The 57,671-nt window shown below is 45.4% G+C and carries 43 protein-coding genes (2 of these 43 cut by a window edge); 15 read left to right on the top strand and 28 right to left on the bottom strand.

Going from position 1 to position 57,671, the window contains the following annotated elements:
- Positions 1-978, top strand: partial view of a porin OmpA gene (gene ompA, locus XDD1_RS07430; protein ID WP_045970027.1) — the 3' portion only. The gene continues 147 nt to the left of window position 1, outside the view; the window shows 978 of its 1,125 coding nt (coding positions 148-1,125); its start codon lies off the left edge, out of view; the stop codon is at positions 976-978.
- 79 nt (positions 979-1,057) lie between these two features.
- On the opposite strand, the gene matP is transcribed toward ompA, so the two are convergent.
- A complete protein-coding gene (matP, locus tag XDD1_RS07425) occupies positions 1,058-1,507 on the bottom strand; it encodes a macrodomain Ter protein MatP (protein WP_045970025.1) in 450 nt (149 codons plus the stop codon).
- Between the two features lie 206 nt (positions 1,508-1,713).
- Between matP and XDD1_RS07420 the strand changes: the two genes are divergently transcribed.
- Both XDD1_RS07420 and fabA read left to right on the top strand, forming a co-directional pair.
- Positions 1,714-3,486, top strand: a complete 1,773-nt coding sequence (locus tag XDD1_RS07420) for an AAA family ATPase (protein WP_045973383.1) — start codon at positions 1,714-1,716, stop codon at positions 3,484-3,486.
- An 85-nt stretch (positions 3,487-3,571) separates the two neighbouring features.
- Complete coding sequence (gene fabA, locus XDD1_RS07415; protein ID WP_045970023.1) at positions 3,572-4,090, top strand: bifunctional 3-hydroxydecanoyl-ACP dehydratase/trans-2-decenoyl-ACP isomerase; 519 nt, start codon at positions 3,572-3,574, stop codon at positions 4,088-4,090.
- Positions 4,091-4,171: 81 nt separating this feature from the next.
- Here the strand turns inward: fabA and pqiC are convergent, their stop codons facing one another.
- The 5 genes from pqiC to rlmKL form a co-directional block, all read right to left on the bottom strand.
- The gene (gene pqiC / locus XDD1_RS07410) at positions 4,172-4,774 is read right to left on the bottom strand and encodes a membrane integrity-associated transporter subunit PqiC (protein WP_231854478.1); all 603 of its coding nucleotides are present in this window, start codon (positions 4,772-4,774) and stop codon (positions 4,172-4,174) included.
- A gap of 11 nt (positions 4,775-4,785) precedes the next feature.
- Positions 4,786-6,435 carry an intermembrane transport protein PqiB gene (gene pqiB / locus XDD1_RS07405; RefSeq protein WP_045970020.1) on the bottom strand — a complete coding sequence of 550 codons (1,650 nt, stop codon included), beginning with the start codon at positions 6,433-6,435 and terminating at the stop codon, positions 4,786-4,788.
- 1 nt (position 6,436) lies between these two features.
- Entirely contained in the window at positions 6,437-7,651 is a 1,215-nt protein-coding gene (pqiA, locus tag XDD1_RS07400) for a membrane integrity-associated transporter subunit PqiA (protein WP_231854500.1), read from the bottom strand.
- Between the two features lie 103 nt (positions 7,652-7,754).
- Entirely contained in the window at positions 7,755-9,665 is a 1,911-nt protein-coding gene (locus tag XDD1_RS07395; protein ID WP_045970016.1) for an ABC transporter ATP-binding protein, read from the bottom strand.
- Between the two features lie 4 nt (positions 9,666-9,669).
- Positions 9,670-11,802 carry a bifunctional 23S rRNA (guanine(2069)-N(7))-methyltransferase RlmK/23S rRNA (guanine(2445)-N(2))-methyltransferase RlmL gene (gene rlmKL / locus XDD1_RS07390; RefSeq protein WP_045973382.1) on the bottom strand — a complete coding sequence of 711 codons (2,133 nt, stop codon included), beginning with the start codon at positions 11,800-11,802 and terminating at the stop codon, positions 9,670-9,672.
- A gap of 160 nt (positions 11,803-11,962) precedes the next feature.
- On the opposite strand from rlmKL, the gene XDD1_RS07385 reads away from it, so the two are divergent.
- The gene (locus XDD1_RS07385; RefSeq protein ID WP_045970014.1) at positions 11,963-13,075 is read left to right on the top strand and encodes a YcbX family protein; all 1,113 of its coding nucleotides are present in this window, start codon (positions 11,963-11,965) and stop codon (positions 13,073-13,075) included.
- Positions 13,076-13,264: 189 nt separating this feature from the next.
- Here the strand turns inward: XDD1_RS07385 and XDD1_RS07380 are convergent, their stop codons facing one another.
- The 3 genes from XDD1_RS07380 to pepN all read right to left on the bottom strand — a co-directional run bounded on the left by XDD1_RS07380 (position 13,265) and on the right by pepN (position 17,752).
- Entirely contained in the window at positions 13,265-13,816 is a 552-nt protein-coding gene (locus tag XDD1_RS07380) for a cell division protein ZapC (protein WP_045970012.1), read from the bottom strand.
- 160 nt (positions 13,817-13,976) lie between these two features.
- Positions 13,977-14,987, bottom strand: coding sequence for a quinone-dependent dihydroorotate dehydrogenase (pyrD, locus tag XDD1_RS07375; protein ID WP_045970010.1), 1,011 nt, complete (start codon positions 14,985-14,987; stop codon positions 13,977-13,979).
- A gap of 146 nt (positions 14,988-15,133) precedes the next feature.
- On the bottom strand, positions 15,134-17,752 hold the full coding sequence (pepN, locus tag XDD1_RS07370) for an aminopeptidase N (RefSeq protein WP_045970008.1): 2,619 nt from the start codon (positions 17,750-17,752) through the stop codon (positions 15,134-15,136).
- A gap of 428 nt (positions 17,753-18,180) precedes the next feature.
- On the opposite strand from pepN, the gene pncB reads away from it, so the two are divergent.
- The 4 genes from pncB (at position 18,181) to XDD1_RS07350 (ending at position 23,880) form a co-directional block, all read left to right on the top strand.
- Positions 18,181-19,395 (top strand): nicotinate phosphoribosyltransferase, encoded by a 1,215-nt coding sequence (gene pncB / locus XDD1_RS07365; protein WP_045970006.1) that lies wholly within the window; start codon positions 18,181-18,183, stop codon positions 19,393-19,395.
- A 235-nt stretch (positions 19,396-19,630) separates the two neighbouring features.
- Positions 19,631-21,031, top strand: coding sequence for an asparagine--tRNA ligase (gene asnS / locus XDD1_RS07360; protein ID WP_045970004.1), 1,401 nt, complete (start codon positions 19,631-19,633; stop codon positions 21,029-21,031).
- A gap of 308 nt (positions 21,032-21,339) precedes the next feature.
- The gene (locus XDD1_RS07355; protein ID WP_148885872.1) at positions 21,340-22,446 is read left to right on the top strand and encodes a porin; all 1,107 of its coding nucleotides are present in this window, start codon (positions 21,340-21,342) and stop codon (positions 22,444-22,446) included.
- A gap of 243 nt (positions 22,447-22,689) precedes the next feature.
- Positions 22,690-23,880 (top strand): amino acid aminotransferase, encoded by a 1,191-nt coding sequence (locus tag XDD1_RS07350; RefSeq protein ID WP_045970002.1) that lies wholly within the window; start codon positions 22,690-22,692, stop codon positions 23,878-23,880.
- Positions 23,881-23,971: 91 nt separating this feature from the next.
- On the opposite strand, the gene XDD1_RS07345 is transcribed toward XDD1_RS07350, so the two are convergent.
- From XDD1_RS07345 to cmoM, 8 genes are all read right to left on the bottom strand, one after another.
- Positions 23,972-24,604, bottom strand: a complete 633-nt coding sequence (locus tag XDD1_RS07345; protein ID WP_045970000.1) for an MBL fold metallo-hydrolase — start codon at positions 24,602-24,604, stop codon at positions 23,972-23,974.
- Positions 24,605-24,649: 45 nt separating this feature from the next.
- Entirely contained in the window at positions 24,650-25,198 is a 549-nt protein-coding gene (locus XDD1_RS07340) for a YcbK family protein (protein WP_045969998.1), read from the bottom strand.
- Between the two features lie 406 nt (positions 25,199-25,604).
- Positions 25,605-27,323, bottom strand: a complete 1,719-nt coding sequence (gene ldtD / locus XDD1_RS07335) for a L,D-transpeptidase (RefSeq protein ID WP_045969996.1) — start codon at positions 27,321-27,323, stop codon at positions 25,605-25,607.
- Between the two features lie 273 nt (positions 27,324-27,596).
- Positions 27,597-28,310 carry an acid phosphatase AphA gene (gene aphA, locus XDD1_RS07330; protein WP_045969994.1) on the bottom strand — a complete coding sequence of 238 codons (714 nt, stop codon included), beginning with the start codon at positions 28,308-28,310 and terminating at the stop codon, positions 27,597-27,599.
- A 161-nt stretch (positions 28,311-28,471) separates the two neighbouring features.
- Entirely contained in the window at positions 28,472-32,935 is a 4,464-nt protein-coding gene (gene mukB, locus XDD1_RS07325) for a chromosome partition protein MukB (protein WP_045969992.1), read from the bottom strand.
- Complete coding sequence (gene mukE, locus XDD1_RS07320; protein ID WP_045969990.1) at positions 32,932-33,654, bottom strand: chromosome partition protein MukE; 723 nt, start codon at positions 33,652-33,654, stop codon at positions 32,932-32,934. The genes mukB and mukE overlap by 4 nt, the downstream gene beginning before the upstream one ends.
- Complete coding sequence (mukF, locus tag XDD1_RS07315; RefSeq protein ID WP_045969988.1) at positions 33,635-34,957, bottom strand: chromosome partition protein MukF; 1,323 nt, start codon at positions 34,955-34,957, stop codon at positions 33,635-33,637. Before mukF ends, mukE begins: the two co-directional genes overlap by 20 nt.
- Complete coding sequence (gene cmoM / locus XDD1_RS07310; protein WP_045969986.1) at positions 34,954-35,739, bottom strand: tRNA uridine 5-oxyacetic acid(34) methyltransferase CmoM; 786 nt, start codon at positions 35,737-35,739, stop codon at positions 34,954-34,956. The genes mukF and cmoM overlap by 4 nt, the downstream gene beginning before the upstream one ends.
- A gap of 218 nt (positions 35,740-35,957) precedes the next feature.
- On the opposite strand from cmoM, the gene elyC reads away from it, so the two are divergent.
- Positions 35,958-36,782 carry an envelope biogenesis factor ElyC gene (gene elyC / locus XDD1_RS07305; protein ID WP_045969984.1) on the top strand — a complete coding sequence of 275 codons (825 nt, stop codon included), beginning with the start codon at positions 35,958-35,960 and terminating at the stop codon, positions 36,780-36,782.
- A gap of 117 nt (positions 36,783-36,899) precedes the next feature.
- On the opposite strand, the gene kdsB is transcribed toward elyC, so the two are convergent.
- The 11 genes from kdsB to ansB form a co-directional block, all read right to left on the bottom strand.
- Complete coding sequence (gene kdsB, locus XDD1_RS07300; RefSeq protein ID WP_045969982.1) at positions 36,900-37,649, bottom strand: 3-deoxy-manno-octulosonate cytidylyltransferase; 750 nt, start codon at positions 37,647-37,649, stop codon at positions 36,900-36,902.
- Positions 37,650-37,652: 3 nt separating this feature from the next.
- Positions 37,653-37,832: a Trm112 family protein gene (locus XDD1_RS07295; protein ID WP_045973380.1), complete on the bottom strand. Its 180-nt coding sequence runs from the start codon at positions 37,830-37,832 to the stop codon at positions 37,653-37,655.
- Between the two features lie 79 nt (positions 37,833-37,911).
- On the bottom strand, positions 37,912-38,913 hold the full coding sequence (lpxK, locus tag XDD1_RS07290) for a tetraacyldisaccharide 4'-kinase (protein WP_045969980.1): 1,002 nt from the start codon (positions 38,911-38,913) through the stop codon (positions 37,912-37,914).
- Positions 38,910-40,658 carry a lipid A ABC transporter ATP-binding protein/permease MsbA gene (msbA, locus tag XDD1_RS07285; protein WP_045969978.1) on the bottom strand — a complete coding sequence of 583 codons (1,749 nt, stop codon included), beginning with the start codon at positions 40,656-40,658 and terminating at the stop codon, positions 38,910-38,912. The genes lpxK and msbA overlap by 4 nt, the downstream gene beginning before the upstream one ends.
- 35 nt (positions 40,659-40,693) lie before the next feature.
- A complete protein-coding gene (locus XDD1_RS07280; protein ID WP_231854477.1) occupies positions 40,694-42,991 on the bottom strand; it encodes a ComEC family protein in 2,298 nt (765 codons plus the stop codon).
- Positions 42,992-43,284: 293 nt separating this feature from the next.
- Positions 43,285-43,575, bottom strand: a complete 291-nt coding sequence (gene ihfB, locus XDD1_RS07275) for an integration host factor subunit beta (RefSeq protein WP_045969974.1) — start codon at positions 43,573-43,575, stop codon at positions 43,285-43,287.
- A 73-nt stretch (positions 43,576-43,648) separates the two neighbouring features.
- Positions 43,649-45,322 (bottom strand): 30S ribosomal protein S1, encoded by a 1,674-nt coding sequence (gene rpsA, locus XDD1_RS07270; protein WP_045969972.1) that lies wholly within the window; start codon positions 45,320-45,322, stop codon positions 43,649-43,651.
- A 193-nt stretch (positions 45,323-45,515) separates the two neighbouring features.
- The gene (gene cmk, locus XDD1_RS07265; RefSeq protein ID WP_045969971.1) at positions 45,516-46,202 is read right to left on the bottom strand and encodes a (d)CMP kinase; all 687 of its coding nucleotides are present in this window, start codon (positions 46,200-46,202) and stop codon (positions 45,516-45,518) included.
- 154 nt (positions 46,203-46,356) lie between these two features.
- Positions 46,357-47,667 carry a 3-phosphoshikimate 1-carboxyvinyltransferase gene (gene aroA / locus XDD1_RS07260; protein ID WP_045969969.1) on the bottom strand — a complete coding sequence of 437 codons (1,311 nt, stop codon included), beginning with the start codon at positions 47,665-47,667 and terminating at the stop codon, positions 46,357-46,359.
- A gap of 75 nt (positions 47,668-47,742) precedes the next feature.
- Positions 47,743-48,831, bottom strand: a complete 1,089-nt coding sequence (gene serC, locus XDD1_RS07255; RefSeq protein ID WP_045969967.1) for a 3-phosphoserine/phosphohydroxythreonine transaminase — start codon at positions 48,829-48,831, stop codon at positions 47,743-47,745.
- 296 nt (positions 48,832-49,127) lie between these two features.
- A complete protein-coding gene (gene ansB, locus XDD1_RS07250) occupies positions 49,128-50,171 on the bottom strand; it encodes an L-asparaginase 2 (RefSeq protein ID WP_045969965.1) in 1,044 nt (347 codons plus the stop codon).
- Positions 50,172-50,318: 147 nt separating this feature from the next.
- On the opposite strand from ansB, the gene ycaO reads away from it, so the two are divergent.
- The 6 genes from ycaO to XDD1_RS19875 form a co-directional block, all read left to right on the top strand.
- The gene (gene ycaO / locus XDD1_RS07245; RefSeq protein ID WP_045969963.1) at positions 50,319-52,082 is read left to right on the top strand and encodes a 30S ribosomal protein S12 methylthiotransferase accessory factor YcaO; all 1,764 of its coding nucleotides are present in this window, start codon (positions 50,319-50,321) and stop codon (positions 52,080-52,082) included.
- A gap of 322 nt (positions 52,083-52,404) precedes the next feature.
- Complete coding sequence (focA, locus tag XDD1_RS07240) at positions 52,405-53,262, top strand: formate transporter FocA (protein ID WP_045969961.1); 858 nt, start codon at positions 52,405-52,407, stop codon at positions 53,260-53,262.
- A 54-nt stretch (positions 53,263-53,316) separates the two neighbouring features.
- Positions 53,317-55,599 (top strand): formate C-acetyltransferase, encoded by a 2,283-nt coding sequence (pflB, locus tag XDD1_RS07235; RefSeq protein WP_045969959.1) that lies wholly within the window; start codon positions 53,317-53,319, stop codon positions 55,597-55,599.
- A gap of 139 nt (positions 55,600-55,738) precedes the next feature.
- Complete coding sequence (pflA, locus tag XDD1_RS07230) at positions 55,739-56,479, top strand: pyruvate formate lyase 1-activating protein (protein ID WP_045969957.1); 741 nt, start codon at positions 55,739-55,741, stop codon at positions 56,477-56,479.
- 444 nt (positions 56,480-56,923) lie between these two features.
- Complete coding sequence (locus XDD1_RS19880) at positions 56,924-57,385, top strand: hypothetical protein (protein WP_231854476.1); 462 nt, start codon at positions 56,924-56,926, stop codon at positions 57,383-57,385.
- A protein-coding gene (locus tag XDD1_RS19875; RefSeq protein WP_231854475.1) for a hypothetical protein crosses the window boundary here: on the top strand, positions 57,366-57,671 show its 5' portion. 66 nt of this gene lie beyond the right edge of the window; only the first 306 of its 372 coding nucleotides appear in the window; it begins with the start codon at positions 57,366-57,368; its stop codon lies beyond the right edge, outside the window. The genes XDD1_RS19880 and XDD1_RS19875 overlap by 20 nt, the downstream gene beginning before the upstream one ends.

The following is a 57,671-nucleotide window of genomic DNA, read 5'->3' as shown; positions in this document are numbered from 1 at the left end:
AATGACCAGATTGGCAACGGTTCTGCCCACAAAAACCAGTTGGGTGCAGGTGCTTATGTCGGCTATCAAGCAAACCCATATCTGGGTTTTGAACTGGGTTACGATTGGTTAGGCCGTATCGCTTATAAGGGCAGCGTTAATAACGGTGCTTTCCGTGCTCAAGGCGTTCAACTGACCACTAAACTGAGCTACCCAGTGCTGGACAATCTGGATGTTTATACTCGTCTTGGCGGTATGGTATGGCGTGCGGACTCCTCTGCAACCTATAATGCCAATGCAGTTGCTGGAACAGGTGCAAATGACCAGCGCAGACTGAAAAACAACGACACAGGTGTTTCTCCTCTGGCCGCGATTGGTGTCGAGTACGCACTGACCAAAAATCTGGCAACCCGTCTGGACTATCAGTGGGTTAATAACATCGGTGATGCGACTACCGTTGGTGCCCGTCCAGATAACGGCCTGCTGAGTGTGGGTGTTTCTTACCGTTTCGGTCAAGATGAAGCTGCGCCAGTTGTTGCACCAGTAGCACCTCCAGTTGCGCCAGCGCCGGCGCCTATCGTTGAAAGCAAGAGCTTTACCCTGCGCTCTGATGTTCTGTTCAATTTCAACAAATCTACTCTGAAAGCAGAAGGTAAACAGGAACTGGACAACCTTTATAACCAACTGGCTAAAATCGACCCAACTCAGGGCAAGGTTGTGGTACTCGGTTACACCGACCGCATCGGCAGCCAAAACTACAACCTGCCACTGTCTCAGAAACGTGCTCAGTCCGTTGTAGATTATCTGGTCGCTAAAGGTATCCCAGCAGACAGCATTCAGGCAGAAGGTCGCGGTAAGGTAGATCCTGTCACAGGCTCTACCTGTGATAGCATTAAAGTTCGCGCTAAACTTATCGACTGCCTGGCTCCAGATCGTCGTGTCATTATCAACATTCAGGGCACGACCGAAGTGGTGACTCAGCCACAAGCGGCTAACTAAATACTGTTATAATTGATTTATCAAAAACCCCATTTAATGGGGTTTTTGTTTTTCAGCTATTTTTCTGTTTATTAGGAAGCTATTTGCCTAATATTGCTTCCAAATCCTGCTTCAAACTCGACATTTGATGCGTATATTTTTCCCGATATTCAGCATCTTCCAATAGCTGTATGATCGTTTCTGACAAGGTATTGCCGCGCCGTTGGGAAAGTGCTGAAAGCCGCTGCCAGACATGAAAATCCAAATCAATGGATTTCTTACGCGAGTGTTGGTGTTCAGCATTAAAATGACGTTTACGCCGTGCCCGAATCGTTTGCTTCATTCGGTTGGATAAATCCGGATTCATATGCTGGGCAATCCATTTTAGTACCTTGACTGGCTCGCTTTCTAAATTCATTAAGTTATTGACTGCATCTTGTGCGGCACTTTTTTCAATGTATTTAGTAATCGGCTCACCTTCACGGTGTTTTTTTGCCAAATAAGCCCATTTCCAGCCACATTCCAGATTTTCCAATTGTTGATATTTCATTTCATCTCTCAGTGACAGCGTAACTTAAATTAAGCATAGCAATTATTTCTTTAATTTGCCTATAGCAACACGAATATTGGCATATTTTACAAGTAATAAAAACGCTGGCTCAAATGGCGTTTCTTGCAAAATTCTGGCATGTTGGTTCACGGCTTAATCTTGTATAATAAATGTTTCCTTGTTTACTCTATGACGTAGCTATCACTTTGACGAATATAAAACTAGACTGGCAGGCATTACAGCCAAACAATGCGCCTTATCAGGCCCTCTTTAATTCTGTCGCTGAATTGTCCCCCATCACAATGGATGTGGTTCAACCCAGACTGCACAATGGGTTATCCCTTTTTTGTCAGACCTCCCTGCGTCAACCTTTTATGCTGTTAAAGGCAGAAGAGAGTGATGTTTATCTGTCCCTTTTATCCGATGCCATTTCCTCTTTGTTGCCGAAGGACTGTCCAGATATCGGCGGTTATTATCAGATAGAGCATCAAACCATGACTTGGCACTCTTCAGGCGAAGGGCTTTTTGCGCCAACCAAGCGCGTTGCTTACCGTGAGTGGATTGAACCTGAGCAATTGTTCGGCAATCTCTATACCTATCAAGAGGTCATTCAACTGCAACCCGGTCTTATCCATCAGGTCAACGGGGGGGTCTTGGTTTTGCCCCTGCGTACCCTGCTCTCGCAGCCATTGATGTGGGTTCGTCTCAAGCAGATGATTATTCAGCGTCGTTTTGATTGGCTTTCTCACGATGAAAACCGCTCTCTCCCCTTACCGATACCGTCAATGGAATTGGATCTGCGTCTGGTTTTGGTCGGAGACAGGCTCAGTCTCGAAGAGCTACAAGCCATTGAACCTGAACTGGCAAGCAGCGCGTTGTATGGCGAATTTGAGCTGGATATGCCCTTTCATGAAGAAGATGATTTGGCGGTATGGTGCCGATACGTTAATGGGATCATTCAGCAGCAAAACTTGCCGCCACTGAGCGCCGATGCCTGGCCTGAGTTAATTAAACTCGCTGTGCGTTATACCGAAGATCAATGCCGGTTGCCACTGGATATGCAATGGTTGCAGCAGAAATTAGCAGCCGCGGCCAATTATCATCAGGAACAACAGATTACCCAACATTCCCTGCAACAAGCGGAAAATAATCGTATTTGGCGTCATGGCTATTTGGCCGAACGCAGTATGGATGAAATTCTGAAAGGTCAGGTATTGATTCATACGCAAGGCTCAGTTATTGGCCAAATCAATGGGTTATCCGTACTCGAATATCCCGGGCACCCTACCCCACTGGGAGAACCTTCCCGTATCAGTTGTGTTGCGCACTTAGGGGATGGGGAATTTGTTGATGTGGAACGTAAGGTTGAGTTAGGCGGCAACATTCATGCAAAAGGCATGATGATTATGCAGGCTTATTTAATTTCTGAATTGAAATTAGATCAACCACAGCCGTTCTCTGCTTCTATCGTATTTGAACAATCCTATGGTGAAATAGATGGGGACAGCGCGTCACTCGCCGAATTATGCGCCCTTATCAGCACCTTGTCACAACAGCCTATCGATCAGCAAATTGCCGTGACGGGTGCGGTGGATCAATTCGGTTATGTACAGCCTATCGGTGGCGTTAATGAAAAAATTGAGGGTTTCTTCCGCATATGTCGCCACCGCGAGCTAACCGGCCATCAAGGTGTCATTATTCCAGTCGCAAATATTCAACATTTGTGCCTGAACCAAGATGTTATTAATGCGGTAAAAAATGGGCAATTTCATATTTGGGCGGTTGAGCATGTCTCTGAAGCTGCGTCACTGTTAACGGGTATGCTCTACTATGATCCGCATGATCCTGACCTACAAGAGCATGATCAACAGAATGATCTACAAAAAGAACACTTGTTAGCCATGATACGTGAACGCATTACACAGGCTAATATTCAAGAACGACCTCGACTTCCATGGTTTTTACGCTGGCTAGGTTAACTCCATCGTTATCTGATCGGAGTTGTTGAGCGTACAAGTGTACGCTATTCTCTAGCCTTACACGATTATGAGGCAACCTGAGAGTATGTTTAAAAAACAAGAGTCCTACACGAAAGAAGAACTTCACGCCTCCGGGCAAGGTAAATTGTTTGGTGAGAATGGGCCACCGCTGCCTTCTGGCAATATGCTGATGATGGATCGCATCACGAAAATGTCAGAAACCGGTGGTACTTACGATAAGGGGTATGTCGAAGCTGAACTCGACATCAACCCTGAGTTGTGGTTTTTTGATTGTCATTTTGTCAATGATCCTGTTATGCCGGGCTGCCTTGGCCTTGATGCCATGTGGCAGCTTGTGGGTTTCTTCCTGGGCTGGGTTGGCGGAGAAGGCAAAGGCCGCGCACTCGGTGTTGGGGAAGTCAAATTCACCGGGCAAGTATTACCAACGGCCAAGAAAGTGACCTATCGCATTAATTTTAAGCGTGTCATTAATCGCAAATTAATTATGGGACTGGCTGATGGTGAGGTTCTGGTCGATGGTAAACTGATTTATACTGCGACTGATTTGAAAGTAGGCTTGTTTAAAGATACCAGTGCTTTTTAATCCATTCACATTGGCAACCAAAAGTTTATCAACTTCTCTGTTGCCAATGCTGAGCACCTCCGCGATGGCGGAGGTGGCTTGTTAACGTTGCAAAGAGAGTTGTCTGGCGATAGATTCGGCTAACTGGCTATAACCCTTTGCCAAAGTAAGAACTAATTCAGCATAGCCATCTTTTTCCTGTTTCAGCTTAAGGTTAAATGGCCGCTTAATTACCTTATCTGGGTTAGACAATAGCCAGTAACCTTCAATCAATACCTGACCATCATAGCGCCCGTGAAAAGCCGTTATTGTGATATCCAACGCATCTGCGTCTGGTTCTAATTCCTGTCCAGACACCAAACGATGTGGAAATGCCGCGCTCAGTTCAGAGATCAATATTTGTTGTAATTGTTGTTGCAATGGGCTGGCCCATAAATGGTTCGACGCATTGATATAGCTCACCTTTCCCGTCTGATACGCAATGCCGGGAGCGGCAAGATAGTCAGAAAGGTTAACCCTTTTTACCCATAGCTGCCGTTCATGTTTAGCCCCCAACTTGCCTTCCGACTCTTTTTCCGATGCTAAGTGGGTCAAGATCGGTAACTGATAATAGGTTTTTTGTGGTTGACGACTGCTACACCCCGAAATAAGCCCACTTCCAACAATAAATACACTGGCAGTGATAAAAAATGCCAATCTTGCCATCAATTTTTTCATCAGTTAGGTGCCTTTTTAGGTTCAGGATCTTTGACCGCTTCTGCTTCAAATACCAAGGCATTACTCTTATTATTGAGTGTCTGCAAAACAGGTTGCAATTCACGTAATACCTGATCCAACCGCTGCATATTATCCATCAATTGACTATAAGCGGGTGAGCCTGGCTGAATGCCCCGCATACTGCGATTCAACTCATGTAATGTATTTTGTATATCTTTAGGTAGCCCCTGTGCTTCTTTACTCGCAAGAATACGGTTTAACTCATCCATTGTTTTCTGGGCTGTTTTAATGGTTTTCCGGCTCTCTTCCAGTGTCTGCGTTGCCTGAACAAAAACCGGTTCTATCGGCATGCCATTGATCTTATCCAATGCCATGATGACTTTCTGTTGAATTTGCGCCAAACCACCACTTACCGTAGGCAGGGTTTTATAACCTGCGATTTCATATGGGCCTTCCCAGGGTTTCTCATTAGCGAAAAAGTCCAGATCAATAAACAACGCACCTGTCAATAAATTGCCTGACTTCAACGTGGCTCTTAAGCCTCGTGCAATCGTTTCTTTTAATTCTTTGTCTGTGTTAAGTCCATTACCTAACTCTTTGACAAATCGACCAGGCTCAACATGAATCAGGACAGGGATACGGAAGTCATTGTCGATACGCTGCTTAATGCCTTCGATAGAAAAAGGAACTTTTGCGACCGTTCCTACCCGAATACCCCGGAATTCGACCGGCGCTCCCGGCTGCAAACCACGCACAGAATCAGAGAAAAATAATAAAAAATCGGTATGTTCTGTATAAAGTGCGTTTTGGATATTTTTCTCACTATCATAAAGTGTGAAAATTTCCTTTTCTTTAACGGGATTACCCAGCTCCCAGCCTTTCGGCACGTCAAAACTCACACCAGCACCAAACAGAGTTGATAATGAAGCCACTTCAACCCGTATGCCTTGTGATGACATGTCAAACGTGACACCGCTGTCTTTCCAGAATCTGACATTGGTGGTCAGCAAAGCGTCATAAGGGGCTTTAACAAAAATTTGATAACGAACCAATCGGGAGGTGGGATCGAAAGTGCCGGCCTCAACGGAACCTACGCGATACCCCCGAAATAACACCGGATCGCCAGGCGTTAATCGCCCTGCTTTGTCGCTGGTCAGAATAAGGCGAATCCCTTTTGCGTCAGGGGAAGCAAGCGGTGGGGCTTCAAGCAATGAAAAGCGGTTTTCTTCCCCGTCTTCTGTGCCGGGCTGTAATTCGATAAAAACCCCGGACAGTAAGGTACTCAGGCCAGAAACACCCTCACGGCCAATCTGGGGTTTCACTACCCAGAAAGCCGTATCTTTATGCAGTAAGCGCTCCATACCATCATTGAGGCGGGCTTTAATGATAACTTGCCCCAGGTTTTCGCTCAAAGACACGCTTTCAACGACGCCAACGTCAACACTGCGGCTTTTAATCTTCGTTTTACCTGCCTCAATACCTTCCGCATTGGACGTTATCAGTGTGACTTCTGGCCCCTGATGACTGAAATGATAAAACAGTATCCAAGCCCCAATAAGCACCGTGATAATGGGTACGATCCATACAGGTGACCAACTCTTAAGTTTACGAATTCTGGCCTGAGTCAGATCTTCTTCTTTATCCGTCACCTTACGACTCCTCATTTTTATGTCGCTCAAATTTTCGATTGGCTTTGTCCCAAGTTAACCGCGGATCGAACATGGTTGATGCAAACATCGTCAAAATAACCACCAGTGCAAACAGTACGGCTCCCAAGGCAGGATAGATACTCATCAGTTGCCCCATGCGAACCAGTGCGGATAGCACGGCAATAACGAATACATCAATCATTGACCAACGCCCAACAAATTCCACCATTTCATAAATGAAGTTCATCTTTTCGGAATCATGGTTCGTTTGGCTGGTTGCATCCCAGCATAACCAACTAATTGCCAGCATTTTCAAAATCGGCACCATGATACTGGCAATAAAAATGACCATAGCAACCGGATAAGAGCCTGAACTCCAAAGTAAAATAATCCCTTCCAGAATGGTGGAATTAATTTGTTGCCCCAAAGCCTGAGTAACCATAATCGGCAAAACATTCGCCGGAATATAAAGTATGGCTGATGTTATTAGCAGAGCCATTGTGTACTGAAGGCTATTGCGACGGCGAGCATTCCCCCTTGTGTGGCAACGAGGGCAGCGAGATTGTTGGGCAGGCAAGATTGCGGTACAGCACTGGCACAGCCTGACTCCTTGCACCAGGCCAGGTTTTCCCGCCTGCAAGGGTTGGCAAACTGTAGGCGCCGGTGCGATTTCATTCCAAAACCAATGTCTGTCGAGACACTGAAATGCCCTGACCTGAAACAGGCAGAACAGGCAGTAAGGGAAAAAACTCAGGCCGATGCTGATTTCGCCATGCGCCATCAGTTTAACAAAGCTCACCAGCACGCCCGCGAGGAAGATTTCTGCCATACACCACGTTTTCATCTGAAACAAAATACGCGCCAGCTCTATTTTCAAGCGGCGCGCCATTTTGACGTTCTGACATAAGAGGATGATGGCAATCATACAAAATGTCGGTACAAGCTGGACAAAGATCAGGAAAAACACCGCCATGCTGGAATAGTCTTCACTGAACATCACCTTGGGGATCTGAGTTAACGTTATTTCACTCACCATCCCCGCTACACTCATACTGACAAAAGGAAACAGGCAAGCGAGAAAGAGCATGATGAGTGCACTTAACGCATAGCCTGTTGGTTGATTACGCGGTTCTTTCCACTTTGCTGTCAGTAACGCGTGACACCGTGGGCAAACCGCCTTTTTCCCTTGTTCCAAATCAGGCACAGCCACCAGCATGTCGCATTGGGGACAAAGAACCAGCTTGTCATGCTGGTGATTGTTGGAACACAAAGTGTTTCTCCTTTAGCAAAGCTCACCAGTTTCTTTTGTGCGGCAGCGATCATCCATTTTTCATTGTTTCCAATTCCTGCCAGCGATCAAAAGCCATTTCCAATGCTTGTTCTTTATTTGCCAATTCATTCAGAACATGTTGCGTAATTTCATGTGATTGGTTGAAGAATTCCGGGTCACTGACCTGAGATTGCAGTTGATTTATCTCTGCTTCTAATTTCTCCAACAATAATGGTAGTTGTTCTAATTCACGCCGTAAATGGTAACTTATCTTATTGTTTGTCCGTTTAGGCGATTCTTTCGGTTTTACTGCCTTATTCTCAATATTGGCCTTCTTCTCCGGGGCTTGACGCAGGGAAACAGTTTGCGCCCGTTGCTGTTGCGCATCGTAATATCCCCCGACATAAGGGTTTATTTCGCCGTTACCTTCAAAAATCCAGCATTCCGTGACGGAATTATCCACAAATTGACGGTCATGGCTCACCAGAATCACCGTTCCGGTATAACCGTCAACCAATTCTTCAAGTAATTCTAATGTTTCAACATCAAGGTCATTAGTCGGTTCATCCAGAATAAGCAAGTTGCTGGGTTTCAAGAATAGACGCGCCAGCAACAGGCGATTGCGTTCACCACCGGACAGTGCCCGCACCGGGGTCATTGCGCGTTTGGGATGGAAAAGGAAATCTTGTAAATAACCCAGTACATGGCGGGCACGTCCATTAACCATCACTTCCTGTTTACCTTCGGCGAGGTTATCCATGACAGTTTTATCCGGGTCCAGTGCGGCACGATGCTGATCAAAATAAGCTACTTCAAGTTTTGTACCACAATGAATGCGCCCACTGTCTGCTGACAAATCGCCCAACATTAACTTCAATAATGTCGTTTTACCGCAGCCATTTGGCCCCACCAACGCAATTTTGTCACCGCGTTGAATTTGAGCCGAGAAATTTTTGACCAATGTTTTATCGCCAATCTGGTAATTGACATTTTCCATTTCAAAGACAATCTTACCGGAACGGGTCGCTTCCTCGACCTGCATTTTCGCGGTTCCCATCACATTGCGGCGTTCAGAGCGTTCTACACGGAGTGCTTTCAATGCCCTGACCCGGCCTTCATTTCGGGTACGGCGTGCTTTAATGCCCTGACGGATCCAAACTTCTTCCTGCGCCAGTTTTTTGTCAAACTCAGCATTTTGCAGCTCTTCAACCCGCAGAGCCTCTTCTTTTCCTTCCAGATACTTATCGTAATTTCCCGGCCATGAAGTCAGCTTTCCGCGATCCAGATCAACAATCCGCGTCGCCATAGTGCGAATGAATGAGCGGTCATGGGAAATAAACACCAGACTGCCATTAAAGTCTTTCAGGAAATTCTCCAGCCATTCGATGGTATCAATATCAAGATGGTTGGTCGGTTCATCAAGAAACAGCACTTTTGGCGCGCAAACCAGCGCCCTGCCCAATGCGGCCTTACGTAACCAGCCTCCCGACAATGAAGAGAGTTTCGCTTCGGCCGGCAAGGAGAGCTGTTTCAACACATCGCTAATCCGGCTATCCAGTGACCAGAGGCCGCGGATATCCAGCACTTCCTGCAACTCGGCCAAACGGTTGAGGTTCTTCTCACTGGGATCGGTTTCGACCAGATGCGAAGCATGGTGGAACGCTTTAAGGTATTCAGCCTGCTCTTTTACCCCTTCAGCAACAAAATCAAACACCGTGCCTTCTACGTCACGGGGAGGATCTTGCTGTAAGCGCGCAACAATCAGATCTTGTTCATAAATCACCTGACCGTCATCCAATGGCTGCTCTTTTGCCAGCACGCGCAACAAGGTGGATTTCCCCGCACCATTTCGCCCAACCAAACACACTCTTTCGTTTTCTTCGATGTGCAGTTCAGCATTATCCAACAACGGCGCGTCACTGAATGATAACCAAGCACCCGATAAATTGATTAATGACATAATGTTATTTTTCCTCGCCAGCGTGACGCAGCAGCCAACAGTTATGGATCTGACGGTTACGGGCAAAATCTTGAGACAACGTTTTTTCTGTTATTTCATTGGCAACCAGCCCTAACTGATTCAATTCCGCAAAATCCATTTTAAAACCGCGCTTATTATTGGAGAACATCAGGGTTCCACCCGGACGTAACAAGCGTTTGAGTTGTTTCAATAATGTGATGTGATCACGCTGAACATCAAACGTGTTTTCCATGCGCTTAGAGTTAGAGAAGGTCGGGGGATCAATAAAGATGAGATCAAATTGTTCACGGGACTCCGCTAACCACCCCAGGCAATCAGCCTGAATCAAACGGTGCTGGCGTCCGGTTAAGCCATTTGCCTGTAAGTTCTTCTCTGCCCATTCAAGATAAGTACGGGACATATCTACCGTGGTTGTCGAACGCGCACCGCCTAATCCTGCGTGAACGGTCGCCGAACCGGTATAGGCAAACAAGTTAAGGAAATCCTTGCCGCGGCTCATTTCGCCCAAGGTTTTGCGGGCAATGCGGTGATCAAGGAATAATCCGGTATCCAAATAATCGGTCGGGTTAACCCAGAATTTCGCATCATATTCGTTAACCAAAAAGAATTCTTGCTTCTCGGCCACTTTTTCATACTGACTTTTGCCTTTCTGGCGTTGGCGGGTTTTCAAAATCAGTTGGCTGGATGATAAGCCAAGCACATTCATGGTGGCACTGATCACATCAAACAGGCGTTGGCGCGCTTTGTTGGCATCCACGGATTTCGGCGGGGCATATTCCTGTACAACGATTTTATCGGCATAGCGATCAACAGCAACGTTATATTCGGGTAAATCCGCATCATATAAACGATAGCAATCAATGCCTTGCTGTTTGGCCCACTTGCTGAGTTTTTTCTCATTCTTACGCAGACGGTTAGCATAATCCTCAGCGATACCGGTATCCAATGACTGCGGTTTATCCGCTCCCTGCTCACGCTTCTGGATAGAATAATTTTTCTGGATACAATCCAGCGGGCCATTTTTCGCCTTAAATTCACGCTCTGCGCGTAATTGCAAACAACTCAATAATTCAGGTGAAGCACTGAACAATGACAAACGCCAGCCAGAGAAACGCGCTTTCACCACTCGGCCAAATACGCTGTGCAGCGCAATCAACGCGGGTTCACTTTCAAGACGTTCACCATAAGGCGGGTTACTTAATACGATCCCCTCCGCTTCCGGCAGAGGATTTTCCAGTTTGCTGGCATCTCCCTGCTGGAACTGGATCAATTGGGCTACCCCTGCCCTGCGCGCATTTGAACGTGCCATATCCATGACACGACGATCAATATCCATGCCAAAAAAGCGGGAAGTGGTTTCCTGTAACCCCTTACGGAAACGCACCTGTGCTTCTGTCGTCACTTCACGCCAGATTGTTTCATTGAATTTCAACCACGAAGTGAATCCCCAATGTTTGCGATGCAAGCCGGGCGCGCAATCGGCTGCCAGCATGGCCGCTTCTATCAGCAACGTCCCTGAACCACACATGGGATCAACCATTGGCGTTCCGACCTGCCAACCAGAACGCAAAATAATCGCTGCCGCCAGGTTCTCTTTCAGTGGGGCTTGTCCGGCCAGATCACGATAGCCACGGATATGCAGACTATCGCCGCTCAAATCGAGTGACACGGTGGCATTTTCTTTATGCAGGAAGACGTGGACACGGACATCAGGTTGTTGTTTGGCCACATCTGGACGTTGCTTTATTTTGCGCATAAAACTGTCGACAATGGCATCCTTGACTTTCAATGCGCCATATTGGGTATTCCTGATCTCCTCATTAGTGCCGCTGAAATGCACCGAGAACGTGCTATCCACTGAGAAAATTTCACTCCAGTCAATGGACTGGACACCAAGATACAGATCCAAGTCACTATAAACTTTAAATTGGTTAAGCGGCATCATGATGCGGGATGCCAGCCGGCTCCACAGCAGGCTCTTATACATCACCCGATCATCGCCCTGAAAATGAACCCCACCCTGGGCAATCTTACAGGACTGCGCTCCCAGCATTTCTAGTTCGTTTTTTAACAGTTCTTCCAGCCCACGTGCGGTGCTGGCAAACAGAGAGTTCATCTTATTAATCATCACAAAAAATTCACCACTAAAAAAATTGCTGCACATTATAGCCAATACCTTCGACATATCCTAAAGTTGCTGACACGATCAATGATGAAAACATGTTGGCAAAGATGAAAACATGTCGGCAAAGATAAAAATATTTTGGAGATAATGGATGTTAACTCTGTCGCGCCTCTATACCTATCCCGTCAAGTCCATGCGTGGATTACAACTCTCTCATTCCCTTGTCAATGAAAGTGGCCTGATGTTTGACCGCAATTTTATGATCACCACAACAGACGGTACTTTTATGACTGCCCGCCAATATCCACAGATGCTGCTATTTACGCCAACCATGCTGCATAACGGCCTGTATTTGCAGGCACCCAACGGAGAAAGCGCAACGGTACTTTACGATGATTTTCAGGAGGAACGTTTCCCCACCGAAGTTTGGGGCAATCATTTTACCGCTTTAGTCGCCCCTGAGAGGGTGAATAGTTGGCTTAGTGGTTTTTTTAATATCCCTGTACAATTACGCTGGCTCAGCGAAGAGTTGACACGGCGGGTCAAAAAATTTCCCGATGTCTCTTTATCATTCGCAGATGGTTTCCCCTATTTAATTATCAATGAAGCCTCTTTTCATGCCTTGCAACAACGTTGTCCTGCCGGCATTAAAATAGAGCAGTTCCGTGCCAATATTATTGTCACAGGTGCCGCACCGTTTGCAGAGGATAGCTGGCAGGTCATCCAAATCGGCGATATTGTTTTCGATCTGCCAAAACCATGCAGCCGCTGTATTTTGACTACCGTCAGCCCGGAAAAAGGGCGTAAAAATCCGCAAGGTGAACCACTGGCGACACTACAGTCTTTTAGAACCGCCAAAGAAGATGGTGCGGTTGATTTTGGCCAGAATGCCATTGCCCGTAACAGTGGTATTATCCGTGTAGGCGATCCGGTTACCATTTTAGAAAAGAGAACACCACGCGCATATGGCGGCGGTGAGCAAGCGGCTGATTTGACGATTAAGGAAGTTGCCCAACAGACTGTTTCTATTGAATTCAACGGGCAGCGTTTTATTGGCAATAATCAGCAAACTATTTTAGAACAACTCGAAGATCAAGGCATTCGCGTGCCCTATTCATGCCGTGCCGGAATTTGTGGTGCCTGTAAAGTGTCTCTGATTAAAGGAGAGGTATTGCCCTTAAAATCAACGTCTATCAAGAATGATGGAAAAATTCTGGTATGTAGCTGTATACCTCAGAATGATTTAGTCATTGAATTAGGCTAAACATTAATAATATAAGACGACAGCATTTTCGATTAAATCAGGCAGTAATAAGTCAGCCATCTGTCTGATTTTTATATTTCTACATCTATCTTATTAATTTTAATTGGTGAATTTGCATCACAAATGCAATTGATAATGTTAATAGGAGTAATAAAGTTAATAAAATGCTGAATACAGCGTCTAGTGGCCCTATATTGCCCTATCATATATCGATGACTGAGTTGGCTCAATATAAGGCATAATGCGGTCATTCATGACCTTAATGGGATCACAAAAATTCATCACTCGATCATTCAATGCTAATGTTTGCTGTGCCAATAGACATAAACTGGCATTGTCACCCACTTCTACTGCCATAAACAGTGCTTCAATACCATTATCCTGTAATTGAAGCTGAACAATTTCACCGTGTTCTGGTTTTGCTATCAAAGAAAAATGGGAAAAATACCAGCTCTTAGGCATTTGTGGTTTCATGAAACGTAACGCCACCACTCCATTTAAAGCTAATTCAGCTCTCAATGCAGGGGCGATATTGACACGACGTGAATGTTCTTCAAAAGTATAAAAAAGTGCGGCATCATCGACTGAAAATGCCATTTCTTTCATTGTCATGGCATAGTTAGTCAACATTTTGGCCGGGAAACGAGAACGAAAAACCATGCCATTAGCAAGATCGAGCATGACACGGCTATGCTCAGGATCAAAATACCAGCGCCACTGATCATCAGGTCTAATTTTCATTGATTACCCTTTTATGCTCAAAATAGCTTTTTTGGTTAAAAATAAACATTATCACCGAAATAAGAAGTTAAAAAATAAATGATTAAATTTAATCTATAAGACAAAATATAGACGAGTTGAGGGCAGAAATAAACCCCTGCCCCCAAATTGCAACAAATATTCAGATATGATTAATGATATCTTTGATGAGTTTTGGCCCTTTATAGATAAAACCAGAATATATCTGAATTAATGAAGCGCCTGCTTCCATTTTTTCTCTGGCGGCAACCAGTGAATCAATTCCACCGACACCAATAATCGGTATTTCACCTTTTAATTCTTGGGAAAGGCGACGGATAATCTCTGTGCTGCGCAATTGCACAGGGCGTCCACTCAATCCTCCTGCCTGCTGGCAGTGATGCAAACCTTCCACAATCTTTCTATCCAATGTGGTATTTGTTGCGATGACCCCATCAATATGATGACGCATTAAACTATCAGCAATTTTTATTAATTCTTCTTCTGACAGATCGGGCGAGATTTTTACAGCAACCGGAACATATTTTTGGAACTTTTGCTCAAGTTCGCTTTGCTTATTTTTAATCGCAGATAAGAGATCATCCAGTGCATCACCATACTGTAATGTCCTCAAACCCGGTGTATTAGGAGAAGAAATATTGATAGCAATATAACCTGCATGCGGATAAATTTTATCCATGCAAATTAAATAATCCTCTTTGCCATTTTCGACCGGCGTATCTTTATTTTTCCCAATATTGATCCCGATAATCCCGTCATATTTCGCGCGCTTAACATTCTCTACGAGATTATCCACCCCAAGGTTATTAAACCCCATCCGGTTGATGATCCCTTCCGCTTCAACCACCCGGAATAATCTTGGCTTATCATTTCCGGCTTGTGGGCGCGGCGTCACCGTGCCAATTTCAACAAATCCAAAGCCCATCGCGCCAAACGCATCAATACAATCACCGTTTTTATCAAGACCCGCAGCTAAACCAAGGGGATTTTTGAAAGACAAACCCATGCAGGTAACGGGCTTAGTGGCAACTGACTGGCGGATAAGGAATTCGAAAGGCGTACCGGCGACACGTTTAAGCTGGCGGAAAGTCAGCTCATGTGCCTGTTCAGGATCAAGCTGGAACAATGCCTTCCGTACTAGAGAATAATACATTTAAATTGACCTATTGCTTTTATAATGGCTGTGTTGTCGTAACAGGAAGAGAGCGTTAATTTACCATTATCTGTGTAAACAAAAAAGCACTCTTGACGGTCGGCGGCCTGATATCCTCCGGCGATAACCGGAGGATAGGTTATAGATTAACTTTCAAGTGCCTTGGTAATCTTTTCGAACAGATCACCCGACAGGTTCTCTAATTTTTTCAACTGTTCCAGTGCCGCACGCATCAAAACCTGACGTTTCTCATCGTAACGTTTCAGACGAAGCAAGGGATCAATCAAATGTGATGCGACTTGCGGATTGCGGCTATTCAGATCGGTCAGCACTTCCACCAAGAATTGATAACCGCTACCGTCTTCCGCATAGAAAGCCACCGCATTATTGCTAAAGAACGTTCTCAGTAGTGAATAAACGCGGTTTGGATTGCTCAGGCTGAAAGAACGGTGCTGCATCAAGTCACGGACTTTATCCAGTGCATCAAAGGCTGGATTGGTGGCTTGCAGCCTGAACCATTTATCCATGACCAGACCATCCTGATGCCAGCGCTGATCAAATTCATCCATTAATTGATAACTGCAAGGCAATTCAGCAAATACCGCCGCAGACAAAGCAGCGATACAGTCAGTCATGTTATCCGCCTGATAATATTGTGCTGCCACTAATTTATCCGCCAACGCTTTGTCGCCAATAAAGGCTAAATAGTAAAGGCAGGTATTACGCAAATCGCGTTTCGCAATATCTTTATGTTCTACACGGTATGCACCGGTCTGGAGGCTGTGATAAACCGCCGCAAATTCATCTGCCATTTCATTGGCCAGTGCTTTGGTCATTGCCTGGATGACATCATGAATCGCTTTAGGATCGACGACGGTAAACAGTTCTGCCATTTCATTTTCAGACGGAAGCGTCAGAATCAATGCCGCCAATGCCGGATCGATATCTTTATCCAGCAGTACCGCACGGAAAGCATCAATGACGTGCATTGGCAATTCCAGTGGCAGGAATTTTTGGTTACGGACAACATTTAATTGCACGTAATTGGTCAGTAATGTCTGCGCCGCATCCCAACGGGAGAATTCATTACGCGCATGTTTCATTAAGAATGAAAGCTGTTCATCACGGTAGGGATAATCCAATTTCACGGGTGCAGAAAATTCACGCAGCAAAGAAGGCACAGGTTGTGATGGAACATCATCAAATACAAATGTTTGTTCTGCATTAATCACATTCAGAACATGATGCACAGGCTGACCATGACGGCGCAGAGGGATAACCCTGCCTTGCTCATCGTAAAGCTCAACGTCCAGAGGAATGTGCAGTGGCTGTTTCTCTTTCTGATCTGCCGTTGGCGGTGTCATTTGGCTAACATGCAGAATATATTGCTGTTTGTCTGCATCGTATTCGTCACAGACAGTCAGCACCGGTGTGCCAGATTGGCTATACCAGCGGCGGAAGAGAGTCAAATCGACGTTTGAAGCATCTTCCATCGCCTGAACAAAATCATCACAGGTTGCAGCACTGCCATCATGACGGTGGATATAAAGCTGCATACCCGCCTGAAATTGTTCTTCACCCAATAAGGTATGGATCATCCGAATCACTTCCGCGCCTTTTTCATAGACGGTCAACGTATAGAAGTTATTCATTTCCATCACCTGATCGGGACGGATTGGATGGGCCATCGGGCTGGCATCTTCAGCGAACTGTGCCGCACGCATCACCCGCACGTTATTAATGCGGTTAACCGAACGGGAACCTAAATCAGAACTGAATTCCTGATCACGGAAGACGGTCAGCCCTTCTTTCAGGCTTAACTGGAACCAGTCACGGCAGGTAATGCGGTTTCCTGTCCAGTTATGGAAATATTCATGGCCGATCACCGCTTCAATGGCAAGATAGTCTTTGTCAGTTGCGGTTTCTGTTTTTGCCAGAACGTATTTGGAATTGAAAACGTTCAGCCCCTTGTTCTCCATCGCCCCCATATTGAAGAAATCAACCGCGACGATCATATAGATATCAAGGTCATACTCCAAACCAAAGCGGGTTTCATCCCATTTCATCGAGTTTTTCAACGATGTCATGGCCCAGTCAGCACGATCCAGATTGCCCCGATCAACAAACAGTTCCAGTGCCACCTCACGACCACTGCGGGTCACGAATGTGTCACGCAGGACATCAAAATCCCCCGCCACCAAGGCAAACAAATACGCCGGTTTGGGGAATGGGTCCTGCCATTTCACCCAATGGCGGCCATCTTCCAGCACGCCTTGCTCGATACGGTTACCATTGGAAAGCAGGAAGGGATATTTGGATTTATCCGCGGTTATGCGAGTGGTAAAACACGCCAGAACATCCGGACGATCCAAATAATACGTGATGTGGCGGAACCCTTCTGCCTCACATTGGGTACACAAGGCATCGCCAGACACATACAGCCCTTCGAGTGCGGTATTGGCTGCCGGGTTAATTTCATTCACAATTTTCAGGGTAAACTGGGCTGGAAGTTGTTCAATCTGTAACTTTCCCTCCTGTTCTTGATAATGTTCCCACGCTTTATCATCGATATAGAGACTTTTTAACGTGAGATTTTCTCCATCCAGAACCAGTGGGGTAATGTCATTAACCTGACGTTTTACCTGACTGATTGCGGTCACCGTTGTTTTCTCAGCATTCAGCTCAAAATCGAGGTCAATGTGAGTTATTGTGTAATCTGGTGCTTTATAATCCAGACGGTGTTTAACGAGTCGCTGTTGTGTCATAGGGAACCTTTTCCATTATTTTTAACAGGCGTGCTTTAACGGGTGTGTTTTAACAGATTTAATTGATAACATCTGTATAACCTTATCCACAAGACGCCTAGCTTATTGCGTTTCCATAGAAACATTCAAATCGCTGACGCTGTCACAGAGAAACCCTTCTTTCAATCACTAAGTCTCTCTTTTTAGATGTTAATAACTTATGAAATAAAGGTATAAATGATGTAGTCAGCATATTAGTACTTTCGTGCGAATTGTCATCTCATATCTTATTTAACATGATATTATCTATAAATGGATTAACCTTAATCTTTAAGTTTGGGAAAATATATGCAGTTATAGGCTTTAATAACCCAATAATCACGCTATACTCTCCCGACTTTATCGATTTAGCTGACACGAATACGCTCCGCGAGGATGCCTGACGCGCCATGACTTTAGACGCTACCCCAATTATCAAATCACTGCTTGATACAGATGCTTATAAGTTTCATATGCAGCAAGCAGTGTACCACCATTACAGCACGATTCCTGTTGTTGCCGAATTTCGTTGTCGTGGTGATGAGCTGCTTGGAGAATACGCCGAAGCATTACGTCATCAAATTGACATGATGGCAGACTTAACATTGACAGAACGCGAAGTCGGTTATCTTTCTCGCCTCCCGTTCTTTAAAGAGGATTACCTGAACTGGTGCAAAACATTCCGCTTTAATCCTAAACAAGTCGAAATTTCTGTTACCCATGAAGGGCAATTAGCTATCCGTATTGCGGGTTTATGGCACGAAGTTATCTTGTGGGAAGTGCCTCTGCTTGCCCTGATCAGCGAATTGGTTCATCGTCATCGTTCACCTGAAATAACACCAGAAGACGCCGTTATCCAGCTAAGGAAACTGATTGAACTGTTTTATAAAGACGCGGCGGAAGCAAATATCGATCTGTCCGGTTTTAAGTTGATGGACTTTGGGACTCGCCGTCGTTTTTCACACGGAGTACAATATGCCATTATCAATGAGCTGAAAAATAACTTTCCTTATCTGATTGGCACCAGTAATTATCAACTGGCGAAACAGCTCGATCTTCCCCCCCTCGGTACACAAGCCCATGAATGGTTTCAGGCTCACCAGCAGATTAGCCCGGAACTCGCCAATAGTCAGCGGGCTGCACTGAAAACCTGGCTAAATGAGTATCCAAACCAGTTGGGCATTGCCCTGACTGACTGCATCACGATGGATGCTTTCCTGCGGGATTTTGACAAACCATTAGCAACAGCTTACCAAGGTCTGCGCCATGATTCGGGTGATCCGATTGAGTGGGGTGAAAAGGCCATCGCACACTACCAATCACTGGGTATCGATCCCATGACGAAAACATTGATATTTTCTGACAGCTTGGATCTGCAAAAAGCACTGGCGCTGTATCGCCATTTTCATAAGAGAATTAATGTTATTTTCGGTATTGGTACACGGCTGACCTGCAATATTCCGGGCATAAAACCGCTGAATATTGTTATCAAGCTCGTTGAATGCAACGGCAGACCCGTAGCAAAACTTTCGGACAGTCCCGGAAAAACGATTTGTGAAGATGATGAGTTTGTCGATAGGTTACGCCGGGCGTTTGACCTTCCTTATATAGAGAAGGCCGTCTAGAGCAAGCAATATAGAAAAACGGTATAATCTGGCTAATTATTCTCTTGCGTAACCCGTCTTGTGCTGGTTACGCAAATAAAAAAGCCACTTTTCCCTCTGTTTCCGCCTTAACACCCGCAATTTCCTCTTGTTTCCTGAGAGATGACAAGTAAGATAGAGGATCTGCTCCCTAATCAAGGGAGTATTGAGTCAATCTATCAAGTTATTAATCCACTATATAAAAAGAGAGAAATTTATGAGCGTAGCGCCTGTAGTCGATGTGCTGCAAGGTCGTGTTCCGGTTGGCAACGAAGTCACCGTTCGCGGTTGGGTACGTACAAGGAGAGATTCTAAAGCTGGTATCTCATTCCTCGCCGTCTATGACGGTTCCTGCTTTAATCCATTACAGGCCGTCGTTAATAATAATTTACCTAATTATCAGGATGAAGTATTACATTTAACCACGGGCTGTTCTGTTGAAGTCACGGGTACGGTGGTGGAATCGCAAGGTAAAGGCCAATCGTTTGAATTGCAGGCGACTCACGTTGTTGTCGTTGGCATGGTTGATGATCCTGATACTTACCCGATGGCGGCCAAACGCCACAGCATTGAATACCTGCGTGAAGTCGCCCATCTTCGCCCGCGTACCAATTTGATCGGCGCAGTGGCTCGTGTTCGTCATACACTGGCCCAAGCACTGCACCGTTTCTTCCATGAAAAAGGCTTCTTCTGGGTCTCTTCCCCGCTGATCACCGCATCAGATACAGAAGGCGCCGGCGAAATGTTCCGCGTTTCCACGTTGGATCTGCAAAACCTGCCACGCACAGACAAAGGCGAAGTGGATTTCAGCCAAGATTTCTTTGGCCGTGAAGCCTTCCTGACGGTATCCGGCCAGTTAAACGGTGAAGCCTATGCTTGCGCATTAAGCAAAGTTTACACCTTCGGCCCTACTTTCCGGGCAGAAAACTCCAATACCAGCCGTCACTTGGCCGAGTTTTGGATGGTTGAACCGGAAGTCGCTTTTGCCGACCTGAATGATATCGCCAAGCTCTCCGAAGAGATGCTGAAATATGTTTTCAAGGCGGCATTGGAAGAGCGCGCTGATGATCTGGCTTTCTTTGCAGAACGTGTTGATAGTGAAGTGATCACCCGTCTGGAGAAATTTGTTGATTCCGATTTCGTTCAATTGGATTACACCGATGCCATCGAAATTCTGCAAAATTGCGGCCAGCAATTTGAAAACCCGGTGTTCTGGGGTGTGGATTTGGCATCAGAGCATGAACGTTATCTGGCAGAGAAACATTTCAACGCGCCGGTGATCATGAAAAACTATCCAAAAGACATTAAAGCCTTCTATATGCGCATGAACGAAGATGGCAAAACCGTTGCGGCGATGGATGTGCTGGCACCGGGCATCGGTGAAATCATCGGGGGTTCTCAGCGTGAAGAGCGTCTGGATAGGTTGGATCAGCGTATGGAAGAAATGGGTCTGAATAAAGAAGATTACTGGTGGTATCGTGACCTGCGTCGTTACGGCACCGTTCCTCATGCCGGTTTCGGTTTGGGCTTCGAACGTTTGGTCGCTTATGTGACTGGCGTATCCAACGTTCGTGACGTTATCCCCTTCCCACGGACACCAAGAAACGCAAGTTTCTAATGAATCGGCTTAATAAATAAGCTAAAAATCAATCCCGCAAAAAGCCGACGAAAGTTGGCTTTTTTTATTCTATGGCGAAAAGCACATAAAAAAAGTTCCCTGATATTTACATTTTGAAACACCTATTTTCATTTTGTTACTGATTTTGCGCTTTTGTAGCATTTTGAAGGTAGATAAAATTCATTACCAATGGAACACTGGTCGCCGACTAATAAGACACTCAATACCCATAAATAGTTCCAAAATTTTTTAGTGTTCTATTTTTGGCAGTGGCAGGTGTCTGAATAACACCAATGAGGGTAATAATAATGAAGCGCAATATTCTTGCAGTGGTCATCCCAGCTCTGCTGGTTGCTGGTACAGCAAACGCAGCTGAAATCTTTAACAAAGACGGCAATAAACTGGATCTGTACGGTAAAGTCGACGTTCGTCACCAAATCGCAGACGGCAGAAGCGGTGAAGATGGCGACGCTTCTTACGCTCGTATCGGCATCAAAGGTGAAACTCAGATCAATGACCAACTGACTGGTTTTGGTCGTTGGGAATACAACCTGAAAGCTCATACTGAAGAAGGTAAACAAGACACTGCTACTCGTTTGGCTTTCGCGGGTCTGAAATTTGCTAACTACGGTACATTGGATTACGGCCGCAACTACGGCGTAAACTATGACATCACCGCATGGACTGACGTACTGCCAATCTTCGGCGGCGACTCCATGTCTAAAACTGATAACTACATGACTGGCCGTGCAACTGGCCTGTTGACTTACCGTAACACAGACTTCTTTGGTCTGGTTGATGGCCTGACCGTTGCCCTGCAATACCAAGGCCAAAACAGCGAGCGCACCAAAAATAAGCGTAGCGGAGCAACTGCGAACGGTGACGGTTACGGCTTGTCTACTACCTATAACGTAGGTTACGGTATCACCTTAGGTGCTTCTTACGCTAACTCTACCCGCGCAAACGGTGATTGGGTTAAGGGTTCCGCTCACGGTAAACGTGCTGAAGCATGGAACTTTGGTGCTAAATACGATGCCAACAACGTATACCTGGCCGCAATGTACGGTGAAACCCGTAACATGACTAAAGGAAACGGTGCAGCTACTAAAGACTACACCTTAAATGGCATCGCAAACAAAACTCAGAACTTTGAAGCTGTTGCACAATATCTGTTCTCTGACTTGGGTCTGAAACCATCTCTGGCTTATGTTCAGTCCAAAGGTAAAGAACTGGGTGAAGGCGAAAAACGCCACAGTGTAGATCTGGTTAAATACGTTTCTGTAGGTACTTACTACTACTTTAACAAAAACCTGTCTACTTACGTTGATTACAAAATCAACCTGCTGGACAAACACGAAGGTGGCGATGCAGGTGCTCGCAACGTATTCGGTGTTGGTCTGACTTATCAGTTCTAATCACTGCTGATAAACGGTTTAACAAAACGTTAACCCCATTTATTGCAGAAAAAGCAGCGCTTCGGCGCTGCTTTTTGCGTTTTATTTCTTTGTTTTTTCAGATTCTTTTTTTCACTTCGTAAACGACTTCACAAGATTTTATTCTTTTTGCTACAAGTGGTTGGCAAATGGATTCCTTAAGGTTACCCTGAGCGCGTATCACTTATTTTTGGGCTTAACTCTCCAAGTCTTGGAATCAAAAAAATGTTTGAAAAAATCACAGCAGCGCCTGCCGACCCTATTCTTGGTTTAGCGGATAGCTTTAAAGCCGATCCCCGTGAAAATAAAATTAACTTGGGTATTGGCGTTTACAAAGATGAAACCGGCAAAACGCCAGTCCTGACCACCGTTAAAAAAGCAGAGAAATTCCTGCTGGAAAACGAAACCACCAAGAATTATCTGGCCATTAGTGGATTACCTGAATTTGGCCGTGTCACTCAGGAACTGCTCTTCGGCAAAACCAATTCTATCGTCACTGATCAACGCGCCCGTACGGTACAAAGCCCAGGCGGAACCGGCGCACTGCGCATTGCCGCTGACTTTATTGCTAAACAGACCAATGCAAAACGTGTCTGGATCAGCAATCCAACATGGCCAAACCATAAAGGTGTTTTCTCCAGCGCAGGTTTAGAGATCCGCGAATACCACTATTACGATGCAGAGAATCATGCCCTGGATTTCGATAGCATGCTGGCAAGCCTGTCTGAAGCCCAAGCCGGCGATGTTGTTTTGCTGCACGGTTGCTGCCATAACCCAACCGGTATCGATCCAACCACTGAACAGTGGCAGAAACTGGCGGATCTGTCTGCTGCCAATGGCTGGTTGCCGGTGTTCGACTTTGCTTACCAAGGTTTTGCCAAGGGGCTGGATGAAGATGCAGAAGGTCTGCGTATTTTCACCAGAAACCACAATGAACTGATCGTTGCCAGCTCTTATTCCAAGAACTTTGGCCTGTATAATGAGCGTGTTGGTGCTTGTACCATCGTTGCAACGGACAGCGATACCGCAGAAAAAGCGTTCAGCCAAGCAAAATCCATTGTGCGTACTAACTACTCCAACCCACCAGCACACGGCGCTTCTGTTGTGACAACCATTCTGTCCAATGATGAGCTGAAAGCAGAGTGGATTCAGGAATTGGCAACCATGCGTGAGCGCATTCAGCGTATGCGCCAACTGTTTGTCAACACCCTGCAAGAAAAAGGGGCAAAGCAAGACTTTAGCTTTATTATTGCGCAAAATGGCATGTTCTCATTCAGCGGCTTGACTAAAGAACAAGTTGATCGCCTGCGTGAAGAGTATGGTGTTTATGCGGTTAGCTCTGGCCGCATCAACGTCGCGGGGCTGACACTGGAAAATATGGTTCCTCTGTGTGAAGCTATCGTTGCGGTGCTGTAAGCTGACTCGTTGAACTCTTTGCCTAAAAGCCGCTGACAAAGCGGCTTTTATCCTTCTTGCTCGAATTTTTATTCAACAAAAACGTGTTCAATCAATCCTGCAAGAATGGATTAGTTTTCCGTTCATGCCCCAATGTCGACATTGGCCCATGACCGGGAATAAATTGATACTCATCACCTAACGGCAGCACTTTTTCCTTGATAGATTGGATCAGTTCATCATAATTTCCGCCGGGGAAATCCGTGCGACCAATACTGCCCTTAAACAGCACATCTCCCATTGAGATTAATTTATCAGCATGGTTAGCAAAGACAATATGCCCTGGGGTATGCCCCGGACAATGCAAAACAGACAGTTCAATATTGCCAATTTGCAATCTATCACCTTCATCTAACCAACGCTCTGGCGTAAAAGAAGGGCAGGGTTCAACCCCGAACATTTGGCATTGAATTTCCAAGTTTTCGATCCAAAAAGCATCCCCCTGATGTGGTCCGTAAACAGGCACACCAAAATGTTTTGCAACGTCAACCGTCGCGCCAACATGATCATAGTGACCATGGGTCAGCAAAATTTGGGTGAGTTTCAATCCACGGCTTTCTATCTCGGCAATAAGTTGTTCAGCATTACCGCCGGGATCAACAATTGCCGCTTCCTGAGTATCTTCACACCAAATCAAAGTACAATTTTGCCTCGCCATCGTGACGGGGATAATGTGGTATTTCATTCTCTCGCTTCACTCCACAATCAAGACTCGTAATAGGTAATAAGATTACCACGTCCTGACCGGGCCTGTATCAATATGAATAAAATTACTCTTTGGATAAAAACCCACTCCCCCTGCCCGCATTTTTAATGCAGCCTTACGAACATGGGCGAGTTGAACACCCTCAATATGGAAATCCATTGCTTTTCCACGGGTATGGTAACTCTGTTTTGCTACCCCTCCACTCGCCTGACGCAACCTATTATTCGTCGTCAAAGAACGATAACCCGAAATTAATTGAACAGGTTTATCTATGCCCATCATCATTTGCAATAAATAAATTTGGTCAAATAATTTCGGGTCAATGGCTTTGATTTGATTTTGACGAAAATCGCGAAATAAATGATTCAGACGAGCTAATTCTGATTTATTATATCGGTGACCGTCAAAGAATTCCGCTTTGAGCGTTTCTCCGGTATGTAAATTATCAAAACGTAAAATTCTGGGACGTGGCGTTGTTAATGCAGCCAAAGCAGATTGAGGTAATAAACTTAATCCCAATGCAGCCACACTTATGCCGAGCCACTTTCGGCGATCGTGGTCAATAATATTCATGGATAATATGCCCTGCTATTCTCTGATGTATTAATATTGTCTAAATTCATTAATAATTTAGCTTAACCGAATAATAAGACATCAGCAAATAAGAATTAGTTTCAGTTATTTTTGTATGTTACTGTAAATTCACCCTGCCATTAGTGTGATCAAGATAACATAATTCAAATCACATTAAATATAGATTAAATTTTAACGAGGCTGTTTCATTAAAAAATAGGTTTTATCTGATCGCAAATTCATCTCAATAAGAAAATAGCTTATCAAAAACGGTGAGATATAATCGTCGAACTCCAAGATAATAAAATAGTGATACACGAAATTGATGAGAATGCCTTACCCCTCCCACCGCGAAGGGTAAGGCAGTGAACTATAATTTTTGAGAAGTCATAAGTAGCGAAAGAAATTATAAATCATTTCTGGCTACCACGAGCTTAGAAAAAAGCGCTGAATGCTGCCTGGCATTAATATCATAATCATAAATATCATCGCGATATTGTGGCTTTCCTCCCTCATCAACCCAAGCGGTTTGGTAATAGAGGAATACAGGAATTTTTTTGGGAATATTGACATACTTTGTTGACCATGTTTTCAATGAACCAGTCACTTTGGTTTTATCCCAACCCGCGCCTCCCAACAGCATATTCGCTAATTCAGGCGCTTTATTGACACGGACACAACCAGAACTAACCGCCCTCATTTCCCGGCTGAAAGAAGCCTGATTGGGAGTATCATGCAAGTAAATGGCTTCTGAATTTGGCATATTGAATTTAAAACGTCCCAATGAATTCGTTGGGCCTGGTGCCTGCCTTATCCGATAGGGGAAACTACTTGGTGTTGTCACACCCCAGTTTATTGAAGAAGGATCAATAACTTTAGCATTATTACTCCAACCGGAAAAAACGGTATAACCCCGCGTGTGAAAATAACTGGGATCACGCATTGCCCTTGGTGCAATATCTTTGCGCGTCATACTGGTGGGTACGTTCCACGGCGGATTAATCACGACATTATTCAATTCACTACTCATGATGGGTGTTTTTCGGCTGGGACGCCCAACGACAACTTTGGAATTTAATACTTCTTTGCCATCTAAATAATAAAAAAGTGAATAGTCAGGAATATTGACTAAAATACCGGTCGGGATATCTCCGGGAATAATCCGTAATCGTTGAATATTCAGTGCCATAATACGGGCGCGAATTTGTGGTGTGGTATTTAACCATGCTTTCGTGGATTTACCGATAACCCCATCGGCTAACAACCCATGCAGGGCTTGAAAACGCTTTACGGCCGCTGTCAATTCTTTGCCATAACCCTTATTATCAGCTTTAACCGCTGATGGCTCCAACACACCGGAACGAACCAATATTTGCCTTAATGCAACCACCGATTCATGATTTTGTCCGGGTCTTAGCGTGCCTTTAAACGAAAATTCCACCCAAGGATTTTTATCCGCCAATTGAGCCAACATTTCCTTACGCATATTTTTATAACCAAAATGATTCGGTGATAAACGGGTAATGTAAGAAAGAACATTATTATTATTGATATACTGTTTCCATGTATCGATTAAATGGGAGGGAGGTAACTCGATTTTATAGGGAGATTTACTGTATAACCACGAGCTACCTTTTTTATCAACATGATTAATAAAGTGCAGATAACCTAACATCGCATCAGATAAAATAACATCACGCGCCATCTCGCTTAATTCAGGAGAATGCAGTTGTATTAACCATTTTTCAAATTGAGGTTGAAAACCCGCCAATGATATCTCAAGCAGTTGATCTTCAAATTCTTTAATAGCTTGTTTATCTGACCATAACAATCTCATTTTATTGTCAGAATATAAAGTTACCAGACGTTCAAAGAATATCGGTTTTACTTGTTGTGGCAACCAAGTTTGTAACTTTTTTCGATTGTCATCAATAGAACTGACTGGAGGAATAGGAATAGTCTTATCAGATGAAATAACCGGATTTTCTTTTTTTTGTTCCACTGGCCATGGTTGCATACCACCTGATGCCAGTTCGTTTTGTTGATTTGCAAAGGCTCCCTGTGATACCACCCATGCGCTACAGATAAAAGAAACTTTCAGCAACCTGACCGTGTTCTTTGCCATAATAGCTCACCTCACCTTATTATGTATGCAGCTAATCCAATGACTTATTATAAGTATCCACCGACCTATTTTATCAGAAAAGAATACTAGTAATTATATACCTAATTACCACTTAAGATAGCGAGCCTGCCCTGTCAGATTTTATCTCGCCAAGCAAAATAAATGCCAAGGAGAATAAAATATCCCCCTAATAATTTTAATTACACTGACTTAAAAAAGGCAAAAGGCACCTTAAGTGCCTTTGTGCAGAATATTTTGTCTTGAATTTTAGGATTAATACTCAGAATTAATGACGACTTCTTCCCCAAACTGACCGGCTCTAGGCAGCGGTTGGTAAGAAGAGTTTGATGCCCGGAGGATACGAATGCCACGGATATTCAGTTCACGGGCTGCGGCAATATCAGTATCTGCATCACCATAGTAAATTTTCAATTGGTGCTCTTTCATCCAACTGACTTTATTATTTTTGCCCGGTTCATCACCCGCGAAAATAACGGCATTCATTTTATCAGCCGGAATATGCAACGCTTCCTGTAAATACTGGGTCACAGCTTCTGTCTTAGTTTTTGCACGGCCTGTAATAAAATAAATATCATCTCCCCGCTTCAAGTGCATCTGAACCAAGTCAATGCCGACTTGTTTTGGCAGACTGAATTTATCCCATTCGTTATTCATTTTTTGCCAAAATGCGGGATTTTTCAGATAACTATTGTCATTAGGCGAGTATTCTAATTTACCGCGATAAAAACCCGGACTTGAAAACAGGACAGTATCATCAATGTCAAAACCTACTGCCATTGCGGGTTGGTCTTTCAGGCTTCGCTCAATCTGCCCTACGGATACCCAGTGCACCGCCTGACGTTGAGCCAAACCTGCCGCAGTGACTCCCGAATCCACTTGCTCAGGCATAAACATTTTCGCCTGCGCCATGCTGTTTAAGCTCAAAGCGAGCACAATCGCACTGAATGCTAGGGTGACTTTACGCATCGTTATTCCTTTTTTATCTTAGTAGTAACGGTGATAAATAGTAAACTTTATTATTACATCAAAACGAGAGATACCGCACAATTACTCCAGACAATTACTCCAGATAAGAAAGGGGCATAATATGCCCCTTTCTTGGATAGAAAAATAACGCAATGGCGGTGTTATTCTTGCAATATAGGCTGTACCTGTGTTTGTGATTGCTCAGTCGCCGGAATTTCCTGTCCAAAACCGCGCAGCCCAACGACGTGGACATGTTCTTGGTGATTAAAAATCTTACGGACCAGTTTATAGGTTGTTCCTTTTTCTGGACTGATATTTTCTGGTGCCGCGATAATTAACTGCATATGTAAGCGTTCGCATAGCTCAAACAGGGTGGCAATGGATTTCGCATCCAACCGGGCAGCTTCATCGAGGAACAACAAGCGGCAGGGGGAAATATCTTTACCCCGCAGGCGACGTGATTCCTCTTCCCAGCTCTGGACGACCATAACCAGAATGGACATCCCGGTACCAATCGCTTCCCCCGTAGACAGTGCCCCGCTTTCCGCTTTTAGCCAGCCATCCGAGCCTCGGTTGACTTCAACGTCCAGCTCAAGGTAATTACGGTAATCCAGTAACTCCTCGCCAATGGTCTGGGGCAGGCGCTGCCCCATATCGATTTGCGGGTTCAGGCGCTGGTAAAGTTTCGCCATCGCTTCTGAGAAGGTCAGACGCTGGCTATTAAACAGATCCTGATGTTGTTCATGTTGTTCGCAAAGCACATCCAGCAAGAGAGAATGACTTTCACGCACATTGACATTCAGGCGAACGCCCCCAACCTGCCCAAAAGCAACCGCCTGCAATCCTTGGTTCAGCATACGAATGCGGTTCTGTTCACGTTGAATGGTCTTGCGGATGATATTCGCCACGCTTTTGGCACTGATCGCCAGTTTCTGCTCACGGGCGGTCAATTCTTCGGTCAAACGCGCCAATTCAATTTCCATCTGCTCAATGGCATCGACGGGATCATCGGTACGGATAATATCCTGACGAATGCGTTCACGCAGGTGTTGGTAAACCGCAACGAAGAATTGGATCTTGCGTTCAGGGCGTTTCGGATCTTCGGACAAACGCAGCGCATCACGCAAATGCTCATTATCGGCCACCGCCAGACGCAATGCCCCCAGCGCCTTATCCGACATTGAACGCAGATCATCACCTTCCATATAGGCCAGTTCGCGGCGATGCAAACGACGTTCAACGCCGTTATCTTTCACCATGCGCATCACGGCACACCAGCCGGCTTTAGACGCCACCACTTGCTCACGCTTCTGGTAATAGTCACGTTCAGATTTGCGCAGTTTCTTCTGGAGGTTTTCCATTTCCGCTTCACAAAATGCGATCTGTTTCTCAAGTTGGTTGATGCGGGAACGGTTGGTATTCACAGCGGCATGGAGCTGATCACGACGTTCACGGGCACGGATTTCTGCGTTGGCATCCGCCTGAACGCCGATATCTTTCATCTCCTGTTCAAGTTCTTTCAACATATCTCGCTTGGTGTCGTAAGAACTTTTCAGTGATGCCAATACTTGGCTGAACTGGGCACATTGTGCTTGCTGCTGGCGCAATTGCTCACGCGCACGGCTGCGATCAGATTCTGCATGTTCAAGGCGCTGACGCAGTTTATCGTTCAGGTCAGCATTTTCATTGAGCATACCCGCAGAGTCACTGTAGCTGAAATGCGCACGGCGTTGCACTACTTCCGTTAAGGCAAAGGCTTGTTGTTTCGCCTTATTCTGGCTGTGTTTCACGGCCTCATAATCTTTCTGCAACTGTTCATGTTGCTGTGGGTCACTTTGCAAAACTGATACCACAGGCTCAAGTTTTGCCAGCGTATTTCCGTGTTGTTGCAGGAAACGCGCCGCTTCCTGAGCCGCACTCATTTCTTCACGGACGGTTTCCACGCGATCAAGCAGGGTTTCATCCAGCAAAACCGAGACTTGTGGGATCAGACGATTTAATAGTGACAGGCTCTCTTTCACCTGACCTCGTTTCTGCTGATGTTGCTGAGCCTGGGTTTCAGATTGAGATAGCTCACGTTCCAGTTCAGTACGACGCTGGCTCAGGCGGCGAATTTCGACTTCGGGATCATCGTCAAACGCAACAGAAAGGTGTTTGCCCACAAAACGACTGAAAGCCTGATGCGCACGCTGAATTTTCTGCACATCAAATGACAGTGTTGCATAGCGCTCTGCCAGCGTATCGCGCTCAAGGCTGAGTGCTTCCAGACGATTTTCTCTTGCTGCCCGCCCGAATAACGGCATTTCAGGATAGCGGGAATAACGCCATTGGCGATCGGATGATTTCACCAGAACGGCGTTTTCCTGCTCTTCAAAAGAGAACACACTGTCGTCGAAAGATTGCGGATCGCCTTCGATTAAATAGAGATCTTCCGGACAATCTTCCAGTGCTTCCAGATGTGGGCGCACCAGTGAAAGATCGGGCACGACGATGGCATGACGCGCAGGGCCATACAGGGCGGAGAAATACGGCGCATCATCAAGGGTAATGTCGTCATAAATTTCAGATAACAACACGCCGCCAAAACGCTCCGCCAATGCAAGCAAGCGGTTATCTTCGGCACCACTTGGCTGGCTTAGGCGCTCAATCTGTTTTTCCAGCTCGCGTTTCTGTGCCGCAACCTCATCACGCTCGACGGTAATTTCGCGCTCTTTTTCCAGCAATTGCTGCATGTATTCCGTCACATCGTGGCTGCTTTCGAACGTTTCATGGTTCTGTTCACCCAGTTGGTTCAGGGCTTCCTGTGCCGCCAACCATACCGGCGCCCGCGCGGTCAGTTCCTGAATTTTTTGCTTGAGCTGCTCAAACTCCTGACGGATTTGAATACGGCGTTCGCCGCTTTCATTGGCACTCACGCTCAGTTCTTCCAACTGGGCTTCTAATTCCCCCTGCAACGCCTCCAGATCTTCCGCCTGATACTGCTGGTTATGGCGCTGACAAAACTCTGCCAACAAACGCTCGGCATTTTGCTGACTGCCCAGACGTTGCTCCAATTCGGCCAACTGAATACGCAAAGGCTGGACGCGCTCGGCCAAATGGCGCTGGGATGGCCATTCACGCAATGCTTCACGGGCAGCCTGCCATGCTTCACTGCGGCTCACTTCACCTACGATATTTTTTACCCGTTGGTAAGCCTGCTCAAACTGACTATGAGCCGCATCCGCCACGCTTAATTTTTGTTCCAGTGCCAGCAAGGTTTCAGTCGCCTGCTGCGCTTTAGCCTGATAGGTTTCCTGCCATTCGTCAGCATTTTCTATCGCCAGATCGGGAAGCTGGCAAATTTCACGGGCACGCGCTAACGCTTGCAGGGCTTGCTGATATTGAATCGCCCTGGTTTGCTGCACATCCAACGCCTGTTGGTAGTCAGCAAGCTGGCTTTTCAGCTCATCGACTTCTTGTTCGGCTGCTTCAGACATGGCGTCATATTCCGCCTGAAGTTCTTTTGCTTCTTCAACAACTTCACTCTGTTCTTCCAGCCGATAGGTCAGTTCTTCAACATCAGATTGGTAGCGGTCAATTTTTTCCTGCTGGCGCATCGCTGTTTGAACCAGATTCAGGTGATCACTGGCCGCCTGATAATCCATTTCTAAATCAGAAGATGTTCCGCTCTGTTCTGCCAGTTCCCTCGCCATTTCCACATGGCGATATTGTTCAGCCACCAATTGGCGACGGCTGCCAAATAATTCACTGCGCAAGGCCAAGGCTTCATCCAGATGAACGCGGCGTTCGTTGGCATGGCGCATATAGTCAGCAGATACATAGGCCGTCGCCTCGGTGATCAGGTGCTTGAAGAGATCACGATCAGATTGGGTGACGCGGATAGCTTCAAGGGTTATGCGGTTCTCACGCAGTGCCGCCTCCATGTCCTGAAAGGCTTTTCTGACACCGCTGTTTTCCGGCAGCAAGTAATCCCGCAGTGAGCGGGTGATCGCACTGGAAATCCCGCCGTACAGCGAAGCTTCGATCAGGCGATAAAACTTGCTGCGATCACTGGCTGAACGCAGGCGTTTGGGGATCACGCCCAAATCAAACATCAGGGAGTGATAATCGGTAATCGAGTTAAATTGTTTAAACTGAACGCCTTCCATCTCATCAAGACGTTCTTTTAGTTCGTTCAGTGGCAGAACGCGGGCCTGACGTTCATTGATATTTTCCGTCAGTAACTGCGTTGGCTGAACCGATGCCGGAACGCCCTGAATCATAAAGGGTTTGATATCCACTTTGCGATCACGCCCGGCCACTTGTTGTAAGCGAACGCCGGTGATAATCCGTTGATGGCGGGAGTTAACCACATCCAGCGTAGAATAGCAGACACCGGCACGCAGCTTACCGTGCAAGCCTTTATCGCGCGAACCCGACGTTGCGCCGGCTTCTGTCGTATTGCGGAAATGGAGCAGGGTTAAATCCGGGATCAATGCGGTGACAAAGGCCGCCATCGTGGTGGATTTACCGGCACCGTTACCGCCGGATAAGGTCGTCACAAGTTCGTCAAGATCAAACGTTCTGGCAAAAAAACCGTTCCAATTAACCAATGTCAGTGAGCGAAATTTACCGCGTTCAATCATGACTGCTCATCCTCCGCACCGTCTGCTGAATGCCCTGATGCTTCTTCATGTTCATTATCTTCCTGCGATGTTGCCCCTTCTACCAGCATGGCTTCACCATCACGGATCATCCGCAATTGTGCTTCACGTGGGTCATCACCGCTGCGTACATCTGCACCGAAGCGGAATACCGCTTCGGTAATCGTAAATTTGTTGCTGTCGTTTTGCAGAAAATAAACCATCCCCAAACGGCGTAACCGGTTTAAGGCCGTGCGGGCTTTTTCCTGCAATTTCTGTTTGTCCAGATCGGAACCGGTCGAACGTTGATTGACGAATTTCATCAGCTTATTTTCATCGGCCAATGACAGTAATTCTTCGTACAGTTCCTGAAAGGTAAATATCCCCTGATTGGATAAACGCTCTGGACTAAGGTAGAGGTAACACAAGATCTTACCCACCATCATATCCAATTCAGACAGCACCGATCGCGGGATCAGCGTCGTTGAACGGGGACGCAGGTAGAAGAAACCTTCTGGTGCGCGGATTAACTCGACGTGATAACGCGCATAAAACATTTCCAGCTCTTCCTGAAAATCCATCAAAAAAGCGTGATTATCAAGGTCATCCAGACTGATATGACGCCCGGCGCGTAGCTGGCTGTCTAATTCAGGAAAAAGTGTATTGGATAGTGCCTGAGCCAGCTTCACTGGCATAAGTTGTTCAATATGTGTCGATGACATGTGCCTGTACCTTGGCTCCGTAATCATTAATCGCTAACCATTCCGCCGGTAACCCAGAGAAATCCGCTTCTGCAACGCCCAGCCTGACGGCTTGATCCACTAAAATACGTGCCACATCAAAATGACGTTTACGTGGATACTGAGCAAGGTAGTCACGCAGGACAGCCCCCAAATCCAGCGGAAGTTTTGCCTGTTGGTAAACCGCCAGCGCCTGCTCTACCATTTCAGCCAATTGTTCATTGAGCTCACTAAACTCTTCGTATTCCATTTCCGGCGGTAATTCTCCCATTACCTCTTCATTGCGCAGAGTCAGTCCTTCATCACGCATATCCAGAAAACGTTCTGCATTCGCGATGGTCAATGCCCACGGGCTATCATCATAGTGTTGAATGGATTGGCGAAGGCGCTGGGCAAAAATGCGGTTTTTATCCATGTCAATGGCGGTGCGGATAAATTTGTGAACGTGGCGGTCATAGCCTATCCACAAATCGATGGCTTGTTGCCCCCAGCTAATGATGCGATCCAGTTTGCTTTGTAAGTCAAAAACCAGTTTCTCCACCAGCTCAGAACCACCGCTGTCCATATTTGCGGCTTGAATGCGCAACAGATTGGCCTGCAATTTATCACCCGCCGCTTCCAAAGTATCCTGAAGCTCCCGCAGGGTGCCGGAGGTTTCAGACAGCAGTTGTTCGCAGTTTGCGATAGCGGCCTGCCAATCCTGATTGAGCAAGGCGGCGATATCGGTTTTTACGCTATTTTGCTGTTCATCCATCAAGCGCTGGGACATATCGATGCTGTCAAAAATTTCAGCCACGGAATATTTGAGCGGGGCAAAAACATTGCGATGCCAATGGAGTTCATCGCCCCCTTCTTCGGCCGCTTCTGCCGCGCGATGCAATTCGTTGGCGACGATGGATAACTGCATGGAAAGACGCAACGTGGAGAATTCACGCTGACGAATATAATAATCGCTGATGCCAATGCCCAATGGGGTCAGGCGATAAATGGCATTGCCATCCGCTAATTCACTGGTAAAACGGTTAAGTAATTTCTGGCGAACCATATCGTTAATGGCATTATTCGCCCTGACGGATACCGCTTCCGACGTCTGCTCAAAACCTTTGCACACTTCACGGAAAGCATCCACCAGCTCCGCTTCACTCATTTCACCGTCAAACCGTTCACTGTTTAATACGGCAATCGCCAGCAAAAAAGCCAACCGTTCCGGTGGCAACGAAATTGAAAAATCATTTTTTCTGGCCCAGGACACAAGTTCAGGAACCGTCTGGGAATATTCACTCATAATTCGCTCTTTAAGGTAGGCTTGCGTGCCATCACATGAATGTAACGCCCCAGGCTGATATAGGGCTCTTGTCGGCAATAACGCTGTTCAAGTTCAAGCAACGCGGGGAAATCTGCGTTTTGCAATTGGCGACTTTGCAGGTAATCGTGAAAAACTCTTACGCCCGTTTTACCTGTTATTTCCATCTCAAGTTCAGTCAGCCATTGATATACCTGTTCCGGTATTAATGGATTTTGCGGCGATAGAGAACGTTTTCGACGACGCTGGACATTGGGAGTCGCCAAATGAAAATTACCCAAAATGGCGTTACGCATGACCAGCCCGTTAGCATTATAAAACATTAATGAAAGTGCACCACCGGGCGTGATGATATCGCCCAATGTAGCTATTGCCTCTTTTTGGTCAGTGATCCACTCCAATACCGCATGAAATAAAATCAGATCAACCGGCTGTTCAATATGCTGGTGAATTTCCTGTACTGAGCTTTGGATAAATTGCATCTGATCAAGAACACCACGCTCTTTGGCGTTATGTTTCGCTCTCTGGATCATCTCTTGTGACAGATCACAAAGTATGACCTGATGCCCCAATTCAGCTAATTGGCAAGCCATATTCCCTTCACCGCCCCCGGCATCCAAAATACGCAATGGGCGTTGAGGCAAATGATTCAGCAATTCGTTAATATCCTGCCAGACAACGGCCTGCCTGATTTTACCCTTGGTTGTGCCGTAAATATTACGTGAAAATTTGTCTGCAATATCATCGAAATTGCGATCCCGCATGAAAAATTGCCCCACTTATCAGCTAAGTTTAATTTATCTATTGAGTCGTTATGCTATCTACTGCTATTTTTACTGCCGTTATTTTTTACTGCTATCAATTTTTTACTACTACTATTTTTACTACTCTCTATTTTGGCACAGTAATCATTTAATTAACTACTTTTAGCCTTAAAATTTGCCCCTGCGAGATTACAGTTTAACCAACCCAAGGCCAATCAATGTTATTTCTGCTAAAAAAATATATCGGCTCGCTATTAATGCCTTTGCCGTTGATGATTATCGTCTCTTTTGCCGCCCTGCTATTACTGTGGTTCAGCCGCTGGCAAAGGACAGGGAAAACCATTTTATCACTCAGTTGGCTTGCATTGCTGTTATTGAGCTTACAGCCTATCGCAGATAAACTCTTACTCCCTGTCGAGGGAAAATATGTTCAGCGCTATGAACCCGATGCAACCTCTATCACCTCTCATTCGGCGGTGCCGGTAAAATATATTGTGGTTCTCGGCGGCGGTTTTACTTATAACCCTCAGTGGGCTCCCAGCGCTAACCTGATCAGTAACAGCTTGCCCAGAGTGACCGAAGGCATTCGCTTGTATCGCCTTAACCCCGGTGCCAAAATGATTTTCACGGGCGGTAAAGGCGTAAATGCCGTCAGCAGTGCCGAAGTTGCCGCTATGGTAGCACAATCGTTGGGGATCCCTGTAGAAGACACGATAGCCTTAAAAAAACCCTTGGATACCGAAGAAGAAGCGGCTGAGGTTGAAAAGATCGTCGGGCAACAACCTTTTATTCTGGTGACTTCTGCCAATCATATGAAAAGATCGCTCCAGTTTTTTGCACAACGCCGCCTGCATCCCATTGCTGGCCCTGCTAATCAATTGGCTATTACAACACCCCTGTATCCGTGGGAAAAATATATGCCTTCTTCCTATTACTTATCACATACAGAGCGTGCCTGGTATGAAACGTTAGGGCAAATCTGGCAAGCCATTAAACCGGCAAACCAAGATATCGGCATTGAGAAGTCAGAGAACACCCAATAAAAAGGTGATAAGAAATAGCCTCAGATGGGCAGTCATCATTATTATCTCCCCGCAACGCGGGGAAGATAATAAGTGCAGCTTGAAGTACGACGAGTATCGTCAGATCAAACAAGAAAATTAGATCGCGGTAAAAACTTTTCTGACAGCGTCCAGATCTTCGGGTGTATCTACACCGGCACCGGGTGCCTGCAATGCTTTTGCGACATGAATTTTTTCACCGTACCAAAGCACCCTTAATTGTTCGAGCATTTCGATACTTTCCAGCGGACTTGGTGCCCATTGAACATAGCGCCGGATAAACCCCGCCCGATAAGCATAAATGCCAATATGACGCAGGAAATGGTCTCCAATCGTCTCTTTTGACTGCATAAAACGATCCCGTTCCCACGGGATAGTCGCACGAGAGAAATAGAGCGCATAACCTTTCGCATCCATAACCACTTTGACCGCATTAGGATTGAATGCCTCTTCCGCATCCTGGATCGGCACGGCAAGCGTTGCCATCCCGGCATCACTGCCAGCTAAATTATCGGCCACTTGCTTAATGATCTGTTCTGGAATAAGGGGTTCATCACCCTGCACATTCACAATAATTTCATCATCCGCAAATTGGTATTTATCGATAACCTCAGCCAAACGTTCTGTACCCGAATGGTGATTTTCGCTTGTCATACAAACCTCACCGCCTGCGGCAGTCACTGCATCAAAAACGTCTTGATTATCCGTTGCTACAATAACCCGGTAAGCCCCGGAACGGACAGCCCGTTCCATCACACGCACAACCATTGGTTTGCCATGAATATCGGCCAGTGGTTTTCCCGGTAAACGGGTTGAAGCAAAACGTGCCGGAATAATAACGGTAAACATGGGTTATTTGTTTTCCTCTGTCGGCAAGGCACGTGCTTCATTCTCTAACAACACAGGAATGCCATCACGGAAAGGAAAAGCGAGGCGATCAAGTTTGCAAATCAGTTCAAAGTTTTCTTTATCATAGCTGAGCTTGCCATGACATACCGGACAAGCAATGATTTCGAGTAAACGGTGATCCATATATCCCCCATGTAACATTATGAAGATTCCTTATTCCTGCGATGTGAGGAATAAGGAAGTGATCGACATCTTTGGTATATTATTGATTATTAGCAGTATTTAACTCTGGCAGTAAGGCGCAAATATCGTTCAGTACTTTTTGCCCTTTTTCCTCCGGCAAGTCAGCATATACAGGTAAATACCACCAGTTAGGTTGGGCAAATTGGAAGCATTTCACCGCGTCCTTTTCTGTCATCAACAAATTTTGCCGGCTATTGGCCAAAGCTAACAATTGAGATTTTTCGTAAGACTGATGATCAGCAAAAGCGTGTGTTTTCTGTAAGCTCGCCCCTAGTTGCTGTAATGTCGCAAAAAAACGCGGTGGATGACCAATGCCTGCCATCGCAATGCTATTGGGAATATCGGCGACTTTTCGTGTTTCACCCGTCAGCAAGTTAACCGCCAAATCGCCCTTTAAGGTCATGGAGACTTCACCTGCTTCCGGTGTGCCACCATTGATAATGATCGCGTTGACACTGTTCAAGCGCCCTGCCAGTTCCCGCATAGGGCCAGCCGGCAACCAACAGCCATTGCCAAAACGACGCACGCCATCAATCACCACAATTTCGTAATCACGCCGCAAGGCATAATGTTGCAGGCCATCATCGGTAATGACGATATCAACCGGAGCGTGTGCCAATAATGCCTGAATAGCTTCAACCCGTTTTGGGGCTACCGCAACAGGTGCACCAGTACGGCGACGAATTAAAACAGGTTCATCGCCTGCTTGTGCCGTTGCCACCTCATCGGTAACCAATAGCGGATAATGTTTCGATTTTCCACCATAACCACGCGAAACAACGCCAACCCGATAGCCTTTTTGCTGCAACTGTTCAACCAGCCAAATCACCACCGGCGTTTTGCCATTTCCGCCTGCCGTCACATTACCGACAACCACAACCGGCACGGGTGCCTGCCAGGAACGGTTCAGTCCTAGTTTATAGCTTAAACGACGTAAACCGCTTACCAGCCCATACAGGGCTGATAACGGGAGTAAGACGATATACAGCCATGAACGGCCTGACCATATGCGTTCAATCATTGGCCAAACTGCATCCTATGTAACTGTGCATAGGCGCCTTCGTGTTCCAACAAAGTGGCATGATTTCCCCTCTCGATGATATTGCCATCTTCAATAACAATAATTTCATCGGCATTCTCAATGGTAGAAAGACGGTGGGCAATGACCAATGAAGTTCTGTTCTTCTGCAATTCATCTAATGCCGCCTGAATTGCCCGTTCAGATTCCGTATCCAATGCTGAGGTGGCTTCATCCAAAATTAAGATCGGAGAATCACGTAATAAAGCACGGGCAATGGCAATACGCTGACGCTGCCCGCCGGAAAGCAAAACGCCATTTTCACCAATCATGGTATCAAGGCCGTTATCCAGCTTTTTGATAAAGTCCATGGCATAAGCCATTTCTGCCGCTCGCTCGATCTCTTCACGACTAAATTGCCCTTCGCTGGCGTAAGCAATATTATTGGCAACCGTATCGTTGAATAGATGTACATTTTGCGACACTAACGCAATTTGGTTACGCAGTGAAGCCAGTGTATATTCACGCAGGTCATGGCCATCCAGTATGATCCCACCTTTATTCACGTCATAAAAACGGGTAAGGAGATTGGCAATGGTCGATTTTCCTGATCCTGAGCGCCCAACCAATGCAATGGTTTTTCCCGCCGGGATCGTCATGGAAATACGGTTCAGGGCAGGATGATCCTTGGTTGGATAACAGAAAGTGACATCACGGAATTCAAGATTGCCTTTTGCCTTTTTGATTTCCAATTTACCGTCGTCTTTTTCCTGCTCCATGTCCAAAATAGTAAATAGCGTCTGGCACGCCGCCATACCACGTTGAAATTGAGAATTAACGTTAGTCAGGGACTTCAATGGGCGCATCAGGGCAATCATGGATGAAAATACAACGGTGATTTTCCCTGCGGTTAACGCCCCCATAATTTCAGGGAAACTGGCCGCATACAGGATAAATGCCAGTGCAAAAGAAGCAATAAGCTGAATAATTGGGTCTGAAATGGAATCAGCCGAGACCATTTTCATACCCTGTTGACGCATATGATTGCTGACTTTGTTGAAACGTTCGGTTTCAACTTTTTGACCACCAAAAATCAAAACCTCTTTATGCCCTTTCAGCATCTGTTCGGCACTGGTTGTTACCATTCCCATGCTGTTTTGCATACTTTTACTGATATTACGAAAACGCACGGAAACCAGACGAATCACCCCCGCCACGATCGGCGCAATGACGATCAAAATTAGGGAGAGTTCCCAACTGTAATAGAACATCAGGATAAACAGGCCGATAATTGATGCCCCTTCCCTGACAACCGTCACTAATGCGCCGGAGGAGGAGGAAGCAACCTGTTCTGAATCGTAGGTAATACGGGAAAGCAACGTTCCCGTGGATTGCTGGTCAAAGAAGGAAACAGGCATTCCCATCATATGATTAAACAGACGGCGACGCATCTGCATAACGACTTTGCCTGATACCCAAGAGATACAATAACTTGATACAAAACCAGATATGCCACGCAACAACATCAACCCGATAACAACCAGTGGCATCCACTTCAATACACTCATGTCTGCCTTGCCAAAACCCTCATCAAGCAAAGGCTTCAACAAAGAAAGCATCAGTGTATCACCGGCAGCATTCATAACCAGCGCAACCGCCGCAACTAACAGACCGACTTTGAAAGGAGTGATGATCGGCCACAATCGGCGAAAGGTCTGCCAGGTAGAAAGGTCTTTATCATTCATTATTGAGTTACCAAAACCAAAAGAAATAGCGAGTCATTCTACTCATGATCGCCACGATTACCAAACCACTGATGATACCATCGTGATACTATTTGTTGTCGATAACCTTCTAATTTAATGTGATCGCGGTAAAAATAGCCGGTTATCTGACCAGAAACGGCGGTGCTCTGCCACTCAACCCCGGCCTTTTTATAGCGCTGTTTCACTTTCACTGAAGGCAGCCTCCACGGGCTATAGCGTGCGACTGAAGCCAAAGCATATTGGGGCATCACCCTGCGTATAAATACCGAAGTAGAAGAGGTATTACTCCCATGATGAGGTACTTGTAGTACGGTTGCATGCAGATAATCCTTCTCAAGCTCTGCTAAACGGTACTCGCCCTGCTTTTCCAAATCTCCGGTTAATAATAGACTGTGTTTACCATCATCAATGCGGATCACACAAGATTGATTATTGCCCACAATCGCTGTCTTCTCCGGTGGCCAGAGAACTTCAAAATTTAATCCCTTCCATATCCACTGTTCACCGCGGACACAGGGTAAATGAGCCTGATTTAACGAAGGGCTTCTGATTTGGACATCAGGATATTTTTCCATCAGATATTCCATGCCTCCCGTATGATCCAAATGATCATGGCTAAGGATGATTTGCCCTGGTGTTAACCGATGCCAACGTAAATAAGGTTCAATGACTTTTTCGGCCATACTGCCCGTTTCCCAACGATTGCCGGTATCGAAAATGATTGCTTTTCCTCCCTTATCAACGACCACAGCCAATCCATGCCCCACATCCAGCATTGAGAAGCGCCATTGATAATCATTGGAACGCTTGGCATAACACGCAATAATTCCGATGCAAATCCCCAATAACCATTGATAAGATCGCCACCACCTGAATCGCCAAATCACAACGAAAAACCAGCCTGCCAGCGTCATCACAATAGGATAGTGCCCGGTTTCAAACCATGAGTGCATCAAGGCAGGTAAAGGTGCCAAGGCAAATAAAACGCTGTAATCAACCAGTTGCCATAAGAATGGTTGGATAACAGGAAGAAAAATACCCACGATCCCCAACATAATTAATGGCACAGAGACAAAAGAGATAATCGGGACAGCCCATAAATTAGCCACCAATGAGGCAATATTAACGCCCTGAAATAACAAAAGCTGCAACGGTAACAGCATTAACATCAGACCCAACTGCATATGCAGTCCACGCAACCATGCCCAGCGCCAACCGTAACGAATTCTTGCTGGCAAAGGCATCCAATGAAACCAAAATAACAGTGCCATCACCGCAGTAAATGAGAGCCAGAAGCTGTCAGAAAGAATAGCTAAAGGGTCGAAAAATAAAATAAGGGCGGCACTCCACAAAGCCCATTGCCATGAAAAACAAAGCTGGCTTTTACAGCGTAAATAAATCCATAGGGTTAGCCCCAATATCGCCCGAACGGCTGGAATTCCCCAACCAGACAGCCATCCATACAATATTGCCATTAACCAGCCCATGATTAATGGGAAGCGGAATCCAATCCATTTTGCCGGAAAGAAAAATTGCATGATTCTCGCAAAACACCAGCCAAATAAACTGGCCATGGCAATATGCAGCCCTGAAATTGCCATCAGATGAGCAATGCCTGTCTGCTGTAATAGCAAGCGAGTTGATTTATCCAACCACGCCCTTTCACCGAACGCCAGTGCCAACGCAATACCCGACTGTTTTAGTGGCTGAATTTCTGGTAGCAATTTATTAATGAAATCTTGCCGAAGGTTACAGTTTCTATTAAGTGGTTTTGCCTTAATAATTTTTCCATTCAATGGCTGACGAATAGAAAGTAAATAGCGTTGGCTATCATAACTACCCTGATTTAATTGCGCATGAACAGGCCTGAGTTTCATTGTCACCTGCCATTTCTGACCCGCACACAGCAACTCCTGAGAGTCCCATGATACTGATGCATATAAGGCAGGAAAAATATATTTCCCATTGCTCTCAATCAGCCGAATACGATAGCGCGCCTTTTTATCATTCTCCTTTGTTTCATTGGTTATACTTTCTAACGATACACTATCAACCATAACGGTTGCAGTACGAGAAGTTTCGCTGAAATACGTTATTTCCGATAAAATTTGATGAGCATGCCAACATCCCAAAATAAATGCCAATAATCCTAATGATATTAGCCGCGTGGTTTTATAAGGAAAAAACAGTAAACAAAATGCCAGAAAAATCAGATATTGGATGACTTTTTGTCGAGGAAGCTCCGCAAGGAACAATAAAGGCAGAATACCCAACACAATGACTAATGCCGCTAAATTTAGACTGATATGCGGCATCGGTCTTCGCCAAATAGCGAATAAATAGGTAAAAGGGGAAAATATTATAGGCTGCATCCATTATGCCTCTGCGCTGATATTCCATTCACGCAAAAGAGCTTATTGCATAATAAATCTGGCTGCCAGTTGGAAAAATGTTACTGTGGAACCGCTTCGCAAATTAATTCTCAAACCGAAGAGACAATTCTCAAGAAAATACGGTTATTCTCACAAAAATCAGAGGTGCAAAAATTGGATATACAAAAAACGGCACCCTAAGGTGCCGTTAGTTTAATTAAGTAATAACTGATATCTTAGCTATCGCTATAGATATTCACGCGGTCACGTAACTCTTTACCCGGTTTAAAGTGGGGAACATATTTACCGTCCAATTCCACTTTATCACCTGTTTTTGGGTTACGACCCACACGCGGAGCCCGGTAGTGAAGAGAAAAGCTGCCGAATCCGCGAACTTCAATACGTTCACCTGCGGCTAATGTTTCTGCCATATGATCAAGCATTTCTTTCACTGCATCTTCAACGGCTTTGGCCGGCATGTGAGATTGTTGCTCCGCAAGTCTTTCGATTAATTCAGACTTGGTCATGGTACCTCCCTAAACTACCGTATTCGGGTAATATCCCCTGCTCGAAAATATTACCCGCCGTTATTGACTTAGATTATTCGCCTTTAGCTGCTTTGAAAGCTTCAGCCATTGCGTTGTTAGCGAAGTTTGTATCTTCTTGTTTGTTCACAGAAGCGATAGCGTCTTTTTCATCAGCTTCGTCTTTTGCACGAACAGACAGGTTGATTACGCGGTTTTTGCGATCAACGCCAACATATTTAGCTTCAACTTCATCGCCAACGTTCAGAACTTGAGTTGCATCTTCAACGCGGTCACGAGAGGCTTCTGATGCACGCAGGTAACCTTCAACGCCGTCAGCTAATTCAACTGTAGCACCTTTTGCGTCAACTGCAGTGACTTTACCAGTCACAATTACACCTTTCTTGTTTACAGACAGGTAATTGTTGAATGGATCTTCTGCCAGTTGCTTGATGCCCAGAGAGATACGCTCACGCTCTGCATCGACTTGCAGAACTACAGCAGCGATTTCGTCGCCTTTCTTGTATTCACGAACTGCTTCTTCACCTGCAACGTTCCAGGAGATATCAGACAGGTGAACCAGACCGTCGATGCCGCCGTCCAGACCGATGAAGATACCGAAGTCAGTGATAGACTTGATTTTGCCTTCAACACGGTCATTTTTGTTGTGAGTCTCAGCAAATTGCTGCCAAGGGTTAGCTTTACACTGTTTCAGACCCAGGGAGATACGACGACGTTCTTCATCGATATCCAGAACCATAACTTCCACAACGTCACCAACGTTAACAACTTTGGATGGGTGGATGTTCTTGTTGGTCCAATCCATTTCTGAAACGTGTACCAGACCTTCAACGCCTTCTTCGATTTCAACGAAGCAGCCGTAGTCAGTCAGGTTAGTTACGCGACCAGTCAGTTTAGTACTTTCTGGATAACGTTTAGCGATTGCTACCCATGGATCTTCACCCAGTTGTTTCAGACCCAGAGATACACGAGTACGCTCACGGTCGAATTTCAGTACTTTAACTGTGATTTCATCGCCCACATTGACGATTTCGCTTGGATGTTTAACACGTTTCCAAGCCATATCAGTAATGTGCAGCAGGCCATCAACGCCGCCCAGATCAACGAACGCACCGTAGTCAGTCAGGTTCTTAACGATACCTTTAACTTCCATGCCTTCTTGCAGGTTTTCCAGTAGCTGATCACGTTCTGCGCTGTTTTCAGATTCGATAACTGCACGACGAGAAACAACGACGTTGTTGCGTTTCTGATCCAGCTTGATGACTTTGAACTCAAGCTCTTTGCCTTCAAGGTGAGCCGTGTCACGGACAGGGCGAACATCAACCAGTGAACCTGGCAGGAACGCACGGATACCGTTCAGTTCTACAGTGAAGCCACCTTTTACTTTGCCATTGATAATACCAGTGACAGTTTCAGCTTCTTCGTATGCTTTTTCCAGCATCAGCCATGCTTCGTGACGTTTCGCTTTCTCACGGGACAGGATAGTTTCACCGAAACCATCTTCTACCGCATCCAGAGCTACGTCGATTTCATCGCCAACTTGGATTTCCAGCTCACCCTGAGCATTTTTGAATTGTTCTACAGGAATTGCAGATTCTGATTTCAGACCTGCGTCAACCAATACAACGTCTTTATCGATAGCAACTACGACGCCACGAACGATGGCACCTGGGCGAGTTTCGATAACCTGTAGGGATTCTTCAAAGAGTTGAGCAAAAGATTCTGTCATGTTAATGATCTTCAAGTTTTTTAATTAACGTCCATTTAGCTTCCAGCCGAATGGGGTTGTTTTACATGCCTCGCAACTTTTCCCTGTTACAAGGTGTTTTTAGTGTACCAGCATATTTCACTACCAATACACCAGAATTCTATATACATCTTCTTGATACACGACTGCAAGCGTGTATTTACGAAAATTAAGATTATGCGGGTATTTCCAGCGCGTTTCTCGCATAAGTCAGTGCTTTATCAATCACTTCTTCGATAGACATGCTGGTCGAATCCAAGATCAATGCATCTTGTGCAGGCACTAAAGGCGCAACTGCCCGATTGCGGTCGCGGAAATCCCGCTCCTGTATTTCGGACAAAAGGTTTTCAAAATTAACACTAAAACCTTTCTCCTGCAACTGTAACATGCGTCTGCGAGCTCGTTCTTGCGCGCTTGCATCAAGAAATATTTTCACTGGTGCGTCAGGAAACACGATGGTTCCCATGTCACGGCCGTCGGCTATCAGCCCAGGCGCAATACGGAAAGCTCTCTGCCGACGCAAGAGCGCTTCACGGACACGTGGGAATGTCGCCGCCTGTGAAGCTGTGTTTCCAACGGTTTCGGTACGAATTTCATTGCTGACATCTTCGCCTTCCAGAATCACCCGGAGCTTGCCATTTTCAGGCACAAAACGAACGTCCAGGTTTGCTGCCAGAGGAACCAGAGCGTCTTCAGACTGGATATCCACCTGATGATGGATGGCTGCCAGTGCCAATACACGATAAATGGCACCTGAATCAAGCAATTGCCAATCTAACGCTTCAGCCAATGCCTGACATAGCGTTCCCTTGCCAGCACCACTTGGCCCATCAACGGTTATTACTGGGGCTATTGCCGCCATTATTATCCTCCTTTTCGCATAACATTCGTATAACAGACAGGTCATCTACCGAATGCAAAAAATTGCTTAATTAGCAAGCAATAAAAATCGGCCTTATTATACGGTGCTCAACAGGTGAGAAAAACAGGCAAAGCCCATTTATTTCCATCTCTATTTATTTTGTGTATTGACTGAGCTTTTCAAGCCGATTGAAATAATCTGGGAATGTTTTTGCTGTACAGCCTGGATCAAGGATGGTGACTGGGGTGTCCGATAGGGCCACCAGCGAAAAACACATTGCAATTCGATGATCATTATAGGTTTCAATTTCAGCATGATTGAGTTTTTCTGGTGGAGAAACTCGAAGATAATCATGCCCTTCTTCCACTTCGGCACCTATTTTTCGTAATTCCGTTGCCATCGCATTCAGCCGATCCGTTTCCTTTACCCGCCAATTATAGATATTGCGGATAACGGTGTCTCCCTGTGCAAACAATGCGGTTGTCGCAATCGTCATTGCCGCATCAGGAATGGCATTCATATCCATATCAATACCGATCAATGTGCCACGTTCGCATTCGACAAAATCATCCCCCCAACGAACAGTCGCCCCCATCTGTTCCAACACATTGGCAAATTGGGTATCCCCTTGCAGGCTATTTTTGCCAATGCCCGTAACACGAACGGTGCCGCCTTTAATGGCGGCTGCGGCCAGAAAATAAGATGCTGATGAAGCATCGCCTTCCACCAGATACTGCCCCGGAGACCAATATTGCTGCTGACCTTGAATGTGAAAAACCTGATAGTGTTCATTGGCCACTGTTACACCAAAACTTTTCATGAGTGCCAAGGTAATATCAATATAAGGTTTCGATACTAAATCACCTTGTATGCGGATCTCCGTGTCGTTTTTCGCCAATGGCGCAGCCATCAGCAAAGCGGTCAGGAATTGGCTGGAGACACTGCCGTCAACGGTAATTTTGCCGCCCGAAAATCCCCCCTTGATATGCAAGGGAGGATAATTTTCCTGTTCAAGATAATCAATTTTTGCCCCGCCTTGGCGCAGTGCATCGACCAAATGACCGATGGGACGCTCTTTCATCCGAGGTTCGCCGGTCAATACCACGCTCGTATTGCTGTCTTCTCCCAAACATTCCTCACCCAAACATAGCGCCGCAGCCAATGGACGCATTGCGGTGCCGGCATTACCGAGGAACAATTCAATACCGCTTTTACCTGTAATGCGACCGCCAATCCCCTCGACTTCACAGACAGTACGGTCAGCGGATAGGCGATAGGAAATACCCAATGCAGTCAAAGCATTAAGCATGTAACGGATATCATCGCTGTCCAATAAATTGGTGAGCCGGGTTGTTCCCTTGGCAAACGCAGCCAGTAACAAAGCGCGGTTAGACACACTCTTAGAACCGGGCAAGTTAATTGTTCCATTAATACGGGAAATAGGTTGTAACGTCAGGGATTGCATAATAGCGGGGAGTCTCCGGTTTTTTCATTGGGATAATCGAGAGCGGGAGGCGTTATCCCTCCCGACGATAAAACATTATGCGTTGCGGCGTTCAAAATCAGCCATAAATTCAACCAATGTTTTTACACCTTCATAAGGCATGGCGTTATAAATGGAAGCACGAGCGCCCCCTGCAACTTTGTGCCCTTTCAACGCATGTAGCCCGTGCGCATAGGCCTCTTCCAGAAACTGACTATCTAATGCTGGGTTAGCCAGTTGGAATGGGACATTCATGATAGAACGGTTTTCCGGGGCAACGCGGTTGATATACAGCTTGCTTTTATCAACCGCGCGATAGAGATGTTCGGCTTTTGCATGGTTACGTTTGCTGATTTCTTGTAACCCGCCTTGCTCTTTTAACCATTTGAAGACCATGCCGGACAGATACCATGCAAATGTCGGTGGCGTGTTATACATAGAGTCATATTGGGCCAGTACCGTATAATCCAAGATAGATGGCGTATGCGGGTGTGCTTTACCCAATAAATCTTCACGGATAATGACAACCGTTATGCCTGCTGGCCCAATATTTTTTTGTGCCCCGGCATAGATAACCCCATAACGGCTAACATCAATGGGATTAGAGAGAATGGTTGAAGAGTAATCGGCAATGACAATTTTATCGTCACCAAAATCAGGCTCTTCAAAAATGGCAATGCCGTCAATCGTTTCATTCGGACAATAATGGATATAGGCCGCATCGCTGCTCAAGGCCCATTCACTCATCGACTTCACACTTTTGACACCATCCGTTTCTGCCCTGATATCAATGATATTTGGCGTGCAATATTTTTCTGCTTCTTTCGCTGCACATTCAGACCAGTAGCCACTCACAATATAATCTGCTGTCGATTTATCACCCAATAAATTTTGCGGTAACGCCGAGAATTGCCCACGGGCACCGCCGTGACAAAACAGCACTTTGTAATTCTCAGGTATTGCTAATAAATCTCGGAGATCTTTTTCTGCCTCGGCTGCAACAGCCACAAACTCTTTGCTGCGGTGGCTGATTTCCATTACCGATGTCCCCAAGCCGTGCCAGTTGCAAAGTTCCTGCTCTGCACGTCGTAATACTTCTGCTGGCAACATAGCTGGACCAGCGCTGAAATTATATACCTGACTCATTATTAACTTCACCCTATCAATGGATACAATAAAATCGGACGTATTGGTTTTATCACTCCCGCCGTAGCGCTGCAACGGTTATTAAACATTTGTTGAAACCTATAGCATAACTCGTTGATGAATCATCTTATGATAAATAATGCAATGAGTTATAACCAAAATAAGAAAACGTCAAAGAAAATAGTCTGAGTAATATTGGTTTTTATTTAAAAAAGAAAATTATTGATGAGTGTAAGAAATAATTGGAATATAAAAAGGCGCATCAAATGCGCCTTTTTATAGACTTCAATCAGGAATTAATATTTATTAAACATTTCCTGAATTTTTGCAGCATCAGCAGTTTGCGTCAGAGCCAATTGCAGAAGCACGCGCGCTTTCTGAGGATTCAGACGCTCTGATGCGACAAAACCATATTTGCTGTCGTTAACTTCCGCATTCTGAGTGGTATAACCGAAAGGAATACGGCTGGAGCGAACAACAACAACACCCTCTTTAGCGGCTGTCGCCAGTGTGTCAAGAATGGACTTATAGATATTACCGTTACCGACGCCGGCACTGACAATACCCTGATAGCCATTTTCAACAAAGGCTTTGGCCGGCAGATCAGAGGCGTTGGAATGGTTATAAACGATGCCAACTTTTGGCAATTTATCCAGCTTGCTCACATCGAAAGCAGCTTTGCCGGCCTTGACTGATGCCGCAGAATAGTAGTGTACGTTACCATTGTGAACAAAACCCTGAGCACCCGCATTCACAGGCTGGAATGCTTGAACTTCGGTTGTGCTCAGTTTACCAATGTCACGGCCATGAATAACGGAATCATTCATCGCCAGCAGAACACCACGGTTTGCTGAGTTTTTATCAGCCGCAACCACCACTGCGTTGTACAGGTTTAACGGACCATCAGCACCCAGCGCAGTCGATGGACGCATTGCCCCCACCATCACGACAGGCTTCTGACATTGTGTGGTCAGATCGAGGAAATATGCCGTTTCTTCCATGGTGTCAGTACCATGGGTGATAACAAAACCATCGGTTTTGTCACAATCTGCGTTGATTTTTTTCGCCAGAGTCAGCCACACCTGATCGTTCATGTCCTGAGAACCGATGCTGACAACCTGCTCGCCTTTCAAATCCGCAATATTTTTAATTGCCGGTACCGCATTCAGCAGGGCATCAATGCCTACTTTACCCGCGGTATAATTCGATTGAGTTGCAGATTCACCACCCCCGGCAATTGTGCCTCCAGTTGCCAAAACCGTAATGTTTGGCAGAGCGAAAGCAGAACCACTAACTAAAGCCAGAAAACCGGCAATTGCTGTTATTTTAGTCTTTTTCATTATTCAACCTTTTGTAAAAAAAGCCATTTTATTATGTAAACTCACAATAAATAAACTCTAATTAACAATAATTTTTGGGAATTGATAGAGCGGATAAAAAAAACGCCGTATGATATGCGCCTTTAACATACATTGAAGTGAATCACGATGACGCAGACCTATATCCCAGGCAAAGATGCCGCGTTGGAAGACTCCATTAGCCGCTTTCAGCACAAACTGGAGTCTCTTGGTTTTAATATTGAAGAGGCCTCATGGCTGAATCCTGTTCCGAATGTTTGGTCAGTACATATCCGCGATCGTGACTGCCCGCTGTGCTTTACGAATGGCAAGGGTGCCAGCAAGAAAGCGGCTTTGGCCTCTGCATTGGGAGAATATTTTGAGCGTCTATCGACAAACTATTTCTTTGCTGATTTTTATCTCGGTAATACCGTTGCTAATGGCGAGTTTGTTCATTATCCAAATGAAAAATGGTTCCCATTGCCAGAAGATGATTCTCTGCCAAAGGGGATTTTAGACGAACGCCTGCACCGTTTTTACAATCCAGATAACGCGCTTTGCGCCAGCCAGTTAGTTGATCTGCAATCGGGTAATGAAGAGCGTGGGATCTGTGCCCTGCCATTCACTCGCCTGTCAGATCATCAAACGATTTATATTCCAATGAATATTGTCGGAAACCTGTACGTTTCAAACGGCATGTCAGCCGGCAATACCATGAATGAAGCACGTGTTCAGGGATTATCGGAAGTCTTCGAGCGCTATGTGAAAAACCGCATTATCGCAGAATGCATCAGTTTGCCTGAAATTCCACAAGAGATAATGGATCACTACCCAAGCGTGGTGGCATCGGTCAATAAATTGCAGGAAGAAGGCTTCCCGCTCTATTGTTACGATGCTTCACTGGGTGGGCAATTTCCCGTCATTTGCGTCGTCCTGTTCAATCCTAATAATGGCACTTGTTTTGCCTCCTTTGGCGCCCATCCTGATTTTGGTGTTGCACTGGAGCGCACAGTCACAGAACTGTTGCAAGGCCGTAGCCTGAAAGATTTGGATGTCTTCACTCCGCCGAGTTTTGATGATGAGGAAGTTTCTGAGCATACTAATCTGGAAACTCATTTTATTGATTCCAGCGGTGCAATCAGTTGGGATCTGTTTAAGCAAGATGCCGATTATGAGTTTGCCGACTGGAATTTCAGCGGAACGACAGAGGAAGAGTTCACCACCCTGATGGGGATCTTCAATCAACTGGATGCAGAAGTTTATGTTGCTGATTATGAGCATCTTGGCGTTTACGCTTGCCGGATTCTGGTGCCCGGCATGTCCGATATTTATCCGGTCGAAGATCTGCACATTGCCAATAACACCATGGGAACTCATCTGCGCGACACCATTCTGGCATTGCCGGAAAGCCAATGGCAGCCAGAAGAATATTTGGCTTTCCTCGAACAGTTAGATGATGAAGGTTTGGATGATTTCACCCGTGTCCGTGAGTTATTGGGCATTGCGGCGGGTAAAGATAACGGCTGGAGCAACCTGCGTATTGGTGAATTGAAATCCATGCTGGCACTGGCCGGCAAAGACTTGGAACAAGCCCTGATTTGGGTTGAGTGGACACAAGATTTTAATGCCTCGGTTTTCACGGCGGAACGTGCTAACTATTATCGCTGTCTGCAAACGCTGTTGCTGTTGACTCAAGAAGAAGATCGCAAACCAGAGCAGTATTATCAGGCATTTGTCAAAATGTACGGTCAAGACACGGTCGATGCGGCTTCTGCTGCGCTTGCCGGAGAAAACTGCTTCCATGGCCTATGGGCTATTGATTCAGAATTAAAAGCATTGCCCGCTCATCAAGCATTACTGAATGCTTATGAGAAACTGCAAAAAGCCAAACGTGAATTTTGGTCGAATAAATAAACTGTTGCATTAGCGTTTGTTAATAACAAAAAGTAAATTTCAGGTTAAATACAATTTATTTTTAAATAACAAATAAATGACAATTTAACCTGTTATTTTACTTTTAATCTCCAAAAGACTAAAAGCACCAATATAAAATATTTTATAAAAATTAAAAATATTTATCATTTAAAATCATTAAGTTATCATAAAATCATCTCGTTTATCCTGCCATACTTCATTAGATTTTCAGCCTAATATGATCCATATCAAATTCAGGCCAATGCCCGTTTGTTACTATCAAGGCGTGCTATAATTAATCAAGGATAAAGAGCGTGTTAGTATGAAAACTGACAACCCTTTTAATTTATTTCCGCCTGCTGTAATGGCACAAATCGCTGATGATAGTGGTGTCTATAAAACCCATAAACATCCCGCAGTGACGTATTTATCGGCAATCATGGCAGGTGTGTTTATTTCCATTGCTTTTGTTTTTTATATTACGGCAACAACCGGAACCGCCTCTATTCCTTATGGATTAGCGAAATTAACCGGCGGGATCTGTTTCTCCCTTGGCCTGATGTTAGTGGTGATATGTGGTGTCGACCTCTTCACGTCCACCGTATTAACGATCATTTCAAAAGCGACAGGACGTATCACTTGGTCTCAAATGTTCAAAAACTGGATTAACGTGTATATCGGTAATCTGATTGGCGCCCTGTTTTTCGTCGCCTTGGTTTGGTATTCCGGCCAATATGCCGTTGCCAATGGGGCTTGGGGTTTGAATGTCTTACAGACCGCAGACCATAAAATGCACCACTCTTTTGTCGAGGCCGTATGTCTGGGGATTTTAGCCAACTTGATGGTATGCCTGGCTGTCTGGATGAGCTATGCCGGACGCAGTTTGATCGATAAGCTATTTGCATTAATCCTGCCCATTGGCATGTTTGTTGCGAGTGGTTTTGAACACAGTATCGCTAACATGTTCTTAATTCCGTTCGGGATCATAATCAAAAACTTCGCCCCAGAAGCATTTTGGCAGCAAGCAGGGACAACCCCTGAAAAATTTCCCCAACTGAACGTTTCCAGTTTTATTACTGATAACCTGATCCCTGTCACGATAGGTAACATTATTGGCGGTGCGGTATTGGTCGGGTTGGCTTATTGGTTGATGTATTTACGTGGCGACAAAAAACAGTAAGTTGCCTCCCTATCAGATTTCTTAAAATTTCCACTGTTAAAAGGTAGAAGTATCATGTCCGAGTTAAACGAAAAATTTTCTGTAGCATGGCAAGGCTTTAACGAGGGTAGCTGGCAGAATGAAGTCAATGTCCGTGATTTCATCCAGAAAAACTATCTCCCGTATGAAGGGGATGAATCATTCCTTGAGGGTGCCACAGAAGCGACAAACGTTTTGTGGGAAAAAGTCATGGAAGGTATCAAAATCGAAAACCGCACCCATGCACCGGTAGATTTTGATACTGATATTGCGTCTACCATTACCTCTCATGATGCCGGTTATATTGAGAAAGCGTTGGAACAAATCGTTGGCCTGCAAACCGAAGCGCCACTGAAACGTGCCATTATTCCCTTTGGTGGCATTAAAATGGTTGAAAGTTCCTGTAAAGCTTACGATCGCGAACTCGACCCAAAACTGAAACAAATTTTCACTGAATATCGTAAGACGCATAACCAAGGGGTATTCGATGTTTACACCCCCGATATACTGAAATGCCGTAAATCGGGTGTCTTGACCGGCCTGCCTGATGCTTACGGCCGTGGTCGCATTATCGGCGATTACCGTCGTGTTGCGTTGTACGGTATCGACGTCCTGCGCGATGAGAAATTTGCTCAATTCACCTCCTTGCAGGAAAAATTGGAAAACGGCGAAGAGTTAGAAGCGACCATTCGCCTGCGTGAAGAGCTTGCCGAACAGCACCGTGCCCTGAGTCAAATCAAAGAGATGGCGGCTAAACATGGCTATGATATTTCCAACCCTGCCACCAATGCCAAAGAAGCCGTGCAATGGACTTATTTCGCTTATCTGGCCGCCGTTAAATCCCAAAACGGGGCGGCGATGTCCTTTGGCCGTGTTTCCACCTTCCTGGACATCTACATCGAACGTGATATTCGGGCAGGTAAATTGACCGAACAACAAGCTCAAGAGCTGATCGACCATTTGGTCATGAAATTGCGCATGGTACGTTTCCTGCGTACACCAGAATATGATGAGCTGTTCTCCGGCGACCCTATTTGGGCAACCGAATCACTGGCGGGTATGGGCCTGGATGGGCGGACGCTGGTCACCAAAAACAGTTTCCGCTTCCTGAATACGCTCTATACCATGGGACCATCCCCGGAACCTAACATGACCATCCTGTGGTCTGAAAAACTGCCCATTAGCTTTAAAAAGTTTGCCGCAAAAGTCTCGATCGATACGTCATCCCTGCAATATGAAAATGATGACCTGATGCGCCCTGACTTCAACAGCGATGATTATGCTATCGCGTGCTGTGTCAGCCCAATGGTGGTGGGTAAACAAATGCAGTTCTTCGGCGCCCGCGCGAATCTGGCAAAAACCATGCTGTATGCCATCAACGGCGGTGTGGATGAAAAAATGAAAATGCAGGTTGGCCCGAAAGAAGAACCCATGAAAGACGCCGTGCTGGATTATGATAAGGTCATGGATCGCATGGATCATTTCATGGATTGGCTGGCAAAACAGTATGTCACGGCCCTGAATATCATCCACTACATGCATGATAAATATAGCTACGAGGCATCATTGATGGCACTGCATGATCGTGATGTGGTTCGCACCATGGCGTGTGGCATCGCAGGCCTGTCTGTTGCTGCTGACTCACTGTCTGCGATTAAATATGCGAAGGTTTCCCCAATCCGCGATGAAGATGGGCTGGCAATTGATTTCAATATTGAAGGTGAATATCCACAATTCGGTAACAACGATCCCCGTGTTGATGATATCGCGTGTGATCTGGTTGAACGTTTCATGAAGAAAATTCAGAAACTACAAACCTACCGCAATGCCATTCCGACACAATCAGTGCTGACCATTACCTCAAACGTGGTTTATGGTAAGAAAACGGGTAATACGCCGGATGGGCGTCGTGCCGGCGCACCCTTTGGACCCGGTGCGAACCCAATGCACGGGCGCGATCAAAAAGGTGCCGTGGCGTCATTGACTTCGGTGGCTAAACTGCCGTTTGCCTATGCCAAAGATGGTATTTCATACACGTTCTCTATTGTACCCAATGCGTTGGGTAAAGATGATGAAGTGCGTAAAGCCAATCTGGCGGGTCTGATGGATGGTTATTTCCATCACGAAGCGGATATCGAAGGGGGTCAGCATCTGAACGTCAATGTGATGAACCGCGAAATGCTGTTGGATGCCATGGAACATCCTGAGAAATACCCTCAATTGACCATTCGTGTATCAGGCTACGCGGTGCGGTTTAACTCTTTGACGAAAGAACAACAACGGGACGTTATCACCCGTACATTTACTCAATCTATTTGATAATGACTTGAAATAGAGTGAATTAAAATCGCGTTACCTCAGCATGTCATTATGTTCTATTGAAATAAAATGGCATACACTAAAGGCCCCTTAATACTTGGGGCCTTTATTAGCTTGTCAGTTTTGGAGAAATCCCTTCATGTCCGTACTTGGCCGTATCCACTCTTTTGAATCTTGCGGCACCGTCGATGGCCCCGGTATCCGCTTTATCGCGTTTTTCCAAGGCTGCCTTATGCGCTGCCTCTATTGCCATAACCGCGATACTTGGGATACCCACGGCGGAAAAACCGTCACGGTTGAAGAATTAATAAAAGAAGCAACGACCTATCGTCATTTTATGAATGCTTCGGGCGGCGGGGTCACCGCTTCCGGTGGTGAAGCCATTCTTCAGGCTGAATTTGTACGTGACTGGTTCAGGGCTTGCCATGAAGAAGGCATTCATACCTGTCTGGATACCAATGGCTTTGTGCGCCGTTATGATCCGGTGATCGATGAGCTACTGGACGCGACCGATCTGGTGATGCTGGATCTAAAACAGCTTAACGATGATATTCACCAAAAATTAGTCGGCGTATCCAATCACCGGACGCTTGAATTCGCCCGTTATCTGGCAAAACGTAATCAAAAAACCTGGGTCCGTTATGTTGTCGTTCCCGGTTGGTCGGATGATGATCAATCCGTTCATTCACTGGGTGAGTTTACCAAAGAGATGAAAAATATTGAAAAAATAGAACTCTTGCCCTACCACGAACTGGGTAAACATAAATGGATTGCCATGGGTGAGGAATATCAATTGGAAGATGTTAAACCGCCATCAAAAGAGACAATGGAGCGAGTAAAAGGTATTTTGAGCCGTTATGGTCATCATGTAATCTATTAGATTCCCCCTCCTTATCCTCTAACCCTCTAATTAATAGAGTAATCTGTCATTCTGCATAAAAACTGATTCTCAATCATTTGAGGTCAGTTTGCTATGGTCAAAATAAAGCATAGATCAGAATAATCTAACAATAAGGAGAAAAATATTTTATTCTAAAAACAGACAATATATGACAGCAAAATGAAATCATTTACTTTATGTAAAGAGAAATTAGAAAATTAAGCTAAAATGATAGCCAGATAATCAATAAAAAACTCTACCTATATTCATCATTACCTATAAAAATCCCTCTTTTCCACCGATAAAGATTAAAATTAATACTTGTTGATTAATAATTTTTATATGATAATCCTGCCGCCTTCTATAACAACTTGTGCCAATAAAACAGGCATAGAAAAAAGTCAATTCAACAATTACTATTCAGTAAAATAAATCGGAAAAGATATGGATACTCATGATATGAATCCCAACTCAGGAGAAAACAACGTCTCTTTGAGCAAGGAAAAAGATACATTCATTCCAGATGGCCGTGCCGTGGGAGCTGGAGCTGCGACAGAATGGATTGGTAATGCGTGGGAAATGTTTAAAGCAAAGCCAATGAAATGGATATTAATAGCCTTTATCTATTTTATCATTATGATAGCTTTGCAGTTCATTCCTGTTGGCAATATGGTCAGCGCTCTGTTTGGCCCGGTATTTATTGCTGGATTTATTGCTGCCAGCGAAAAGCAAAGAACAACCGGTGATTTTGATATTGAATTACTTTTCCATGGGTTTAAGAATAAACTTGGTTCATTAATGGCTGTCGGTGGACTTGTTATCGGTATATATACTGGGTGGTATTGCTGCTGTCATGCTTGGAGGAACAAGCCTAATACAAATCATTTTGACTGGGCAAGATCCTGATCCGATGCTATTAGTGGGTGGCCTGTCTACTTTGATGTTAGCACTATTAGTTATATTACTCTTTAGCATCGTTGCCGCTGCATTTAGCTGGTTTGCGCCAGCCCTGATTATCATCAATGACTTAAAATTTGGTGAAGCAGTATCAATGAGCCTGAGCGCAGTTAAGAAAAACCTCTTCGGCGGTTTTCTCTTCTTCTTGCTGATGGGCATTCTGTTGTCAATTTCTGCTATTCCAATTATGTTAGGTTTAATTGTTACTTTCCCTTTATATATGGCAACTTATTAT

This window comes from Xenorhabdus doucetiae, from assembly GCF_000968195.1.
Lineage (GTDB): Bacteria > Pseudomonadota > Gammaproteobacteria > Enterobacterales > Enterobacteriaceae > Xenorhabdus > Xenorhabdus doucetiae.
This window is presented reverse-complemented; position numbering and strand designations above follow the sequence as displayed.

Excerpts from the sequence above, each read along its gene's own strand:
- mukF (WP_045969988.1), bottom strand. The coding sequence starts at position 34,957 with ATGAGTGAATATTCCCAGACGGTTCCTGAACTTGTGTCCTGGGCCAGA.
- ldtD (WP_045969996.1), bottom strand. The coding sequence starts at position 27,323 with ATGGCAAAGAACACGGTCAGGTTGCTGAAAGTTTCTTTTATCTGTAGC.
- ansB (WP_045969965.1), bottom strand. The coding sequence starts at position 50,171 with ATGAAAAAGACTAAAATAACAGCAATTGCCGGTTTTCTGGCTTTAGTT.
- XDD1_RS07340 (WP_045969998.1), bottom strand. The coding sequence starts at position 25,198 with ATGAATATTATTGACCACGATCGCCGAAAGTGGCTCGGCATAAGTGTG.
- lpxK (WP_045969980.1), bottom strand. The coding sequence starts at position 38,913 with ATGATTGAACGCATATGGTCAGGCCGTTCATGGCTGTATATCGTCTTA.
- XDD1_RS07295 (WP_045973380.1), bottom strand. The coding sequence starts at position 37,832 with ATGGATCACCGTTTACTCGAAATCATTGCTTGTCCGGTATGTCATGGC.
- rlmKL (WP_045973382.1), bottom strand. The coding sequence starts at position 11,802 with ATGAACTCTCTGTTTGCCAGCACCGCACGTGGGCTGGAAGAACTGTTA.
- aroA (WP_045969969.1), bottom strand. The coding sequence starts at position 47,667 with ATGCAATCCCTGACGTTACAACCTATTTCCCGTATTAATGGAACAATT.
- pflB (WP_045969959.1), top strand. The coding sequence starts at position 53,317 with ATGTCCGAGTTAAACGAAAAATTTTCTGTAGCATGGCAAGGCTTTAAC.
- XDD1_RS07350 (WP_045970002.1), top strand. The coding sequence starts at position 22,690 with ATGTTTGAAAAAATCACAGCAGCGCCTGCCGACCCTATTCTTGGTTTA.
- mukE (WP_045969990.1), bottom strand. The coding sequence starts at position 33,654 with ATGTCATCGACACATATTGAACAACTTATGCCAGTGAAGCTGGCTCAG.
- XDD1_RS07280 (WP_231854477.1), bottom strand. The coding sequence starts at position 42,991 with ATGCCGCATATCAGTCTAAATTTAGCGGCATTAGTCATTGTGTTGGGT.
- pyrD (WP_045970010.1), bottom strand. The coding sequence starts at position 14,987 with ATGTATTATTCTCTAGTACGGAAGGCATTGTTCCAGCTTGATCCTGAA.
- XDD1_RS07380 (WP_045970012.1), bottom strand. The coding sequence starts at position 13,816 with ATGAAAATTAGACCTGATGATCAGTGGCGCTGGTATTTTGATCCTGAG.
- cmk (WP_045969971.1), bottom strand. The coding sequence starts at position 46,202 with ATGGCGGCAATAGCCCCAGTAATAACCGTTGATGGGCCAAGTGGTGCT.
- pepN (WP_045970008.1), bottom strand. The coding sequence starts at position 17,752 with ATGACACAACAGCGACTCGTTAAACACCGTCTGGATTATAAAGCACCA.
- matP (WP_045970025.1), bottom strand. The coding sequence starts at position 1,507 with ATGAAATATCAACAATTGGAAAATCTGGAATGTGGCTGGAAATGGGCT.
- kdsB (WP_045969982.1), bottom strand. The coding sequence starts at position 37,649 with ATGTTTACCGTTATTATTCCGGCACGTTTTGCTTCAACCCGTTTACCG.
- pqiA (WP_231854500.1), bottom strand. The coding sequence starts at position 7,651 with ATGCTGGTGGCTGTGCCTGATTTGGAACAAGGGAAAAAGGCGGTTTGC.
- rpsA (WP_045969972.1), bottom strand. The coding sequence starts at position 45,322 with ATGACAGAATCTTTTGCTCAACTCTTTGAAGAATCCCTACAGGTTATC.
- ihfB (WP_045969974.1), bottom strand. The coding sequence starts at position 43,575 with ATGACCAAGTCTGAATTAATCGAAAGACTTGCGGAGCAACAATCTCAC.
- pqiC (WP_231854478.1), bottom strand. The coding sequence starts at position 4,774 with ATGGCAAGATTGGCATTTTTTATCACTGCCAGTGTATTTATTGTTGGA.
- cmoM (WP_045969986.1), bottom strand. The coding sequence starts at position 35,739 with ATGCGGGATCGCAATTTCGATGATATTGCAGACAAATTTTCACGTAAT.
- serC (WP_045969967.1), bottom strand. The coding sequence starts at position 48,831 with ATGAGTCAGGTATATAATTTCAGCGCTGGTCCAGCTATGTTGCCAGCA.
- focA (WP_045969961.1), top strand. The coding sequence starts at position 52,405 with ATGAAAACTGACAACCCTTTTAATTTATTTCCGCCTGCTGTAATGGCA.
- XDD1_RS07345 (WP_045970000.1), bottom strand. The coding sequence starts at position 24,604 with ATGAAATACCACATTATCCCCGTCACGATGGCGAGGCAAAATTGTACT.
- fabA (WP_045970023.1), top strand. The coding sequence starts at position 3,572 with ATGTTTAAAAAACAAGAGTCCTACACGAAAGAAGAACTTCACGCCTCC.
- mukB (WP_045969992.1), bottom strand. The coding sequence starts at position 32,935 with ATGATTGAACGCGGTAAATTTCGCTCACTGACATTGGTTAATTGGAAC.
- XDD1_RS19880 (WP_231854476.1), top strand. The coding sequence starts at position 56,924 with ATGGATACTCATGATATGAATCCCAACTCAGGAGAAAACAACGTCTCT.
- ycaO (WP_045969963.1), top strand. The coding sequence starts at position 50,319 with ATGACGCAGACCTATATCCCAGGCAAAGATGCCGCGTTGGAAGACTCC.
- pncB (WP_045970006.1), top strand. The coding sequence starts at position 18,181 with ATGACTTTAGACGCTACCCCAATTATCAAATCACTGCTTGATACAGAT.
- XDD1_RS07395 (WP_045970016.1), bottom strand. The coding sequence starts at position 9,665 with ATGTCATTAATCAATTTATCGGGTGCTTGGTTATCATTCAGTGACGCG.
- elyC (WP_045969984.1), top strand. The coding sequence starts at position 35,958 with ATGTTATTTCTGCTAAAAAAATATATCGGCTCGCTATTAATGCCTTTG.
- asnS (WP_045970004.1), top strand. The coding sequence starts at position 19,631 with ATGAGCGTAGCGCCTGTAGTCGATGTGCTGCAAGGTCGTGTTCCGGTT.
- XDD1_RS07355 (WP_148885872.1), top strand. The coding sequence starts at position 21,340 with ATGAAGCGCAATATTCTTGCAGTGGTCATCCCAGCTCTGCTGGTTGCT.
- XDD1_RS07385 (WP_045970014.1), top strand. The coding sequence starts at position 11,963 with ATGTTAACTCTGTCGCGCCTCTATACCTATCCCGTCAAGTCCATGCGT.
- aphA (WP_045969994.1), bottom strand. The coding sequence starts at position 28,310 with ATGCGTAAAGTCACCCTAGCATTCAGTGCGATTGTGCTCGCTTTGAGC.
- pflA (WP_045969957.1), top strand. The coding sequence starts at position 55,739 with ATGTCCGTACTTGGCCGTATCCACTCTTTTGAATCTTGCGGCACCGTC.